At 69.4% G+C, this 57,036-nt stretch carries 51 protein-coding genes and 1 riboswitch (2 of these 52 running past the window's edge); of the genes, 14 read left to right on the top strand and 37 right to left on the bottom strand.

Annotation, left to right across the window (positions count from 1 at the left end):
- Window positions 1-401: the end of an FAD-linked oxidase C-terminal domain-containing protein gene (locus V1318_RS07050; RefSeq protein ID WP_332938903.1), read on the top strand. The gene continues 982 nt to the left of window position 1, outside the view; only the last 401 of its 1,383 coding nucleotides appear in the window; its start codon lies off the left edge, out of view; the stop codon is at window positions 399-401.
- A 203-nt stretch (window positions 402-604) separates the two neighbouring features.
- Here the strand turns inward: V1318_RS07050 and thiL are convergent, their stop codons facing one another.
- The 13 genes from thiL to glyA form a co-directional block, all read right to left on the bottom strand.
- The gene (gene thiL, locus V1318_RS07045) at window positions 605-1,552 is read right to left on the bottom strand and encodes a thiamine-phosphate kinase (RefSeq protein WP_332938901.1); all 948 of its coding nucleotides are present in this window, start codon (window positions 1,550-1,552) and stop codon (window positions 605-607) included.
- A 25-nt stretch (window positions 1,553-1,577) separates the two neighbouring features.
- On the bottom strand, window positions 1,578-2,039 hold the full coding sequence (nusB, locus tag V1318_RS07040) for a transcription antitermination factor NusB (RefSeq protein ID WP_091632582.1): 462 nt from the start codon (window positions 2,037-2,039) through the stop codon (window positions 1,578-1,580).
- Window positions 2,036-2,533, bottom strand: a complete 498-nt coding sequence (gene ribH, locus V1318_RS07035) for a 6,7-dimethyl-8-ribityllumazine synthase (protein ID WP_332938898.1) — start codon at window positions 2,531-2,533, stop codon at window positions 2,036-2,038. Before ribH ends, nusB begins: the two co-directional genes overlap by 4 nt.
- 129 nt (window positions 2,534-2,662) lie before the next feature.
- A complete protein-coding gene (gene ribB / locus V1318_RS07030) occupies window positions 2,663-3,793 on the bottom strand; it encodes a 3,4-dihydroxy-2-butanone-4-phosphate synthase (RefSeq protein ID WP_332938897.1) in 1,131 nt (376 codons plus the stop codon).
- Window positions 3,790-4,398: a riboflavin synthase gene (locus V1318_RS07025; protein ID WP_332938896.1), complete on the bottom strand. Its 609-nt coding sequence runs from the start codon at window positions 4,396-4,398 to the stop codon at window positions 3,790-3,792. The genes ribB and V1318_RS07025 overlap by 4 nt, the downstream gene beginning before the upstream one ends.
- Window positions 4,399-4,529: 131 nt before the next feature.
- Window positions 4,530-4,687, bottom strand: a riboswitch (FMN riboswitch).
- 239 nt (window positions 4,688-4,926) lie between these two features.
- A complete protein-coding gene (locus V1318_RS07020; protein WP_332938895.1) occupies window positions 4,927-5,688 on the bottom strand; it encodes a class I SAM-dependent methyltransferase in 762 nt (253 codons plus the stop codon).
- 10 nt (window positions 5,689-5,698) lie between these two features.
- Window positions 5,699-6,799, bottom strand: a complete 1,101-nt coding sequence (ribD, locus tag V1318_RS07015; RefSeq protein WP_332938893.1) for a bifunctional diaminohydroxyphosphoribosylaminopyrimidine deaminase/5-amino-6-(5-phosphoribosylamino)uracil reductase RibD — start codon at window positions 6,797-6,799, stop codon at window positions 5,699-5,701.
- A complete protein-coding gene (locus V1318_RS07010) occupies window positions 6,796-7,545 on the bottom strand; it encodes a hypothetical protein (RefSeq protein WP_332938892.1) in 750 nt (249 codons plus the stop codon). The genes ribD and V1318_RS07010 overlap by 4 nt, the downstream gene beginning before the upstream one ends.
- A gap of 136 nt (window positions 7,546-7,681) precedes the next feature.
- Window positions 7,682-8,881, bottom strand: coding sequence for a hypothetical protein (locus tag V1318_RS07005; RefSeq protein WP_332938891.1), 1,200 nt, complete (start codon window positions 8,879-8,881; stop codon window positions 7,682-7,684).
- A 44-nt stretch (window positions 8,882-8,925) separates the two neighbouring features.
- Window positions 8,926-9,444, bottom strand: a complete 519-nt coding sequence (nrdR, locus tag V1318_RS07000) for a transcriptional regulator NrdR (protein WP_332938889.1) — start codon at window positions 9,442-9,444, stop codon at window positions 8,926-8,928.
- A 56-nt stretch (window positions 9,445-9,500) separates the two neighbouring features.
- On the bottom strand, window positions 9,501-10,121 hold the full coding sequence (locus V1318_RS06995) for a TonB family protein (protein ID WP_332938888.1): 621 nt from the start codon (window positions 10,119-10,121) through the stop codon (window positions 9,501-9,503).
- The gene (locus tag V1318_RS06990; RefSeq protein ID WP_332938887.1) at window positions 10,118-10,777 is read right to left on the bottom strand and encodes an energy transducer TonB; all 660 of its coding nucleotides are present in this window, start codon (window positions 10,775-10,777) and stop codon (window positions 10,118-10,120) included. Before V1318_RS06990 ends, V1318_RS06995 begins: the two co-directional genes overlap by 4 nt.
- Window positions 10,770-12,023, bottom strand: a complete 1,254-nt coding sequence (gene glyA, locus V1318_RS06985) for a serine hydroxymethyltransferase (protein WP_332938885.1) — start codon at window positions 12,021-12,023, stop codon at window positions 10,770-10,772. The genes V1318_RS06990 and glyA overlap by 8 nt, the downstream gene beginning before the upstream one ends.
- A gap of 209 nt (window positions 12,024-12,232) precedes the next feature.
- On the opposite strand from glyA, the gene lpxO reads away from it, so the two are divergent.
- The 5 genes from lpxO to V1318_RS06960 all read left to right on the top strand — a co-directional run bounded on the left by lpxO (window position 12,233) and on the right by V1318_RS06960 (window position 17,941).
- Window positions 12,233-13,135, top strand: coding sequence for a lipid A hydroxylase LpxO (gene lpxO / locus V1318_RS06980; protein ID WP_332938884.1), 903 nt, complete (start codon window positions 12,233-12,235; stop codon window positions 13,133-13,135).
- Window positions 13,136-13,467: 332 nt separating this feature from the next.
- A complete protein-coding gene (ettA, locus tag V1318_RS06975; RefSeq protein ID WP_332938882.1) occupies window positions 13,468-15,129 on the top strand; it encodes an energy-dependent translational throttle protein EttA in 1,662 nt (553 codons plus the stop codon).
- Window positions 15,130-15,211: 82 nt separating this feature from the next.
- A complete protein-coding gene (map, locus tag V1318_RS06970) occupies window positions 15,212-15,949 on the top strand; it encodes a type I methionyl aminopeptidase (protein ID WP_332938881.1) in 738 nt (245 codons plus the stop codon).
- Window positions 15,950-16,033: 84 nt separating this feature from the next.
- Window positions 16,034-16,846: an orotidine-5'-phosphate decarboxylase gene (pyrF, locus tag V1318_RS06965; protein ID WP_332938879.1), complete on the top strand. Its 813-nt coding sequence runs from the start codon at window positions 16,034-16,036 to the stop codon at window positions 16,844-16,846.
- A gap of 138 nt (window positions 16,847-16,984) precedes the next feature.
- Window positions 16,985-17,941, top strand: a complete 957-nt coding sequence (locus tag V1318_RS06960) for an MBL fold metallo-hydrolase (protein ID WP_332938877.1) — start codon at window positions 16,985-16,987, stop codon at window positions 17,939-17,941.
- A 382-nt stretch (window positions 17,942-18,323) separates the two neighbouring features.
- Here V1318_RS06960 and V1318_RS06955 read toward each other — a convergent pair whose 3' ends face one another.
- From V1318_RS06955 to xerD, 19 genes are all read right to left on the bottom strand, one after another.
- Entirely contained in the window at window positions 18,324-19,217 is an 894-nt protein-coding gene (locus V1318_RS06955) for a glycosyltransferase family 2 protein (protein ID WP_332938876.1), read from the bottom strand.
- Window positions 19,201-20,034, bottom strand: a complete 834-nt coding sequence (locus V1318_RS06950) for a glycosyltransferase family 2 protein (protein WP_332938875.1) — start codon at window positions 20,032-20,034, stop codon at window positions 19,201-19,203. The genes V1318_RS06955 and V1318_RS06950 overlap by 17 nt, the downstream gene beginning before the upstream one ends.
- 50 nt (window positions 20,035-20,084) lie before the next feature.
- Window positions 20,085-22,295, bottom strand: coding sequence for a type II secretion system secretin GspD (gene gspD / locus V1318_RS06945; protein WP_332938874.1), 2,211 nt, complete (start codon window positions 22,293-22,295; stop codon window positions 20,085-20,087).
- Window positions 22,296-22,305: 10 nt separating this feature from the next.
- Window positions 22,306-23,127 carry a hypothetical protein gene (locus tag V1318_RS06940; RefSeq protein WP_332938873.1) on the bottom strand — a complete coding sequence of 274 codons (822 nt, stop codon included), beginning with the start codon at window positions 23,125-23,127 and terminating at the stop codon, window positions 22,306-22,308.
- The gene (gspM, locus tag V1318_RS06935) at window positions 23,117-23,788 is read right to left on the bottom strand and encodes a type II secretion system protein GspM (RefSeq protein WP_332938872.1); all 672 of its coding nucleotides are present in this window, start codon (window positions 23,786-23,788) and stop codon (window positions 23,117-23,119) included. Before gspM ends, V1318_RS06940 begins: the two co-directional genes overlap by 11 nt.
- Window positions 23,778-24,914: a PilN domain-containing protein gene (locus V1318_RS06930; RefSeq protein ID WP_332939012.1), complete on the bottom strand. Its 1,137-nt coding sequence runs from the start codon at window positions 24,912-24,914 to the stop codon at window positions 23,778-23,780. Before V1318_RS06930 ends, gspM begins: the two co-directional genes overlap by 11 nt.
- A gap of 71 nt (window positions 24,915-24,985) precedes the next feature.
- Entirely contained in the window at window positions 24,986-25,900 is a 915-nt protein-coding gene (locus tag V1318_RS06925; RefSeq protein ID WP_332938870.1) for a type II secretion system minor pseudopilin GspK, read from the bottom strand.
- Window positions 25,897-26,556 (bottom strand): prepilin-type N-terminal cleavage/methylation domain-containing protein, encoded by a 660-nt coding sequence (locus tag V1318_RS06920; RefSeq protein ID WP_332938869.1) that lies wholly within the window; start codon window positions 26,554-26,556, stop codon window positions 25,897-25,899. The genes V1318_RS06925 and V1318_RS06920 overlap by 4 nt, the downstream gene beginning before the upstream one ends.
- Window positions 26,553-27,014, bottom strand: coding sequence for a prepilin-type N-terminal cleavage/methylation domain-containing protein (locus V1318_RS06915; protein WP_332938868.1), 462 nt, complete (start codon window positions 27,012-27,014; stop codon window positions 26,553-26,555). Before V1318_RS06915 ends, V1318_RS06920 begins: the two co-directional genes overlap by 4 nt.
- On the bottom strand, window positions 27,011-27,511 hold the full coding sequence (locus V1318_RS06910) for a GspH/FimT family pseudopilin (RefSeq protein WP_332938867.1): 501 nt from the start codon (window positions 27,509-27,511) through the stop codon (window positions 27,011-27,013). The genes V1318_RS06915 and V1318_RS06910 overlap by 4 nt, the downstream gene beginning before the upstream one ends.
- Window positions 27,512-27,551: 40 nt before the next feature.
- Window positions 27,552-27,983, bottom strand: coding sequence for a type II secretion system major pseudopilin GspG (gene gspG, locus V1318_RS06905; RefSeq protein WP_332938866.1), 432 nt, complete (start codon window positions 27,981-27,983; stop codon window positions 27,552-27,554).
- 252 nt (window positions 27,984-28,235) lie between these two features.
- Window positions 28,236-29,453, bottom strand: coding sequence for a type II secretion system F family protein (locus V1318_RS06900; protein WP_332938865.1), 1,218 nt, complete (start codon window positions 29,451-29,453; stop codon window positions 28,236-28,238).
- 13 nt (window positions 29,454-29,466) lie between these two features.
- A complete protein-coding gene (locus V1318_RS06895) occupies window positions 29,467-29,931 on the bottom strand; it encodes a hypothetical protein (protein ID WP_332938863.1) in 465 nt (154 codons plus the stop codon).
- Window positions 29,932-29,971: 40 nt separating this feature from the next.
- Window positions 29,972-31,723 carry a type II secretion system ATPase GspE gene (gspE, locus tag V1318_RS06890; protein ID WP_332939011.1) on the bottom strand — a complete coding sequence of 584 codons (1,752 nt, stop codon included), beginning with the start codon at window positions 31,721-31,723 and terminating at the stop codon, window positions 29,972-29,974.
- Window positions 31,724-31,867: 144 nt separating this feature from the next.
- Complete coding sequence (locus V1318_RS06885) at window positions 31,868-35,269, bottom strand: Ig-like domain-containing protein (RefSeq protein ID WP_332938861.1); 3,402 nt, start codon at window positions 35,267-35,269, stop codon at window positions 31,868-31,870.
- 86 nt (window positions 35,270-35,355) lie between these two features.
- Window positions 35,356-38,142: a hypothetical protein gene (locus V1318_RS06880; protein ID WP_332938859.1), complete on the bottom strand. Its 2,787-nt coding sequence runs from the start codon at window positions 38,140-38,142 to the stop codon at window positions 35,356-35,358.
- Between the two features lie 417 nt (window positions 38,143-38,559).
- Entirely contained in the window at window positions 38,560-42,534 is a 3,975-nt protein-coding gene (purL, locus tag V1318_RS06875) for a phosphoribosylformylglycinamidine synthase (RefSeq protein WP_332938858.1), read from the bottom strand.
- Between the two features lie 181 nt (window positions 42,535-42,715).
- Complete coding sequence (locus tag V1318_RS06870; protein WP_332938856.1) at window positions 42,716-43,591, bottom strand: DsbC family protein; 876 nt, start codon at window positions 43,589-43,591, stop codon at window positions 42,716-42,718.
- A 457-nt stretch (window positions 43,592-44,048) separates the two neighbouring features.
- Entirely contained in the window at window positions 44,049-45,023 is a 975-nt protein-coding gene (gene xerD, locus V1318_RS06865) for a site-specific tyrosine recombinase XerD (protein WP_332938855.1), read from the bottom strand.
- A gap of 115 nt (window positions 45,024-45,138) precedes the next feature.
- Here xerD and V1318_RS06860 point away from each other — a divergent pair, with 115 nt between their 5' ends.
- The gene (locus tag V1318_RS06860) at window positions 45,139-45,612 is read left to right on the top strand and encodes an RDD family protein (protein ID WP_332938853.1); all 474 of its coding nucleotides are present in this window, start codon (window positions 45,139-45,141) and stop codon (window positions 45,610-45,612) included.
- A 102-nt stretch (window positions 45,613-45,714) separates the two neighbouring features.
- Window positions 45,715-45,840: a hypothetical protein gene (locus tag V1318_RS06855; RefSeq protein WP_332938852.1), complete on the top strand. Its 126-nt coding sequence runs from the start codon at window positions 45,715-45,717 to the stop codon at window positions 45,838-45,840.
- 664 nt (window positions 45,841-46,504) lie between these two features.
- Here the strand turns inward: V1318_RS06855 and lptG are convergent.
- Window positions 46,505-47,608 carry an LPS export ABC transporter permease LptG gene (gene lptG, locus V1318_RS06850; protein WP_332938851.1) on the bottom strand — a complete coding sequence of 368 codons (1,104 nt, stop codon included), beginning with the start codon at window positions 47,606-47,608 and terminating at the stop codon, window positions 46,505-46,507.
- Window positions 47,605-48,690, bottom strand: coding sequence for an LPS export ABC transporter permease LptF (gene lptF / locus V1318_RS06845; RefSeq protein ID WP_332938849.1), 1,086 nt, complete (start codon window positions 48,688-48,690; stop codon window positions 47,605-47,607). Before lptF ends, lptG begins: the two co-directional genes overlap by 4 nt.
- A gap of 163 nt (window positions 48,691-48,853) precedes the next feature.
- Here lptF and V1318_RS06840 point away from each other — a divergent pair, with 163 nt between their 5' ends.
- The 4 genes from V1318_RS06840 to V1318_RS06825 all read left to right on the top strand — a co-directional run bounded on the left by V1318_RS06840 (window position 48,854) and on the right by V1318_RS06825 (window position 54,564).
- Window positions 48,854-50,341 carry a leucyl aminopeptidase gene (locus tag V1318_RS06840; RefSeq protein ID WP_332938847.1) on the top strand — a complete coding sequence of 496 codons (1,488 nt, stop codon included), beginning with the start codon at window positions 48,854-48,856 and terminating at the stop codon, window positions 50,339-50,341.
- Window positions 50,342-50,453: 112 nt separating this feature from the next.
- Window positions 50,454-50,879, top strand: coding sequence for a DNA polymerase III subunit chi (locus tag V1318_RS06835; RefSeq protein WP_332938845.1), 426 nt, complete (start codon window positions 50,454-50,456; stop codon window positions 50,877-50,879).
- A gap of 105 nt (window positions 50,880-50,984) precedes the next feature.
- Window positions 50,985-54,035 (top strand): valine--tRNA ligase, encoded by a 3,051-nt coding sequence (locus V1318_RS06830; RefSeq protein WP_332938843.1) that lies wholly within the window; start codon window positions 50,985-50,987, stop codon window positions 54,033-54,035.
- A gap of 7 nt (window positions 54,036-54,042) precedes the next feature.
- Entirely contained in the window at window positions 54,043-54,564 is a 522-nt protein-coding gene (locus V1318_RS06825) for a hypothetical protein (RefSeq protein WP_332938841.1), read from the top strand.
- Between the two features lie 202 nt (window positions 54,565-54,766).
- Here the strand turns inward: V1318_RS06825 and rimI are convergent, their stop codons facing one another.
- From rimI to pssA, 3 genes are read right to left on the bottom strand one after another with little or no spacing between them, the layout of a single operon-like run.
- Window positions 54,767-55,255, bottom strand: a complete 489-nt coding sequence (gene rimI / locus V1318_RS06820; RefSeq protein WP_332938839.1) for a ribosomal protein S18-alanine N-acetyltransferase — start codon at window positions 55,253-55,255, stop codon at window positions 54,767-54,769.
- Window positions 55,252-55,656 (bottom strand): alanine acetyltransferase, encoded by a 405-nt coding sequence (locus tag V1318_RS06815; RefSeq protein ID WP_332938837.1) that lies wholly within the window; start codon window positions 55,654-55,656, stop codon window positions 55,252-55,254. The genes rimI and V1318_RS06815 overlap by 4 nt, the downstream gene beginning before the upstream one ends.
- Window positions 55,653-56,432 (bottom strand): CDP-diacylglycerol--serine O-phosphatidyltransferase, encoded by a 780-nt coding sequence (gene pssA, locus V1318_RS06810; protein ID WP_332938836.1) that lies wholly within the window; start codon window positions 56,430-56,432, stop codon window positions 55,653-55,655. Before pssA ends, V1318_RS06815 begins: the two co-directional genes overlap by 4 nt.
- A 108-nt stretch (window positions 56,433-56,540) precedes the next feature.
- On the opposite strand from pssA, the gene V1318_RS06805 reads away from it, so the two are divergent.
- A complete protein-coding gene (locus V1318_RS06805; RefSeq protein WP_332938834.1) occupies window positions 56,541-56,972 on the top strand; it encodes a DUF4124 domain-containing protein in 432 nt (143 codons plus the stop codon).
- Window positions 56,973-56,978: 6 nt separating this feature from the next.
- Window positions 56,979-57,036, top strand: the beginning of a protein-coding gene (locus V1318_RS06800; RefSeq protein WP_332938832.1) for a DUF4124 domain-containing protein. It continues 206 nt past the right edge of the window; only the first 58 of its 264 coding nucleotides appear in the window; its start codon is at window positions 56,979-56,981; its stop codon lies off the right edge, out of view.

Genomic DNA, 57,036 nt, shown 5'->3' with positions numbered 1-57,036 from the left:
CGGCGCTGCGCACGCTGGCGCCGGGCAAGATCAACGAAGACGTGGTGGTGCCGGTGTCGCGCATACCGGAACTGGTCGACGGCGTGCAGGCGCTGGCGCGCGAGTTCGCCCTGCCCATCGTTTGTTTCGGCCATGCCGGCAACGGCAATCTGCACGTCAATCTGCTCTACGACCCGGCCGACGCCTCGCAAAGCGAACGCGCGAACGCGGCGATGGCGCGGGTGTTCGGACTGGCCCTGGCCCTGGGCGGCACGCTCTCGGGCGAGCACGGCATCGGCCTGGCCAAGCGCGAGTTCATGCCGCAGGCGATCGATGCGCCGACATTGGCGTTGATGCGGCAGCTGAAGACGGTGTTCGATCCGGACGGGATCCTCAACCCGGGCAAATTGCTACCGGATTGAAGGTGCGCGCGGTGCGGTCGCTGCGCTCACCACACCCCAGCTTGCACTCGACGGCATACCGCATCATCGCTACCGCAGGCAGCGGCGCGAATCGTCGCCTTCTATGGAAACACCGCGTTCGTAGGATGTGGTGAGCGTAGCGAACCGCATCATCGCGGCCGCATGGAGCGACGCGCGGTGCGGTTCGCTGCGCTCACCGCACCCTACGTGCGGAAGTGGTCGTAGCCGTCGCGCGTGGACTGCCATGGCGAACCGTCGGCCCGACCAGCGCGTACGCCCTCGCCTTCGACCACGCGTCCGATCGCGGTCACGGCCACGCCGGCATCGGCCGCTTCACGCAGGATCGCTTCGCGCGCGGCATCGGGCGCGGTGAAGCACAGCTCGTAATCGTCGCCGCCGGCCGCCTGCAATCGGCGCCGGGTTTCGGCGTCGAAGTTCGCGCGCAAGGCATCGGAGGCCGGCAGCGCATCGACCTCGACCAGCGCGCCAGCGCCGCTGGCCGCGCAGACGTGGCCCAGATCGGCCAGCAAGCCGTCCGACACATCGATGCCCGCATGCGCAAGACGCAAGGCCGGCAGCAAAGCCAGACGCGGCGTCGGCCGATTCAAACGCTCGCGCAGGAACCCGTCCATCGCCGCCCCCTCGCGCCACTGCGCCAAGGCACCGGCGGCATCGCCCAGCGTCCCGCTGACCCAGACCGTATCGCCGACCTGCGCGCCGTCGCGGCGCAGCGCGCGGCCCGGCTCGACCAGCCCGTGCACGGTCACGCACACCGACAACGGGCCGCGGGTGGTATCGCCGCCGACCAGGGCGACGCCGTGCAAGGCGGCCAGACCGAGAAAACCGTCCAGGAACGCGTCCAGCCAAGCCTGGTCCGCCTGCGGCAATGACAAGGACAAGGTGCACCAGGCCGGCTCGGCGGCCATCGCGGCCAGGTCGGACAGATTCACTGCCAGCGCCTTCCAGCCGATATCGGCCGGCGCGGTTTCGGCGGGGAAATGCACGCCCGCGTTGAGCGTGTCCATCGCCACCACCAGCTCGCGGCCGGCCGGCGCGCGCAGCACGGCGGCATCGTCGCCGATGCCGAGCACGACGTCGTCGCGCGTGGCGACGCGTTGGCGGATGCGCGCGATCAGGTCGAATTCGGCCATCGCGGCGGCTCGCGGCGGGCGCGCCTTACTTGGCGCGCGGCGCCTGCGTTTCCACCGGGCGCCAGTCCGCGGCGGCGTGGTCGAGCACGCCGTTGACGTAGGTGTGCCCGTGCTCGGCGCCGAAACGCTTCACCGTTTCGATGGCCTCGTTGAGGACCACGCGATACGGCACGTCCGGGCGGCGGCGCAGTTCGTAGGCGGCGATGCGCAGCACCGCGCGCTCGATCGGATCGACCTGCTCGATGTCGCGGTCCAGGAAAGGCGCCAGGGCGACGTCCAGCTCTTCCTGATACTTGTCGACGCCGCGCACCAGGTCTTCGAAGTACATCAGGTCGGCGACCTCGTGGGCCTGCTCGTGGGCGAACTGCGCGATCACGTCCTCGACGCGCGCGCCGGACAGCTGCCAGGCGTAGACGGCCTGCAGCGCGCGGCGGCGGGCGCGCGAACGGGCGACCGGGTCGATGCCATCGTGGCGGCGGCGGTTCATCGCGTCTGCTCCTGTGATGCTTGCTTGAACGGCGCCTGCACCAGCAGGTGCGCCATCTCCAATGCGGCCAATGCGCATTCCTCGCCCTTGTTGCCGTGGCTGCCGCCGGCGCGGGCCTCGGCATCCTCATGACGTTCCACCGCCAGCACGCCGTTGGCGATCGGCAGGCCGTAATCCAGCGAAACCCGCATCAGGCCCTCGGAACAACCGTCGGCGACCTGCTCGTAGTGGCGGGTGTCGCCGCGCACCACGCAGCCCAGCGCGACCACCGCGGCATGCGCGCCGGCGCGGGCCAGGCGTGCGGCGACCACCGGCAGTTCCCAGGCGCCGGGCACGCGGATCACGTCGATCGCGTCCTCGGCGACGCCGTGTTCGGCGAAGGTGCGGCGCGCGCCGGCGACCAGCGTATCGGTGATGCGCGGGTTCCAGCGGCTGGCGATGACGGCATAGCGCGCGCCTTCGGGGCTGCGCAGATCGCCTTCGTAATGGGACATGGGGGGGACCGTCTGGACGAAAGGGGTAGTTTAGCGGCTGGGGCGGCCAGTGCCGACGAATCGGCCTGGCCATGGCGGCCGCAGCGCGCGCATGCGACCGCGAACGGCGCATGCGCGGGCCTTCGAGGCTCAGCCCAGCGTGGCCGGATCGACGTATTCGACGACTTCCAGGCCGAAACCGGCCAGGCCGACCTGGCGCCGCGGCGTGCCGAGCACGCGCAGGCGGGACAGGCCGAGATCGGCCAGGATCTGGCCGCCGGCGCCGTTGCGGCGCCATTCGGCCAGCGTATGGCCCTGGCTGGTCGCCGCGACCGGCTCGGCCTCGTGCGCCGCCGGCTGCTCGCGCACCCGCGCCAGCAGGGCGTCGGCGCCGGAAGCGTCGCCCAGCAGCACCAGCGCGCCGCGCTCCTCGCGCGCGATCGCGGCCAGCACGTCGCCGACCGCCGGGCCGAAGTCCGCGCGCCGCCAATGCAGCGCGTCGGCGAGCGGGTTCTGCACGTGCACGCGCACCAGGGTCGGCCGCTTCGGATCGGGCTGGCCGCGCAGCATCGCGAAATGCAGCGCATGGCTGAGGCGGTCGCGGTAGCTGATCAGGCGGAACGGGCCGTATTCGGTCTCGATCTCGCGCTCGTCGACGCGTTCCACCGTGTGTTCGGTGGCCAAGCGATAACGGATCAGCTCCTCGATCGAACCGATCTTGAGCCCGTGCTCGGCCGCGAACGCCTCCAGCTGCGGGCGCCGCGCCATGCTGCCGTCGGGGTTGAGGATCTCGACCAGCACGCCGGCCGGCTCCAGGCCGGCCAGCATGGCCAGATCGCTGGCCGCCTCGGTGTGGCCGGCGCGGTTGAGCACGCCGCCGGGCTGCGACATCAGCGGGAAGATGTGGCCGGGCTGGGCCAGGTCGGCCGGCTTGGCGTCCGGACGCACCGCGGTGCGCACGGTGTGGGCGCGGTCGTAGGCCGAAATGCCGGTGGTGACGCCTTCGGCGGCCTCGATGCTGACGGTGAAGTTGGTGTGGTGCGAAGAAGTGTTGTCGCGCACCATCGGCCCCAGCCCCAATTGCAGGCAGCGCTCGCGCATCAGCGACAGGCAGACCAGGCCGCGCGCGTGGGTGACCATGAAGTTGATGTCCGAAGGCCGCACCAGTTCGGCGGCCATGATCAGATCGCCTTCGTTCTCGCGGTCCTCGTCGTCGACGATCACCACCATGCGGCCGTTGCGGATCTCTTCCAACAGTTCGGGAATGCTGGCGAAGCTCATGCGCCGGTCTCCTGTGCCTGGCCCAGCAGGCGCTCGACGTAACGGGCGACCAGGTCGATTTCCAGATTCACCGCATCGCCGACCGCGGTCTGGGCGAAGGCGGTGTGGGCGACGGTGTGCGGGATCAGCGCGACTTCGAAGCCCTGCGCGTCGGTTTCGTTGACGGTGAGGCTGACGCCGTCGACGCAGATCGAGCCCTTCTTGGCGATGTAGCGGGTGAGCGCGGCCGGCGCGGCGAAGCGCCAGCGCTGCGCGCGCGCGTCCTCGCGCACCTCCAGCACGCGGCCGACGCCGTCGACATGGCCGCTGACCAGATGCCCGCCGAGACGATCGCTGGGGCGCATGGCGCGCTCCAGGTTGAGCATGGCGCGGTCGCGCAGGCCGCCCAGGGTGGTCAGGGCCAGGGTTTCGGTGGAGGCGTCGGCTTCGAACCAGTCGGCGCCGAACGCGATCGCGGTCAGGCACACGCCGTTGACCGCGATGCTCTCGCCCAGCTTGGGTTCGGCGAAGTCGAGGCTGCCGGTGGCGACGCGCAGGCGCACGTCGCCGCCCAGGTTCTGGCGGCCGGCGAGCGTGCCGACGCCTTCGATGATGCCGGTGAACATCAGCGCGTCTCCCGGAGGGCGAGCGCGCGGTGGCGAGGGTGGAACTTGGACATGAAACGTTTCCCGCATGATGGTGAGCGAAAAACGCCTCAAGGCACGAGGCAAGCGCACGGCGACGCGCGCCATGCGAAAGCCGTCTTCTTTCATCCGGACTGTGACCGTCGGCTCCGGCATCCGACCGGATCTGCTGACCCTCCGGCGTGGCCGGAGGCGCTCGCGGGCTCGCGCGGGGCTGTTCGACCCTGCGCCTACCGCCGGTGGGGAATCTCACCCCGCCCTGAAGACGTTACGTTGTGGTGCCGGAAACCGGCCCGCGCATTCTAGCACCGGGGGTGGAGACGGCCGGTCGGACGGAGTGTTCCGGGTTTGGCGGGGCTTGAAAGCAAATCCCCCCTGCCCCCTTTTCCAAAGGGGCGAACAGCAAGAACGGTTTTTCGGGGCTGGTCTTCCCCCTTCGAAAAAGGGGGTTGAGGCGGATTGGCTTCGAGAACAGCAAGGCAGCCCCTAAAGAAAGCCTCCGAACCCGCGTCAGGGCTTCCGCCGCAAATGCAAAAACAGCGGCCACTGCACCAGGCGCAGGTCCTCCGACTCGCCCCAGGCCGCGGCCAGGGCCGGCGCGTGGCGCGCGACCGGGTCCTCGCCGGTGGCGGCGCGGCAGCGCGCGGTCGCCGACATGCTGCCCAGATAGCCCAGGAAACGCGGCAGCGACCACTCGGCCTCCAGCCACAGCGCCGGCGCCGGCAGGGCCGGAAACGGCCAGGCGTAGCCGGCGTAGGCGGCGTCGACCTGGGCCCGCTCCGGCGGCCAGTGGTCCTCGATCTGGGCGCGGAACGCGGCCACCGGCTCCAGCATGCCTTCCGGTGCCAGGAAATCGCCGTAGCCCCAGGCCGCGAGCACGCCGCCCGGCGCGAGCGCGCGCGCGCATTCGCGGAAGAAGACCTCGCGGTCGAACCAATGCAGGGCCTGGGCGACCGCGACCAACTGCACGCTGGCGTCGGCCAGCGCAGTGCGCTCGCCGGGCTCGACCGCCAGTTCGACACGCCCGGCGCCGGCCTGGGCCCAATGCTGGGCGATCTGCTGCGCGCTGGGGTCGCTGGCATGCACAAAGGCGAAGCGCGCGGCCAGGCCGCGGGTGGCCTGGCCGCTGCCGCAACCCGGTTCCCATACCCGCGCGGTGGCCGGCACCACCGCGCGCAGCGCCTCGAACAAAGCGTCCGGATATTCGGGTCGCGCCGCCGCGTAGGCGCCGGCGACGGCGGAGAAATGGTCCTTGAAGCCGGTATCGCTCATGCGCGGGGCCTCAGCGGATGGCGTCCGGACGCAGCAGCAGGCGCTCGTCGTCGCCGATGCGGCGCGACTCGACGATGGTCAAACGCAGCTTCTCGGTCATCGCCTCGATCGCCAGGCCGTCGAACAAGGGCCGCGCGTTCTGTCCCAGCAGCACCGGCGCCATGTACAACAGCACTTCGTCGACCAGGCCGGCGGCCAGGAAGGCGCCGGCCAGGGTGGCGCCGGCTTCGAGCTGGACCTCGTTGACGCCGCGCTCGGCGAGCAGGCGCAGCACCGCGTCCAGATCGAAACGGCCCTCGCGCACGGCCACCGCGGCGTGCTGAGCGCTGAGCTCGCGTGGCGGCTTGGCGTCGGGCGCGTGCAGGTACAGGGTCGGCGCGTCGCCCTCGCGCACGCGGCCGCGCGCGACCGTGGCCAGGCCCGGATCCAGCACTACCCGCAGCGGCGCCACGAAGGCGGTGTCGTCGCCCAGGCGCACGGTCAGCGAGGGATCGTCGGCCAGCACGGTGCCGGCGCCGGTGACGATCGCGCCCGCGCGCGCGCGCCAGCGCTGCACGTCCAGGCGCGAGGCCTCGCCGCTGATCCATTTGGATTCGCCGCTGGCCAGCGCGCTGCGGCCGTCGATGCTGGTCGCCAGCTTGACCCGCAACCACGGCCGGCCGCGTTCGATCCGCGACAAATAGCCGCGATTGAGCGCGCGCGCCTGCGCTTCCATCAGACCGCTGGCGACCTCGATGCCGGCCGCCTGCAGCTTGGCGAAACCGGCGCCGTCGACCTGCGGGAAGGGATCGCGCATCGCCGCGACCACCCGCGCGACGCCGGCCGCGATCAGCGCTTCGCTGCACGGACCGGTACGGCCGGTGTGGGCGCAAGGTTCGAGGGTGACGTAAGCGGTGGCGCCGCGCGCGCGCGCGCCGGCCGCGTGCAGCGCATGCACTTCGGCATGCGGCTCGCCCGCGCGCTGGTGCCAGCCCTCGCCCACCGCCTCGTCGCCGTGCGCGATCACGCAGCCGACCATGGGATTGGGCTTGGTGGTGTAGGCGCCCTTCTCGGCCAGACGCAGCGCGCGGGCCATGTGGACGTGATCGGTGGCGGTGAAAGTAGCGGTCATGGTTCGCGTTTGAAATGGATGCGGTCGGGCGTGTCCGAACGCAGGCTGCCGTCGGCTTGCACGATGAGGGTCAAGGGGCCGCCCGGCAACACGCCCACGGCCAGCGCGTCGACATCGATCAGGTACAGCAGCTTGGTCGGATCGGTCGTCGTCAGCCAGCGCATGCGCTCGGGTTCGCGCGGAAAACGCAGACCGATGGCGGTCACGGCGGCGCCGGCGGGCAAGGACGCGGCTTCGAATTCGCCGTCGCCCGAGCCGGGACTCGCCTCGATCTGCTGGCCGCCGGCCAGCCGCAGCACCAGCTTGACCTCGCCCACCGCGAGGCCGAGCTTGGACTCGAACACCTTCACCCGCACCGGCTCGCCGGCCTGGCGCGCCTGATGCGCCCACGCACGCGCGGCCGGCAGCAAGCCCGCGTCCACCGCCTGCGCGAGCGTCTCGATGCCGTCGCCGCGCACCGCCGCCAGATCGGCCTGGGTCAGGGGCTCGGGCATCACGCGCTCGATGCCCTCTCCGTCCTGGTCCGCGCCCGGCGCGAACACCACACGGTCGCCCTCGCGCCGCCAGCAGCCCGTCACCTCCGGCGCCGGCGCCGACGCCGGCAGGTCGTACACGCGGAAGCGGCCGTCCTGGCTCAGGCTCAGACTCACCGGCGCGTCCGCCACCGAGGCGTAGCGCGCCGCCAGGCTGGCGTCGGCGGGCAGGCAGGCCGCGACGACGGAAGTCGCCGGCAACGTTGCGTACACGATCAGGGCGAGCGCGCGCGCATGAAACCCGATTCGCGCGGGACCTGGTCCGGTCGCCGCGTCGACAGGCGTCCTCGTTTCCGTTGGCGGGCACCGCCCGGGGAGTTCATCGTGCATTGCGTGCTCCTGCAAACCGTCAATGCCGCACATAGCGGCCGGGGACCCGTGGCGCGATCAGATCGCCGTCTACCTGGCTCAGGATGATCTGGTCGAACGGCACCGGCATCGCCGCCGCGCTGTCCAGTCGGATCGCGAAAATGCGGCCCCGGCTTTCGTCCAGCGCCAGGGTCTCGGCCTCGACATCGGGAGCCTGCAGGATCACCTGCCGCAGGCGCGCTCCTGGGCGTTGCACCGCCAGCGCCCAACCGCTGGGGCCGGTCTCGGTGCGCTCCGTGCGCCCATCGGAATACACGAAGCCCACGCCGATTCCCTGCGCGCGTTGGCCGCGCTGCGGGTCGCCGACGATGATCGCGTAACCGCCGCCTGGCTCGTCCGCCTCGGACGGCGGCAGGCAACGCCCCGAGTCGAACACCGCGGGACGCAGCTCGGGCGCGCGGCGGCCGGCCATCGCATGCAGGCGCCAGACCGCTTGCAGCCGCTGCAGGTAGGCCTGCGTCGCCCGCTCCGCCGCTTCCATCTCGGCGACGGGCACGGCATCGGCTTGCGCTTGCCCTTGCAGGGCGGATTCATTCGCGGCCGCGTCCGCGGCGGCGGCGGCGGCCTCGGACGCCGACATGACCGGCGGCGGCCGGCGCTCGGGCTGTCTGGCCTGCGCCTCGATCGCCGCGCCCCCCGCCGTTTCCAACGCCAGCCGCGCCTGTTCGAGCGCCGCCAGCGCCGGTGCCAGGGCGGCCTCGGCCTCGCCGCGCCCCGCGGGATCGCCCGCAGCGCTTACGTCCGCGATGGCGGCCAGTTCGCCCAGCCCGAGCCCGAGCCGATAGGTCTTCACGAAACCGCAGGCCTGCTCGATCAGCGCCTCGCGCCGTTCCTCCGCGAATTCGTCGAGTCGCTTCTGCGCGTCCGCACGCCACGGCAGGGACTGGTCGAGCGAGAACGCGGGCTTGTCGCGCACCGGCGCCTGCGCGGTCAGCACGATGCGGTCCGCACCCACGTTCCATTGGCCGCTGGCGGATTCGACCATCAAGCCGTAGCTGAGGCTCCATTCGAAACGTCCGTCGGGCTTGAGCAGCAGCTCCGAGGCCGCGTCGGGCGCGTCTTCCAGAACGTAGCGGCCGGCCAGGGCCGCACGCTGCCGATCCTCGATCGGATCGGCGGCCTGGGCCCCGCCGGCGAGCAGGCTCAGGGCGAGCAGCGAGAATCTCAATGCATTCAACATGCGCGAATTCCTTTCGGCGCGTAACGGGGGGCTCGCGCTCGGGCTCAACGCTTCTTCTTGTCCGGACGCGGCTCGTCCTCGCCCAGCAAAGGCAACTGCGCGTCGCCCGGGATGTCGCGTTCCAGGCGGTCGAGCTCCTCGCGGAAATCGGCCACGTCCTCGAAGGAGCGGTAGACCGAGGCGAAGCGCACGTAGCCGACGTGGTCGAGCTTGCGCAGCTCGGCCATCACGAACTCGCCGACCCGGCGCGAAGGCAGTTCGCGTTCGGCGGTCATGCGCAACTGGTGCACCACCGCGCGCACCGCCGCTTCGATCTGCTCCTCCGACACCGGCCGCTTCTGCAGGGCGCGGTCGAAACCCACGCGCAGCTTGCGCGCGTCGAAGGCTTCGCGGCGGCCGTCGCCCTTGATGATCATCGGCAATTTCAGCTCGATCGTCTCGAGCGTGCTGAAGCGCTCTCCGCAGGCCTCGCAGACGCGGCGGCGGCGGATGGTGGCGCCGTCGTCGGACACGCGCGAATCGATCACGCGGGTGTCCTGATGCTGGCAGAAGGGGCAATGCAAAGGATTAGCCTTGGCTGGACAGCAGCGGGAGGTCGGCCTTCGCGGTGTTCATGCGCTCAGAACCGCGGGTACCAGTATTCGACCGACTCCACGCTGGCGACGGGGACGCCGCGGGAGCTGGCGGGAACGAACGTCGCCGATCTTACTGCGGCCAGGGCCGCATCGTTGAAGTAGACGTCGCTGCTGCAGGCGACCAGGGCGTCGCGGACTTTGCCGTCCGGCGCCACCGCGACGCGCAGCATCACGTAACCGGGCCGCAGATGCGCGGGCGGCAGCTCCGGCTGCGGGATGTCCGACTCGCGCGCTGGGGAATAGCCCTCGCGCTCGTCGACGCTCCGCGGGCGGTGCTCGGCCTCGAAGGCCAGGTACTCGGATGCGTAATGGACCGCGCTGCCGTATCCGCACAGGTAGAAATCGCCGTCGTCGCTGAAGGCGATGGCGTATTTGGGGACCGACGATCCGGGCGGCGCGGGCGGCACCGGCGTCGGCAGTCGGTCCGGCGGCACGGGCTCGAGCACCTGGCGCACGATGGGCGGACGCGTCGGCGCCGCATCCTGGCCAGCCTGGGCGCCGGCCGCAGCCAGCAGCAAGCCCAGACCGAGCGCAGCCCGCGTGCGGCGATTCCGGCTCAACCGCCCGACGGTCGCCTGAGCTTCGAAGGCATCGGAGTCGATCATTTGTGCCGCCGAAACCCGTACTGCGGCCCGTCCGGGTAAAAACGCATGCTCACGTTGCCGTAGTCCGCGACCGGGCGGCCATCGAGCAGCGCCGGCGCGTAGGTCACCTTCCTGGCGAACGCCAGCGCGGGCGCATGGAACAGCGGGTCGTTGCTGCAGATCACCATGGCGTCGCGGGTGCGGCCCTTGGCATCGATGATGACCTTGACCACCACCTCGCCGACCTTGTCGCCGGCGGCGGCTGGGTAGACCACCTCGGGGTGGTTGTTGGGTTCCGGCGCGCGGCTGCCGTCCTGCGTGTAGGCGGCCTGCGCCTTGCCGCGATCCGCCTCCGACCGCCACGGCACGCGGTTGCGCGCGTGGAAGTCCGAGATCTCGCGCCAGTTCGTCCGATACGGCCCGGCCCCCGCGGGCGTCTCGCACATCGGGATGTAGTAGGTCTCGGTCATGCCGATGTTTTCGCGGAAGACCGGCGGCGGCGGCGGCGCGGGCGCGTTCATCTCGACGATCGTCGCCTGGGCGGCTTCGGCCGGCGTCAGCGTCCTGTACTCGATCGCCGGCGGCTGCTCTTTCCCGGCCGGCGGCGCCTCGGCCGCTTGCACGCTCAGGCATGCAAGCCAGCCGACCAGCGCCAGCCGGAGACCGGCCTTAGCCATACACCGGGAACTGGGCGCACTGCTTGGTCACGTTCTCGCGCACGCCGGCGATGACCTTTTCGTCGGCGGGGTGGTCGAGCACGTCGCAGATCCACTCGGCCAGGGCCACGCAGTCGGCTTCCTTGTAGCCGCGGGTGGTGACGGCCGGGGTGCCGATGCGCAGGCCCGAGGTCACGAACGGCTTTTGCGGATCGTTCGGCACCGCGTTCTTGTTGACCGTGATGTGGGCCTTGCCCAGCGCTTCCTCGGCGGCCTTGCCGGTGATGCCCTTGCCGATCATGTCGACCAGCATCAGGTGGTTCTGGGTGCCGCCGGAGACGATCTTGTAGCCGCGCGCGATGATGGTCTTGGCCATCGCCTGGGCGTTCTTCACGACCTGCGCCTGGTAGTCCTTGAACTCCGGCTCCAGCGCTTCCTTGAACGCGACGGCCTTGGCCGCGATCACGTGCATCAGCGGACCGCCCTGGATGCCCGGGAAGACGATGCTCTGCAGCTTCTTGACCAGGTCCTCGGAGGCGTCCTTGGCGACGATGATGCCGCCGCGCGGGCCGCGCAGGGTCTTGTGGGTGGTGGAGGTGACCACGTGCGCGTGCGGCACCGGGCTGGGGTAGACGCCGGCGGCGATCAGGCCGGCGACGTGGGCCATGTCCACGAACAGGTAGGCGCCGATCTTGTCGGCGATGGCGCGGAAGCGCGCCCAGTCGACCACCTGCGAATAAGCCGAGAAGCCGGCCACGACCATCTTGGGCTTGTGCTCCAGGGCCAGGCGCTCGACTTCGTCGTAATCGATCAGGCCCTGATCGTCGACGCCGTACTGGACGGCGTTGAACAGCTTGCCGCTGGCGTTGACCTTGGCGCCGTGGGTGAGGTGGCCGCCATGGGCCAGGCTCATGCCCAGGATGGTGTCGCCGGGGTTGAGCAGGGCGAAGTACACCGCCTGGTTGGCCTGCGAGCCCGAATGCGGCTGGACGTTGGCGTAGTCGGCGCCGAACAGCTGCTTGACCCGGTCGATCGCCAGCTGCTCGGCGACGTCGACGTATTCGCAGCCGCCGTAATAACGCTTGCCCGGGTAACCCTCGGCGTACTTGTTGGTCAGCACGCTGCCCTGGGCCTCCAGGACGCGCGGGCTGGCGTAGTTCTCCGAAGCGATCAGTTCGACGTGGTCTTCCTGGCGGCGCGCTTCGGCGGCGATGGCCTGGGCAAGCTCGTCGTCGAATCCGGCAATACGGGTCTGGCTGGGGAACATTCGCGGCCTCGGAGGGGGAGAAACGGACGGGGAGAGGGGCGTCGGGGCGGGCCTGAGCCGGCGTTAACCTTCGGGCAGGCTTGACGCAAGAGCCGAAATGTTAGCCTAGGGGCGTATGGCGGCCAACCGCCATGATGGGCCCGCAGGCCCCGGAGCGCCCGAAAACCGCTCCCCCACCCCACCCCACCGCTTTGCTGGATGTCCCGACCGTGAAATGGGTCTTCGTCTTCCTGTTCCTGGCCAGCGCCGTGTACGTGCACCTGCGCGGCAAGGTACGCCACCGTCTGGGACGGCAGTTGCTGGACCATTCCACCTTCATGGCCCCGATCAACGTGCTGATGTACGCCTGTTCGCGGGTGCCGACCAAGCCCTTCATCGAGCCCGACCGGCACTTCCCCGAGCTTGAGCCCCTGCGCGCGCGCTGGCGCGAGATCCGCGAGGAAGCGCTGCACCTGCGCGAGCTGCAGCACATCAAGGCCGCCGACGGCTACAACGACGTCGGCTTCAACTCCTTCTTCCGGCGCGGCTGGAAGCGCTTCTACCTGAAGTGGTACGACGAGGCCCATCCCTCGGCCGCCGAGCTGTGCCCGCGCACCACCGAGCTGCTGCGCCAGATCCCGGCCGTCAAGGCCGCGATGTTCGCCGAGCTGCCCCCGGGCGGCGAGCTGCGCCCGCACCGCGACCCGTTCGCCGGCTCGCTGCGCCTGCACCTGGGCCTGGACACCCCCAACGACGATGCCTGCTTCATCGACGTCGACGGCCAGCGCTACAGCTGGCGCGACGGCGAATGGACCATGTTCGACGAGACCTACATCCACTGGGCCCAGAACGGCTCGCAGGCCAACCGCATCATCCTGTTCTGCGACATCGAGCGGCCGATGCGCTTCGCCTGGGCGCGCGGCCTCAACCGCTTCGTGGCCAAGAACTTCATCGCCGCGGGCGCCTCGCCGAACATGGAAGGCGACAAGACCGGCGGCATCAACCGGCTGTTCAAGTACTTCTACGCCCTGCGCCTGAAGGCCAAGGGCCTGCGCGAGCGCAACAAGACCCTGTACTACGCCCTCAAGTACGCCCTGGTGCTGGCCGCGATCGGCTTCGTGATCTGGCTGTAAGCCGGGCAATCCCGCAGGCTCCCCTCGTGGGAGCGGCGTGAGCCGCGATCGGCGCCCGGGCAGGCCCGGCAACCCGGGCCTGCCGAGTTCGCCGCTTTCCCACGACACTCGCCGCCTCAGGAGGCGGTCCTCGCCGACGCTCGAAGGGGCGAATCCGCGGCTCGCGCCGCTCCGGCAGCAGGCGGTTCGCGCCCGCCCCTGGCCAAACCGGATGAACGTCGCCCCGCCCCGCGCTGGAACCCCGCCCGCGCCTGCGGGATAATTACCGCTTCCCGCCTCGCCCCTCCGGCCATCCCCGGCCCGGCTCGGCGCGCCCATGCTTCGGAGTCCGCATGCAATACATCTACACCATGAACGGCGTCAGCAAGACCGTGCCGCCGAAGCGCCAGATCATCAAGGACATCTCGCTGTCGTTCTTCCCGGGCGCCAAGATCGGCCTGCTCGGCCTGAACGGCGCCGGCAAGTCGACGGTGCTGAAGATCATGGCCGGCGTCGACCAGGACTTCACCGGCGAAGCGCGCCCGGCCAACGGCATCAAGGTCGGCTACCTGGCCCAGGAGCCGCAGCTGGATCCGGCCCATACCGTGCGTCAGGCGGTGGAAGTCGGCCTGGGCGAGATCATCAACGCCCAGGCCGCGCTGGACGCGGTCTACGCCGCCTACGCCGAGGAAGGCGCGGACTTCGACAAGCTCGCCGCCGAACAGCAGCGCCTGGAGTCGATCCTGGCCGCCGGCGACGCGCACACCCTGGAGAACCAGCTCGAAGTCGCCGCCGACGCGCTGCGCCTGCCGCCGTGGGACGCCGTGGTCGGCAACCTGTCCGGCGGCGAGAAGCGCCGCGTCGCGCTGTGCCAGCTGCTGCTGCAGAAGCCCGACATGCTGCTGCTCGACGAACCCACCAACCACCTCGACGCCGAATCGGTCGAATGGCTGGAGCAGTTCCTCGCCCGCTACACCGGCACCGTGGTGGCCGTCACCCACGATCGCTACTTCCTCGACAACGCCGCCGAGTGGATCCTCGAACTCGACCGCGGCCGCGGCATCCCGTGGAAGGGCAACTACACCGACTGGCTGGTGCAGAAGGACGAGCGCCTGAAGCAGGAAGAGAACCAGGAAAAGTCGCGCCAGAAGGCGATCCAGAAGGAACTCGAGTGGGCCCGTAGCAACGCCAAGGGCGGCCGCAGCAAGGGCAAGGCGCGCCTGGCGCGCATCGAGGAACTGCAGTCGGTCGATTACCAGAAGCGCCAGGAAACCAACGAAATCTTCATTCCTCCGGGCGAGCGCCTGGGCAACAAGGTCATCGAGTTCAAGAACGTCAACAAGAAGTTCGGCGACCGCCTGCTGATCGAGGACCTGAGCTTCAGCGTGCCGCCGGGCGCGATCGTCGGCATCATCGGCCCCAACGGCGCCGGCAAGTCGACCCTGTTCAAGATGATCATCGGCAAGGAGCTGCCGGACTCGGGCACCATCGAGACCGGCCCGACCGTCAAGCTGGCCTACGTCGACCAGAGCCGCGAAGCGCTGACCGGCAACCACAACGTGTTCCAGGAAGTCTCCGGCGGCCTCGACATCCTCAACATCAACGGCATCGAGATCCAGTCGCGCGCCTACATCGGCCGCTTCAACTTCAAGGGCCAGGACCAGCAGAAGATGGTCGGCTCGCTGTCGGGCGGCGAACGCGGCCGCCTGCACATGGCCAAGACCCTGCTGCAGGGCGGCAACGTGCTGCTGCTCGACGAACCGTCCAACGACCTGGACATCGAAACCCTGCGCGCGCTCGAAGACGCCCTGCTCGAATTCCCGGGCAACACCTTCGTGATCTCGCACGACCGCTGGTTCCTGGACCGCATCGCCACGCACATCCTGGCCTTCGAAGGCGACTCGCACGTCGAGTTCTTCCAGGGCAACTACCGCGAGTACGAGGAAGACAAGAAGCGCCGCATGGGCGAGGAAGGCGCCAAGCCGCACCGCCTGCGCTTCAAGGCGCTTAAGTGAAGCCCGCGACGGGACCGGTAACGGTCCCGTCGCTTTATCGGCCCGCACTACCCTGGCCAGGCCACGTCCTAGGAAACCGCGCATGACCATCAGACACGCCTACGAACTGGAAGGACTGCGCCGCGCCGGCGCACTGGTGTCTTCGATCCTGGCGACGATGCGTGAAGCGGCGGTCGCCGGTGTCGTCGCGCGCGACCTGGATGCGATCGGCGCGCGCATGCTGCGCGAAGCCGGGGCGCGTTCCGCGCCTGCGCTGACCTACGACTTCCCCGCCGCTACCTGCATCAGCATCAACGCCGTAGCCGCGCACGGCATCCCCGACGACAGCGTGCTGAGCGATGGCGATCTGGTGAACATCGACGTCTCGGCCGAGCTCGATGGCTACTTCGCCGATACCGGCGGCAGCTTCGTGGTTGGCACGGCGAGTGCGGCGCAACGCAAACTGCTCGACGCCACACTGGAAGCCCGCGACACCGCCATCGCACAGCTGCGCGCCGGCCGGCCGCTCAATAGCATAGGCCGCACCATCGAGGTGGTGGCCGCCAAGCGCGGCTTCCGGGTGATCCGCAATCTCGCCAGCCATGGCGTCGGCCGGGCCCTGCACGAAGACCCGGGCACGATCCCGGGTTATTACGACCCAAGCGACACGCGCCGCCTGCACGATGGCATGGTGATTACGGTCGAGCCGTTCCTGGCCACCCACTGCACCCAGACCGACGAAAGCGACGACGGCTGGGCGATGCGCTGCCGGCGCGGTTACGCAGCCCAGTTCGAACATACCGTGGTGGTGACGTCGGGCGAGCCGATCATCGTTACCTGAAAGCAGGGATTCTGGCTACTGGACTTCCTCTAGCCCGCCGATCATCGCTGCCGGTCCTCCGCCAACATCACAAGGAACCGCGTCATGAGTTTCATGCAGGCACTGCGTCTACGCTGGCAACAGGCCGACTCGCTGGTCTGCGTCGGCCTCGATCCGGAGCCGGCCAAGTTTCCGGCGCGCTTCGCCGCCGATCCCGACGCGGTGTTCGGGTTCTGCCGCGACATCGCCGACGCCACCGCGCAGTACGCCTGCGCGTTCAAGCCGCAGATCGCGCACTTCGCCGCGCTCGGCGCCGAGGACGCGCTGGCGCGCCTGATCGCCCACCTCCACGCCGCCCACCCGGGCGTGCCGGTGATCCTGGACAGCAAGCGCGGCGACATCGGCAGCACCGCCCAGCACTACGCCAGCGAAGCCTTCGACCGTTACCACGCCGACGCGGTCACCGCCAATCCCTACCTCGGCCGGGATTCGGTGCAGCCCTTCCTCGACCGCGCCGATCGCGGCGTGGTCGTGCTGTGCCGCACCTCCAATCCGGGCGCCGGCGATCTGCAGGACCTCGTGGTCGACGGCCGCCCGCTGTACCAGCACGTCGCCCACAAGGTCGCGCACGAGTGGAACGCGCACGGCAACTGCGCGCTGGTGGTCGGCGCGACCTGGCCGGAACAGCTGCGCGAAGTGCGCGCGATCGTCGGCGAGGTGCCCTTCCTGGTGCCCGGCGTCGGCGCCCAGGGCGGCGACGTCGAGGCGGTGGTCAAGAACGCCAAGACCGCCGACGGCACCGGCCTGATGGTCAGCTCCTCGCGCGCGATCCTGTACGCCTCCGGCGGCGCCGACTACGCACAGGCCGCGGCGCAGGCGGCGAAGTCGCTGCGCGACGAGATCAATGCTTACCGGTGAAGCGGTAACGAGCGATCAGGAACGAGCAACGAGTCGCGGGCGACCGTCACCGCCTACTGGTTCCTAATTACTAGTTCCTAGCTACTCGTTACTCGCTCCCCACAAACGACCCGTCGCGTTCGCGCTAGGCTTGCCTCCATGGACCGCCCCGCCAACGCCACCCGTCGTCGCCTGCTCGCCGCCGCTCCGTTCGCGCTGGCCGCGGGCGCCTGGCCCGCCGCTCCCGCGCTGACCGCGTCCGTCGCCCGCAAACGCACGCGCCTGATCCTGCTCGGCAGCGCCGGCGGACCTACGCCGAAAGCCTTGCGCGCCGCGCCCGCCAGCGCGGTGGTGATCGACGATGCGGTCTACGTGGTCGACTGCGGCAACGGCGTCGCGCGGCAGATGGCGTTGGCCGGGCTGTCGCTGGGCGCGATCCGCGACGTCTTCATCACCCATCACCATTCCGATCACAACGCCGACTACGGCAACCTGCTGTGGCTGGCCTGGGCCGCGGATCTGCGCCATCCGGTCGACACCTGGGGCCCTCCGCCGCTCAAGCGCATGACCCGGCAGTTCCTCCAGCTCAACGACAGCGACATCCGCACCCGCATCGCGGACGAGGGCCGGCCGCCGTTGGCGCCGATGATCCGCGCGCACGAGCTGCGCCGCGGCGGCGTGGTGATGCGCGACGAACGGGTCAAGGTCACCGCGGCGCTGGTCGAGCATCCCCCGGTCGCGCCTGCGTTCGCCTACCGTTTCGACGGCCCGGACCGTTCCATCGTGTTCTCCGGCGATACCCGTCCCAGCGCGGCCCTGGTCGAACTGGCGCGCGGCGCCGACGTGCTGGTGCACGAGGTCATGTACCTGCCGGCGCTGGAGCGCCTGATCGCCAGCGAAGCGCAGGCGGCGCGGCTGCGTCAGCACCTGCTCGACAGCCATACCACCACCGAGCAGGTCGGGCGCCTGGCCAGCGAGGCCGGGGTGAAGACCCTGGTGTTGAACCACTTCGTGCCGGGCGGCGATCCGTCGCTGACCGACGCGGTGTGGCGCGAGGCGGTGGCGCCGCATTTCGGCGGCGAGCTGATCGTGGGGCGCGATCTGCTGGAGATCTAGCGCAAATCCTCCCCGACCCGCCCGGCCAGCAGGCATAGCCTGCTGGCGTTCAGCCGCGCACGAACCTGCGGCTCGTAAACGCACGGCTTCACCCTTTTTCAAAGGAGGGAGCAAGGCCCGAGGCGAGCCGCTTCGCTTCCCCCTTTGGAAAAGGGGGATTGAGGGGGATTTGCTCTTCGCTTCCGGGACTGGCGTCAAAAGCAAATCCTCCCCAACCCGCCCGGCCAGCAGGCATAGCCTGCTGGCGTTCAGCCGCGCACGAACCTGCGGTCCGTAAACGCACGGCTTCACCCTTTTTCAAAGGAGGGAGCAAGTTCAAAAGCGAGCCGCTTCGCTTCCCCTTTGAAAAAGGGGGACTGAGGGGGATTTGCTTCACCGCTACTCAGCGCAACCATGCGCGCAGCGCCGCGATCGGGAACCGCAGCCAGATCGCCGCGAACACTCCCGCGCGCGTCCACGCGCCGCGGCGCGCGTACTCGAACTTGCGGAAGTAGCGCCACAGCCCGCGGTGCTTGTGCCACTCCACGAACAGCGGCCGCGAGCGGCTGGATACGCCGCGCACGTGCAGCACGCGCACGCCGTTGGCGACCGCGACCGTGGCGCCGGCTTCGCGCGCGCGCCGGCACAGGTCGAGGTCCTCGGCATGCAGGCGGTAGCCAGGATCGAAGCCGCCGATGCGCGCGAACAAGGCGCGCGGCATCAGCATCAGCGCGCCGGACACCGCCTGCACGCGCTGCAAGGCCTGGCTGTCGTCGGGCGCAAGATTGAGCGCTGCGGCGGGCGCGCGCCGCAGCGCGCCGGCCAACATGCCGGCGAAGTCGGGGTCGTTGCGGCGCGCGGCGCCGTCGCGCACGCCCTCGTCGTCGACCAGATCCGCGCCCAGCAAGGCATCGCCCAGCGGCGTGGCCAGGGCGCGCAAGCGCGCCAGCGCATCGGCTTCGAGCAGGCAGTCGGGATTGACGAACGCCAGCCAGCCCGCCGGCGCGTCGCCGAGATCGTCCACGCCCTGATTGCAGCCGACCCCGAAACCGGGGTTGTCGGGGTTGTCGATGAAGCGCACGCGCGCGTCTCCGGCGGCGTGGCGCTGGACGATGTCGAGGGTGCCGTCGCTGGAATGGTTGTCGACCACGCGGATCGCGCTCACGCCCTGCGCGGCGCGCAGTCGCGTCAGGCAGTCGTCGATGGTGGCCGCGCTCTGGTAGCTGACCACGATCGCGGCGATGCCGTCGTCGGTCGCGGCGCCGGCGCGCGGGATGGAATCAGGTGAAGAGGTCACGTTGCGGATCCGGTGGGCCGACGCCGTCGAGCAGCGCCGCCAGTCGTTCGCGCGAACCGCGTAGCGGATCGCTCATCAAAAAACCCGCCAGGCGCGCATGCCAGTCCGGCCAGCGCACCGCGAGATGGTCCATGTCGCCGTCGCAGGGGCCGCCCTCGCCGCGGCGGGCGACGAAGGCGGTGTCGCACAGCGCATTGCGCCAGCCCAGGCCGGACAGGCGCAGCGACAGATCGGTCAGGGCCGCGTACCAGGAGCCGTAGCTGGCGCCGTCGAGGCCGCCCGCGCGCTTGCGCGCGCTGCCGCGCAGCAACACCGCGTGACCGACCGCGGCCGGCAGCTCGGGGTACAGGGCCGGCATGCCGGCGGCCGCGCGCGACAGCCGTTCCAGGTCGGCGGGCACCGCCTCGATCTCGCCGATGCGCGGCCAGGACGCGGCCTCGCCGGCGTTGCTCCAGGGGGTGGCGGTGGCGATCGCGCCGTCGGTGCTCAGGCAGGCCGCGAGCCGGCTGAGCCAGCCCGGCGCGGGGATCGAATCCGGCGCCAGCACCGCCACGTCGGCGTCGCCGCAGACCGCGAGTGCCTCGCCCAGGTGCGCGGCCTCGCCGATCGGGCGCTGGCGGCGGGTGTAATCGGCCTTGAGCGGGGTGCGCGCCATCCAGCGCTCGACGATGGCATAGCCGCGCGGGCCGGCCTGGGCGTCGTCGGCCAGCCAGACCCGGGTGCCCGGCGGCGTGCACGCGTCCAGCGCGGCCAGGCAGGCGTCCAGCGCGTCGTCGTCGACGCCGACCGGGACCACGACGATGGGCAGCTCGAGCATGCGCAGACGATCCGCGATCGCGCGCGGATCCGTCAAGGCGGGCGCCGGGCTCAGGGCTTGCGGCGCTTGGGCTGCAGCGGCTCCATGGCCCGGAAGCGACGGCCGTACTCGTCGGTGAGGTTGCGCACTTCCTGCGGGTTACGGACGATGGTCGGGGTCAGCAGGATGATGGTTTCCAGGCGCTCGTTGACCGAGGACTGGCGCCCGAACAGGCCGCCGATCACCGGAATCCGGCTCAGCCCCGGAAAGCCCGAGGAGCCGCGACCGAGCTGATCGCTGATCAGGCCGGCCATCAGCACCGTGTCGCCGCTCTGGATCGCGGCTTCGGTCTTGAGCTTGCGGGTGTCGATGCGGACGTTGCCGTTGCGGTCGGGGTTGCCGGTCGGGCTGCTGACCTCCTGGACGATGTCCAGGAACACCATGCCGTCCTTGCTCACGCGCGGACGCACCTTGAGAATGATGCCGGTGTCCAGGTACTGGACCTGGCTGTAGGTGTTGTCGTTGCTGGAACCGGGATTGACCGTGACCGAGGAGATCGGGATGCGGCTGCCGACGTTGAGCGTGGCTTCGGCGTTGTTGCGCACCAGCACCGAAGGCGACTGCAGCAACTGCACGTCGGTGACGGCGTCGAGCGCGCTGATCACGGCCGCGGCATTGCGGCCGAGGAAGGTCCAGCCCAGCCCGCCGGTACCGTCGGTCACCGGCTTGATGCTGCCGGCCAGAGTGCTCCAGGTGGTGCGGCCGACCGCGTCGGGCAGGCCGTTGTCGGTGACCGCTTTTTCGAAGAACCAGTTCACGCCATAGGACAGGTCGCCCTTGAGCTGCACGGTCGCGACCTGGGCCTCGATGTGCACCTGCATCGGCATCACGTCGAGCTTGTCGATCACATCTCGTATCGAACGCCAGGCGCCCGGGCTGCTGCGCACCAGCAAGGAGTTGGTCTCCTCTACGGCAGCCACGCCCACGCGCGCGCCGTCGATTTCCAGGGTGACGCTGCCGTTGCCGCTTTGGCGCGAGCCCAGCGACATCTCGCCGCCGCCACCGGTGCCGGTGCCGCCGGTGCCGCTGTCCTTGCCGCCGATGTTGGCGGTGGAACCGTTGGCGCCGTCCTGCAGCTCGACCGGATCCAGGCCCGGCATCAGCGAGGGCGAACCGCCGCCGGAATCGCCGCCGCCGCTGCGGCCGCCGCCGAACACTTCAGACAGGCGCTGGGCGAGCTCCTTGGCCTTGATGTACTTGAGCTCGTAGGTGAACAGCTGCATCTCGCCGCCGGCGCCGTCGATGCGCTCCAGCCACTGCTGGATGTCGTCGAGGTAATCGGCCTGAGTGCTGATCACCAGCACGGCGTTGGCGCCTTCCAGCGGCATGAAGCGGAACATGCCCGCGACCGGCGACTTGCTCTGCTCGCCGAACACCTTCTCCAGGTCGGCCACGACCTTGGTCGCCTTGCCCGACTGCAGCGGGAACACGCCCACCGACATGCCCGACAGCCAATCCACGTCGAAGATTTCGATGGTGTGCAGGTAGTTCTCGAGCTCGGCGCGGCTGCCGCCGACGCTGATCACGTTGCGCGCGCCGTCGACGTTGATGATCGCGTTGGGGCGCGCATAGGGCTTGAGGATCTTCTCCATCTCGGTGGCCGAGATGTAGCGCAGCGGCACGGTGCGCACTTCGAAGCCGCGCGCGGTCGAGGCCGGATTGGTGCTGGGCGCGACGTTGCCGGCCAGGGCCTGGTCGGCGGGCACGACGTTGTAGCGGCCGCCGCTGTAGACCAGGCGCGCGTTGTTCCAGCCCAGCACCATTTCCAGCAGGTTCATCGCCGCGGCCGGGCTGACCGGCTTGGGCGTGGATAGGGTCACGGTGCCCTGCACGCCGGGCGCGATCACATAGTTCTGGCCCAGCATGTCGCCGAGGATGGCCTTGACCACCGCATGCAGCGACTCGCCTTCGAAATTGAAGGTGGCCGAACCGCTGGTGGCGCCGATGCCGGGAGGCGCCTCCGCCGCCGCGCTGCGGTTGATGACCTGGCCGCTGCCGCGCCGGATCTGCGGGCGCGGGCCGCGATTGTCATCTTGCAGCGGTTGCGACGAGACGCCATCGCCGGATGAGGTGCCGGCGGTACCGGCCTTGCCGGACAGGGCCGCAGGATCGGCATCGCGCCTGACACTCGGGACCGGCCCGCTGGCGCAGCCGGCCAACAAACTGGCGATGGCGAGACCGACGATGGCGCGGGACGCGGTTGGGTTGTGACGTAGCTTCATGCGTTCACTCTCACGGCGTCTTGGCCGGGGGTTGCTGGGCTTGCTGTTGCCGCAATTGGGCGCGACGCGCCTCGATCCTTTTGCGGATGGCTTCCATCTGCGCCTGCTCGGTCATCGGTTCGCTGCCGGCAGGGCTTATGACGGTATTGCTGTTGGTAACGGGTGCGATCTGTCCGGGCGGATTGGTCGACTGCGGTGTCGGCACGGCGGTGGCGCTGCGCGCGACCGGCTGCGGTTGCGGCGGCGGAGGCGGTGCGCGCGTACCGGGCGCGTTCGGATTCGGCGGCTGCGGCGGCGGCACGGCGACCGCGGTCGGCGGCTGCCCGCCCTGGCCGTCGTACACGCGCAAGTCCATCTCGCGCCGGCCCTCGGGGCCCTCGAATACCGCCTTGCGCGGATCCAGCGCGCTCAGGCGCCAGGCCGGATGCGATTCGGGCACTTCGCCCAGCTTGACCCGCACCGACTCGCTGCCGTCGGCCGGCTGCAGGATCGCCATCTTCAGGTCCGGCGTGATCAGCACGCTGGTCAGCACGTAGTCGAAGGTGTTGGCCTGCGCGGTCTCGTCGCCCTTGCCCTGGACGAAGAACGCGCGCGGGCGGCGATCGTCCATCAGCAGGGGACGCGCCGCGATCTCGTTGTATTGGCTCAGCGGACCGATGCGCGGCTTGGCCGGCGCGCGCGACTGCGGCAAGGCCTGGACCAGGCTGCCGTCGTCGTCCAGCAACCGGGTCTGACGCCCCATGCCGGCCAGGGCCAGCAGCCAGGCCAGCACGGCCCAGCCGGCCACCGTGGCGAGCAACCAGGTACGGGGACTGGCGGCGTCAAGGCGCATCGGCGGCCCCCGGCATGGTGGCGGTCTTGGGCGCAGGCGTCGCGGCGGCGGGGCCCGGGCGCAGATAGCCGTAGAGATCGAAGCTCACGTCGACGCCGCCGTCGGACGAAGGCCGGCCGGTGCCGGGCACGAAATAGCCGCGCGCCGAAAGCAGGTTGAGGTTGCCCACGAACAGGCGCGGCGAACCGGTCTCCAGCGAATGCAGCACGGCCGCGGTCTCGCCGGTGCCGCAACGCAGGCGCACCTGCACGACCACGCGCGCGTAGCGGTCGCGGCGGCTGTTGTCGGCCAGCGGCGAGCGGTTGTCGATGCGGCAGCTGCGGTTGCCCGGGCTGGCCTGGGCGACCACGTTCTCCAGGCGCTGCACCAGCGCCGCGCTGGCCAGTTCGGCCGACGCCTCGGGCAGGAAGCCCGGCAGCCCGGCCTGTTGCTGGCGCACCTGCTGCAGGCGCTGCTGCACCTGCGGCGCCTGCTGCAACTGCATGCGTTGGCGCAGCTCGCGCTCCTTCAGGCCGTCGAGGCGTTCGTTGGCTTCCAGCATCGGCACCGTCCACCACGGGTGCACCAGCACCGCATAGGCCAAGGCGAGCGCGGCCAGCAGCAGGCCCAGCGCCACCCAACGGTCGCGTTCGATGCCCCAGACCTTGAGTTCATTGGCCACGGGCGGCCTCCGCTCGCGGCGGACCGATCTCGGCGGTCAGGGTGAAGCGGTCGCGGCCGCTGGTCGGATCCGGCTGGACCGCGCCGGTCAGCGCCGGCGAGCGCCACAGCTGCGTGCCCTGCAGGCGCGCGATCAGCGACGAGGCTTCGCGGCTGAGGCCGATCAGCAACAGGCTGTTGTCTTCGATCGCGAGTTTTTCCAGGTAGGTGCTGTCGGGCAGGCGCTTGCTGAGTTCGTCGATCAGTTCGATCGTGCTCGGGCGCTCGGCGCGGGTGCGGTCGAGGAAGGCCTGGCCTTCGATCAGCGCGATCAGCTCCTGGCGCTGCGCCGCGGCATTGCGCGCGGCGACGGCGTGGCTGGCGATGGTCCGCTCCAGCTCGTCGCCGGCGCTGCGGCGGTTGGCCAGCAGCTGCCACATGGTGGCGGCGATGGCGACCAGCGCGACCGCGGCCAGGGCCAGGTTCCAGAATCGGAACGGATCGCTGTGCCTGCGGCGCTGCGCGGGCGGCAGCAGGTTGACGGCCAGCGGCACGCCGTCGGCGCCGGCGACGTCGACGCCGGCCAGGCTGTCGGCGAGCGGACCGATCGCGGCCAGTTGCGGGTTGAGGGCCTGGCGCGGCACCGCGACCAGTTCGGCATCGAGCTGGCCGTCGGCGTCGCGGCGCGCGAGCACGCGCGCGTCGAACGCGACCGCGTCGGCGGTGAACGGAGTTTGCCGGTCGATCTCGAAACCGACCACGTCGCGCAGGCGTTCGGCCGCGGCGGCGGGCAAGGCGAGACGGCGGCGCAGGCTGCTCGCGGCCGGCAGCAGCAGCCAGCGCGGCAGATCGGCCAGGCCGGACGGCAGCAGCGGCGCCAGCGGGTCGCCGATATGGGCGACCACCGCGTTCGGCCCGGCCAGCGCGGCCAGCTCGGCGGCGGCGGGATCGGCATAGGCCGCAAGGCCGGGCAGCACGCCCAGTTCGCGCAGTTCGGCGCCGCGCTGCAAACGCAGCGACAAGGCATCGCCCTGCACTTGCAGCAGCAGACGGCCGCGGTCCATGCCCAGGGCCTGGCGCGCGCGCAGCGGCAGCCAGGCGGCGAGGTTGCGTCCCCACCACGACAGGAAACCGCCCGCGCCGGGCATCAAACGGCTGCCCAGGCGTCGCAACGGATTGTCCGTCTGCCAGCTTCCCGGCCGGCTTTCGACTTGCGAGTTCATCGTGGCGAAGCTCCCTCCTCCCAGCGCAACGGTGTATAGGCCATGCCAGGCACGGCACCGCCTCCGGCGCGCACGACTACCCGCAACACCGACTCGCGGCCATCGGAGAGCCGCGCGCGGCTGTCGATACTATAGGTGCCACTGCCTTCGCCGACGAGACCGGGCAACTGCCCGGGAACGCCGCCGCCCGGCATCGCTGTGCCATCCGGGTTGCGGCGGCCACGCTGGGCGACCACATCGGCACCGTTCAGGCCCATCGCATCCAGCACCGGTGCCGCAGCAAACGCGGGATCCGGCTGGGCGCGGCCGCTGTAGACGGTCAGGTAGGGCTCGAGCTTGGCATACAGCGCGGGCGTGAAGCCCAGGATCTGCTCGACTTCGGCCACACTTTCGAACTCCGCGTCCTTGGCGCCATAGGGCAGCCCCGCGGAGGCGTAGTCCGGGTCCTCGGCGCCGCCGGCGATCTGGGTCAGCGGGTCGGGGTCGCGCCAATCGGCGATCGCCGAGGCCAGCCGCGCCGCGTCGGCCTGCTGCTCGACGCCGCCGGCGCCCTGGATCAGCGCGGTCAGCAGCGCCGGATCGGCCTGATTGAGGTCGACCTTGCCGTTCTCGTCGATCAATTTCACTTCGACCTCGGCGCCGGCATAGGACCAGCGATACGCCGTGCCGTCCGGCCGCCACTGCAGGCGCGGATCGGTCTGGCCGACCCGGGTCAGCGCAAATTCCATGCCGGCACGCGCCGCGTTTTGCGCAACCAGGCCACGCATCAGCACGCGGCCCTGCAGGTTCTCGACCCGTGCCGACAGCGCGAACGCGCCGACCAGCGCGGTCAGCATGGCGATCAGCCACAGCACCAGCAGCAGCGCGGCGCCGCGGTCCTTGCGCTGCGCGATCGGGCCGCACGCGCTCATATCGTCCCCGGCACTACGCCGCGCGCCATGCTGGCGGCGAGCGGCAGCGACACCACCAGGGGCGGCCAGTCGCGGCCGTCGAGGTCGGTCAGGGTGACTTCGACCATCAGCGGCAGTTGCTCCACCGCCTGCCAGCGTTCCTGCCAGTCGCCGAGCTTGCCGGTCTCGTCCAGCGCGCGATAGCGGAAGCGCGCCGACTTCAGGCCCTCGACCAGCAGCTCGGGCGGACGCTGCTGTTCTTCCTCGATGGTCTGGCCGGCCAGCACCATCGACAGCGACAGCACGATGCGCGCCTGGTCGCCGTCGGATTCGATCGCGAAATCGTGCAGATAAGGACCGCCGCGACCGAGGTAGTCGGGCAGATCGGCGACGAAACGCAGACGGTCGGGTTCGCCGATGAAGCGCTGCGGCAAGGCGCTGGATTGATCGAAACCGAACGCGACCGGGCGGGTCGCGATCAGGCGCTTGCGCAGGAAACCTTCGACCGCGCGCTGACGCTCGCTGCGCTGGGCGATGGCTTCGCCGCGCGTCGCGGTCTGGGTGGCCGCCGACAGGGTCGCGAAGGCCAGCGCCACGCCCGCGGCCAACAGCACGGTCGCCAGCAGGATCTCGATCAGGGTGAAACCGGCGGCGGACCGGCGCGGCGCGCGCGTCATGGCAGCACCGCCTCGGTGCCCGGCAGCGCGCTGCGCAGGCTGCGCAACTGGAAGCGCTGCGCCGGACCGCCGTCGCCCCACTCCACCGCCAGGGTGATTTCGAACAACTGCGGGCCGTTCACGTCGACCGGCTGCTGGGTCGCGGCCACGGCGCGATCGCGCCACTGCGCTACGCCCAGGGTCCAACGGTAGCGGCCTTCCTCGAAATCGCCGCTCTGCTGGCCCGGCGTCAGCGGCTCGGCCACGCCGATCTGGTCCAGCAGCGACTGCGCGTGCAGGGCCGCGCGCCCGGCGTCGCCGGACCAGCGCACCTGCCGCGCCGCGCCCGACAGCGTGCCCAGCAACAGCGTCATCGCCAGCGCCAGCAGCGCGAAGGCGATGATGACTTCGATCAGGGTGTAGCCGCGCGCCGCGCGCCGCGCGCGCCAGCCGCCACGGCGCGGCATCGCCGCGCTCATCGCCGCGCCTCGACGCGCTTGAGCTTCACTTCGCCGGTCAACCAGGCCACGTCGATGTTCCAGCCCGCGCGCTTGGCGCTGAGCTGGATGCGGCCGCCGGTGGAGGCGCCGTCGTTGAAGAACACGATCGCGCCCTCGCCTTCGCTGGGCTGCACCTGGCGCGCGCCGATGAAGGACAGTTTCAGCGACTTCGGAATCTCGCCCGCGCGGCCGTTCGCGCCGCTCCAGGTGTGCGCGGTGGGGTCGACGGTGAAGGTCTGCTTCTGGCCGGTGGCGATCGCCTGGGTGCGGGTGTAGCGCAACTGGGCGGCCAGCTCCTTGGCGTTGCTGCGCAGTTGCATGCCGGCGATGCCGCCGGTGAACGCGAACGCGGCCAGCAAGCCGATCGCGGCGATCAGCGCGATCACCAGCAGCATTTCCAGCAGGGTGAAACCGCGCGCGGCGCGGCGCGGCGCCACGACCGCCCGCGCCGCGGCATAGCCCCGGTGGCCCCTCACGGGTGCGCAAGGGCGATGCCGCGACAGCCTCATGCGCGGCTTACTCGTACTTGACGTCGCCGTCGACGCTGGTGCCGCCGGGCTTGCCGTCCTTGCCCAGAATCACCACGTCGAAGTCGCGGCCTTCGCCGGGCGAACGGTATTCGACCGGATGGCCCCAGGGGTCCTTGAGGTCGACGTCCTTCACATAGGGGCCGAGCCAGCCGCTGGCGTCGGACGGCGCCTTGACCAGTTCGTCCAGCGAGGACGGCAGGCGGCCGGTGTCCATCTGGAAGGACTCGACCTTGCCGGCCAGGGTCTGGACCTGGGTCTTGGCGAGCTTGAACTTGGCGTTGTCGTTGGCGCCGAACACCTTGGCTCCGACCACCGTCATCACCGCGCCGATCAGCACGATCACGATGATGATTTCGATCAGGCTCATGCCGCGCTGCAGGGCGGCGGACGGGCGACGCAGGGAACGGGGATTTCGCATTTCGTTCATCCGTAGGTGGTTGGGTACACAGAAGAGGCGGTCCCGCTGCCCCCGGGCTCCGATTCGACCGCCGCACGCCGGAACGGTTCCGGGGCGGCGCGGTCCAGCTCGATTCTGTGCCGCGATCCCGACGCCGGAACAGCCGCGCGGGAAGCGGTACAGCTTGCGTTCAAAACGGCGGAATCGCGCCGATCCGGACCGCCAGGCGCGAGCCTGAACGGGGAACTCCGTCGCAATTCCGCCGCCCCGCGTTCAGCCGATCGCATTGGTCAGATCGTACAGCGGGGTCAGCACGGCCAGCACCACGGTGCCGACCACGCCGGCCAGGACCACGGTGATCACCGGCACCATCGCCGCCAGCATGCGGTCCAGGGCCAGGCTGGTTTCGTGCTCGAAGGTCTCGGCGGTCTTGACCAGCATGGTGTCCAGCGCGCCCGACTCCTCGCCGACCTGGATCATCTGCAGGGCCAGGCGCGGGAAGCGCTTGCCCTTGCCCAGGGCGGTCGACAGGGCGACGCCGTTCTTGACCTCTTCGGCCGCGGCTTCGACGTCGGCGGCGAGCACCCGGTTGTCCATCACGTTGCGGCCGATGCCCAGCGCCGTCATCAGCGGCACGCCGTTGCGCACCAGGGTGCCCAGGGTGCGCGCCAGGCGCGCGGTCTCGATCTTGGCGACCAGGGCGCCGGCGAATTTGCGCTTGAGCAGCCAGCCGTCCAGCGCCTCGCGGAACACCGGATCGCGGCGCTTGCGGTCGAACCACCACACCGCCACCGCCGGCGCGGCCACCAGCAGGAACCACCAATCGCGCACGAACAGACCGACGCTGAGCACGATCTTGGTGAAGAACGGCAGCGGCGCGTCCAGGCTTTCGTACATCACCGCGAACTGCGGCACCACATAGCCGAGCAGGAACAACAGGCTGGCGCCGACCATCACCACCAGGATCGCCGGATAGATCAGGGCATTGATCACCCGCCCCTGCAGGGCGCGGCTGCGCTCCAGGTAGTCGGCCAGGCGCGCCAGGGTCTCGTGCATGCTGCCGCCGGCCTCGCCCGCGCGCACCATGTTGATGTACAGGCGCGAGAAGGTGCCGTGCTGGCGCTCCAGCGCCGTCGACAGCGAGGCGCCGCCGCGCACCGCATCGCGCACGTCGGTGACGGTGCGCTTGGCCGCTTCGTCCTCGGGCAATTCCAGCAGGATGGTCAGCGCGCGATCCAGCGGCTGGCCGGCGCCCAGCAGGGTCGCCAGTTGCTGGGTGAACTGGACCAGGCGCGCGCCCGCGAACGGCTTGGGCTTGAACAGCCCCTTCCACACCGATGCGCCGCTGGACTCGCTGGCGAGCTTGGCCTCGACCGGCAGATGGCCCTGCTCCTGCAGGCGCTGCACGACCTCGGCATTGGTCGCCGCCTCCATCTGGCCGTCGAGCATTTCGCCGCGGGCGTTGAGCGCTTTGTAGTGGTACAGGGGCATCGGCGGCGGCGGCTCAGTCGCAGGCCATGCGGCCGGCCGGCACCACGCGCGGGTTGCCCAGCGCGAAGGCGCGGATCGGCCGCGACCACATCTCGAAACTGGAAATGCCCGGCGTCACCGCGCATGAACTGGTGTATTCGAAACGCTCGCCGTCGGAGGAGATGTAGAGGTCGAACTTGAGCGCGACCGCCAGGTCGTGACGGATGGTCAGCATGGTCTCGCCGCCGTCGGCGCTGCCGCTGGCGGTGACGTTGGCCTGGGCGGCGTCGCTCACCGCCGTGCCGCTGGCCTTGCCGTCGGCGACCTCGACTTTCAGGGTCAGCGGCGGCTGGCCCTTGCCGACCGCGAAGCCGGCCGGCAGCGCGTCCTTGCCCAGCGATTTGGCCGCCGGCTTGCCCGCCGCCTGCGCGGCGCCGCCCAGCGTCAGCGCGGCCGCCAGCAGGCACAGGCCCGATATCCTTACCGTTGCGTTGTTCATGCGCCTTCCCCTGTGGTGGTGGCGCGCGGCCCCGACGCGGTCACGCGTCCTCGGTCACGCGCAGTACTTCTTCGATCGTGGTCTGTCCGGCCAGGGCCTTCTCGATGCCGTCCTCGTACATGGTGCGCATGCCGGCCTCGCGCGCGATCTGCTCGATCTCGCCCATGCCGGCGTGGCGCATCACCGCGCGCCGCAGTTCGTCGTTCATGACCAGGAACTCCATGATCGTGGTGCGGCCGTGGTAACCGGTCGGCGCCAGCGCGGAGCCGCGCGGCCGGTACAGGTAGACCTCGCCGTGCGGCTGGTAGCGGCGCAGGTTGAACTTCTCGATCTCCTCCGGCGAGGCCGGGTATTTCTCGGCGTGGGTCGGCTCCAGGCGGCGCACCAGGCGCTGGGCCAGGATGCCGTTGATGGTCGAGGTCAGCAGATAGTCCTCGACGCCCATGTCGAGCAGGCGGGTGATGCCGCCGGCGGCGTTGTTGGTGTGCAGCGTGCTCAAGACCAAGTGGCCGGTGAGCGCGGACTGGATCGCGATGCGCGCGGTCTCCAGGTCGCGCATTTCGCCGATCATGATGATGTCCGGGTCCTGGCGCACGATCGAACGCAGCGCATGGGCGAAATCCAGGCCGATCTGCGGCTTGGCCTGGATCTGGTTGATGCCCTCGATCTGGTATTCGACCGGGTCTTCGACCGTGATGATCTTGACGTCGCTGGTGTTGAGCTTGCTCAGCGCCGTGTACAGCGTGGTGGTCTTGCCCGAACCGGTCGGGCCGGTCACCAGCAGGATCCCGTGCGGCTGGTCCAGCACCTTCTGGAATTGCGGCAGGAAGTTGTCGGTGAAGCCCAGCTTGTGGAAGTCGAACACCACGGTTTCGCGGTCCAGCAGTCGCATCACCACCGACTCGCCGTGCGCGGTCGGCACCGTGCTCACGCGCAGGTCGAGCTCCTTGCCCTGCACGCGCAGCATGATGCGGCCGTCCTGCGGCAGGCGGCGCTCGGCGATGTTGAGCTTGGCCATGATCTTGATGCGGCTGATCACCGCCGCGGTCAGGTTGGCCGGCGGGCTCTCGCCCTCGGCCAGCACGCCGTCGACGCGGTAACGCACCTTCAGGCGGTTCTCGAAGGGCTCGATGTGGATGTCGGATGCGCGCAGTTCGACCGCGCGCTGGATCACCAGGTTCACCAGCCGGATCACCGGCGCCTCGGAGGCGAGGTCGCGCAGGTGCTCGACGTCGTCCAGGTCGCCGCTGCCCTCGCCCTCGGCGGTCTCGACGATCGCGCCCATCGCGCTGCGGCCCTGGCCGTGCCAGCGCTCGATCAGGTCGCCGATCTCCGAGCGCAGCGCCACGTAGGGGCGGATGTCGCGCTGGGTGGCCAGGCGCAGCGCGTCCAGGGTGTAGACGTCCTGCGGGTCGGCCATCAGCACCTCGACCGCCTGCTCGGTCTCGCGGACCGGGCAAACCGCGAACTGCTTCATGAATTTGGGCGTCAGGGCGACACCTTCCGGAGGTAATTCCGGTGCGTCCTTGACGCTGACCAGGGGCAGCCCCAGCACCGCGGCCACGGTTTCGGCGTGGTCGCGCTCGGAGACCAGACCCAGCCGGGCCAGCAGCGCCAACAGGCTGCCGCCGGTTTCCTCCTGCAAACGGCGCGCCCGCGCCAGGTCCGGCTCCTTGAGCCGGCCCTTGGCCAGCAGGGCCTCGACGATGGCCGCGTCGACCGCGGCCTGCGGGCCTCCGGCCCCGGCCTCGGCGGCGGACGGCCCGGGTTCCGGAGCCCCGGGCGACCCCATATTGGTGGCTACTGCGTTCACGTCACCCTCCTGCGCGTGAACCCGGACTTTAGCAGTTTCGGTTGGCATTCCAACGCAGTAGCAAAGCGGGGTCGCGTGCCGATGCCGGACCCCGCTCGGCATATCCAGCGAAAACGTTGCGCACTACGGGACGTCGACTTTTGAACGCGCGGAATAGTAGTCGTAGCCGAACTCGGCCCACCGGATGGCGTGGGGGATCTGCCGGAAATTACGGGAACCGTCTCCGAACACGCCCTGGCCCGTGTTCCACGTTCTTATCGCCGCATTCATTTGAGCTTTCGAGTAGCCGCCAGCGTTCCAAGCCATGCCTTGCATCATGTAATTGATACTGGCGCCCAAATGACGGCCTCCATACCCCCCAGGCATCCCGGAAACACTGAACATGTGCGGCGCCCATACATTGTTCATGAATATGCTGTCGCCCACTGGACCACTGATCAAATGCATGAACCTCGGCGTCGACATCTCGCCATACGAACCGTATTTCTCCTGAAACTTCGCCACTTCGATCATGGTCCAGCTGGCAAGCACGCCTAGCTGGCCGGCATCCAGCGGTGCATCCTGATTGGGATTTTTCGTTATGGCTTCCGTGATCTGCTTGGCGACCGACTCCGCCGCCGCCTTCCTATTCTCACTACTAATGACCGCCTCTGCCCCCGAGTTAAGCGCCGAGACCAGCGTGGGATGCGCGCTCATGGATGTCCAGTCGGTGCGCTCCTCCGCGTCACGGCCATCCGGATCAAAGAACGAATACGGATTGTTATGCACATAAGCGTAACGGTTGAATTGCTCGGGGCCGTTCTCATATGCCGTTACCGGATCGACGCTTAGGAACCGCCCCACGTTCTGATCGTAGTAGCGCTGCTGCATGTAAGTCAGCCCGGTCGCGCCGTCCATCACATGACCCGTATAGCCCACGCCGTTGTAGTTCGGCTTGTTGATCGCGCCGCCATACGGCTCCCATTGGGTGCGATCGACCACAGTACCGGCTGGGTCGGTCACCGCGATCGGGCTGCCCAGCGCGTCGGTGTGCTGGTACTTCAGCTGGCCGACGCCCGTCGCGCGGCTCCATTCCACCGTCGCCAGCAAGCTGCCAGCCAGATAGATATGCGGCACGTTGAGTTCGGGATGGCTATCGTTCTGAGCTTCGCCGTCATGGTGCTCCTCGCGGTACAACACCTGTCCGTCGAGGCCGTAGAACGACAGGGTGGAAGTAGTGTCCGGGCGGCCGGTGACCGAGACGCGGCGTCCATGGGCGTCGTAGCGGTAGGTCTCCTTGCCGACGACCTTGCGTAGGCGATTGCCGAAGTCGAAGTCGTACTCCTGCCCGTTCTTGTTCTTCAAATTGCCTTGATCGTCGTAGCCCAGACCCAGTGTGGTGGCGCCCGCATCATTGCGGAAGTTGGTCACGCGGTTCTTGTCGTCGTACCAGTAGTAGTCCGTGGCCGTGGTCGCACCGTTGAAGTTGCTCTTGTACCGGATGTTGTCCAGGGCGTCGTAGCCAAAGCCGCGAACCGTCAACCAATGCAGATGGGCCTGCACCAGGCGATCGCGGTTGTCATAGAGCATGTCGCGATTGCCGCTGTACACCCCATTCACCGCATTGACGTCGCGAATCGCCGTGGTGTTGCCGTTGCCGTCGTAGGCGTAGCTCTGATCGAACACGCCGGTATCGGTCACGCGCGCAGGCAACAGCCGCTCGTTCTGGGCCATCGAGTGGACGACGCCGTTGCCGTAGACGAAGCGTTTGATCGCGCCATTAGGGTAGTAGCTGATGCTGCCGGCCAGCGTGCCCCAGTTGGACCCCACCGACGTGGCCTGACCCAGCGCGTTGTTGACGTAGGTGATCGGCTGACCGTCCGGAATGACCACGCGATTGCGGTTGCCGTAGCTGTCGTAGCCATAGCTGGCTGACCAGCTGTACCAGCCCGGCTGCGTCATCGTTTCGGACGTGGGCAAACGGCGCTTATTGTAGGCATAGCTGTTAACCACCGCGCCCTGGCCGGCGCCGTCGTTCCGGGTGGTCACCTCGCGCGCCAGACCGTCCGGCGTATAGGCCAAGACCTGGTCGCCGCGACCATCGGGGAAGGCCAGCGTGGCAAGGCGGTTACGGCTATCGTAGCTTCGCGCCACCTTGCGGCCGGACTGTTCGGCCTCGGCCAGATTGCAGTTGTTCGGGTCCGGCAGATTCAAGCCGGCCGCCGACCAGGCCAGATTACCGGCCTCGTCGTAGGTCATGACCGTGGCACCGGTCTCCGGCTCGATAATCTTGCACAGCTGCTGGTACTGGTCGTAGACGTATTGGCGCGTCAATCCAGTGGGGCCAGAGGCCGGCGGCGAAACGGTCACGTTGGCGGCGACCGAACGCGCAGACAAGCCACGATTGTCGTAGGCGATCGCGTGCACTGTGTGCGGACCGACGCTCGCGCCCGACCACGTATATTCGTAGGGCGCAGCGTTGTCGGTATTGACCAGCTGGTTGTCGGCGTAGAACTCCACCCGGTTGACTCCGTCCACGTCGGACGCGGTCGCTCGCAGCAGGAAGCTGGCTGGAATACCCGCCTGGGTACCGCTGGCAGGGCTGGTCAGGGCGATGCTGGGCGGGCCGTTTCCGATGATCCACATGGCCGCCGAGTCGGTGTGGTAGCCACGGGTGTCGAACGCGCGCGCGACTAAGCTGTGACCGCCCTCGATGCCGGTCCAATGCAGCTCATAAGGCGCGCTGATGTCTTCGCCCATCTTGACGCCGTCGATCAAGAACTCGACGCGCTGCACGCCATCGTCCGGATCAGAAGCATAGGCCGTGAACGCGATCGGAGTGCCGGTCTGGTAGACGTAGTTGTTGCCCGGACCGGTCAGATTGACCGCGGGGGAGCTGTTGTTGGTCGGTACCGCAGCTACGTCCACGGTAGCCAAGGTCAGATCGCCGCTCTTCAGGTGGAAGCGCAGCCCCCGGCTGTCTATGCCCCCGTTAGCCGAGCCATTCTGCCCGCTGGCCCAACGGGTCATGATGCTGCCGTCCGGCAGCGAGTACCAGACCTCGGCATTAGCCGCGTTCGAGCTCCAGTTGATCGTGGTGTAGCAGGCGTTGCCGCCCCAGGGAATGGTGCAGGTCTGCGGCGACGCCGTGATCGACCCGCCGAGCACGTTGAAGGCGCGCCCGGCGTTGACCGGGTCGATCCAGCGGCGGTCGCACATCTCGAACGAAGCGTCGATGAAATACCGTCCCGGCGGCAAGTTATTGAGCACCTGACCGTTGGTGACGGAGGTATCCAATCCCGGGCCCGTGACGAAGATGTTGATCGGGCCGCAGCCCGACGTCGCGTTCAACAGCACCTTGACGTTGGCCGGCGCGGCGAAGTTCATCTCCGGCGCGGCCGGGTAGCTGAAGCTCAGCGTGGGCCCAGCGCCGGCGGCAGCCAGGCCTGGTATCAGGGCCACCAGCAGGCACAGCAGCAGTTCCATCGGACTACGGGCGGGCGTCTTCGCCAGCGCCTGCTCCGTCACATCGCGAATCTTATCCATAACCGACCTGTAGGCCGTCCGGCCCTTTGTCCTATGCGTCCACGACGCGCCATCGCGTATCGCGGTCCCCTGATCGAAACGCCGGATCAACTGCCCGGGCCGCGCACGATCTGCTTGGTGTTGCCCAGCACGTCGCGAACGATGGTGGTGCGGGCTTTGTCAGCCGTATCCACCGCGGCGTCGATCACCGCCGGCTGCTCGTAGCTGGGTTGCCCATAGACCTGGAAGCTTTCGATGGCCTTGATACCGCGCGCGTCGGTCGTCATGCGCCGAAAGCCGGTCAGATAGTCGACGCGGCTGGTCAGCGGTCCCTGCTCCGAGTCCTGCACGGTGCTGGTCGGCCGGCCCAACGCATCGAAACTGCTGCGCGTGCCCTTCAACGACGCGTCATCGAAGTTGATCCATCCGTCGACGTGAGGATTGCGCGGATATGATGCGAAAACGGCACGCCCCTCCTCGTCGTAACGCTTGGCGTTCCAACGCGCCGTACCCGCCACATCGGCCGCATCGTGTTCGCTCTCGGCCACCGGACGCCACAAGGCATCGAAGTAGCTGGCCTTGACGTGATTGCCGGTGGTCACGGTTTGGCGCCAGTGCCCCGCGCCCAGGCCGTATTCGGCGTTACCGACCTGCTCGAACATCACGGTCGTCGCGTTCCATGCCACCTCGTCTCCGGCGGGCGGCGTGATACGGGTGATTCGACCCATCGCGTCGTAACCGTAGCCGGTGGCGTAACCATTCTCATCGGCCAACGAAGTCAACCAGCCGTTGCCGTCCACGGAGGCGAGCTTGCGGGTACCGTCCTGGAAGCTCACCGTTTGCGGCGAACCCCGCTTCCAGTCCGCCACCGAGGTGGTCAGGTTGCGGCCATCGGTCACGCTGGCCAGGGTACCGTCGGGGTGATAGCCCAGGGCCTGTTGCAACTTTTCGTAGGCGTAGTGGCGCAGCGGTAGCGCGCTGGCCGCGTGGTAGTCGGTGCGAGAGACTATGGCGCCGGTATTGGCGTTGGTCTGCTTGGCGACCTGGCCGATCACCCACAGCGTCTTGTCGTTGTAGTAGTCGGTCAGATCCGTACGGGTATAGCCCAAGGTATTCGACTGGCCGACGCGGGTAGCCTGCGCAAACTCGTCGAATGTTTCATTCGCCGTGTCGAAACGCACCCCGTCCTGCTGAATGGAACCGGCGATCTGCGGCCGCTGGCGCTCGGACGAGAACGAGTCCAGGCGAATCTGCGGACTCTGGCCCATACGATCGGCAAAGGCCTGTTGCGGCGCGGCGGCGTTGCTCAAATAGGTGGTGGTGGCGCTGCGCAGTAACGTGCTGCCCGAATAGGTCTCCACCTGCAGCAACTGGCCCTCGTTCTCGTTGAACACCACGCCGTAGGTGTTGACCGTGCGCTGGCCGCCTGGGCTGGTAACGGTGGTGGTCTTGGTAGCGGCGCAGTTCGCGCAGGTACCCTCCCAGCTGCCGATGGGCGTGGTGTAGTCGTAGATCCAGGTGTATCCCGGCAGGCCCGGTCCTGTCACGGTCTTGCTGCGCACGGCCAGCACGTCGAATCGCGCGGGCACCATCGCGGTGTAGGCGTCCTCGGTCGGCTGGTAGTCCGGCTCCGGTCGCGCGCTCATGTCCGGAGGCGCCATGCAATCCAATGGCACGTGCTGACGACCGTGGCGGATAGTCTGGAAGACGAACTCGCCGCGCGCGCCCGAGGGGTGAACGATGGACGCGCTGCGGGTCAGCGGCACCAACGCGCGCATCCAACTGCAGTTCAAGGCCTTGTCCTGTAGGCGGGTCTGGCCGCCGGGAATCTGCGGCTCGGGCTCGTTGCTGTAATAGGGGTTGCCCCACAGCGCGTGGAAATCGATGCTCCAGCTGCTGTTGTCCGGCAGCGTCACCGACGTCAGCTGCGAATAGGCCGAGTACCCGTAGCGCCATTCGCGACCGGTGTTGGTGGCCACTTTGGCCACGCGGTCGTAGCCGTTGAGATTTTCCCAGGTAAACGACAATTGGCGGCCGTCGCTGGAAGTGATGGACTGCAGCTGCGCTCCGCTCCACTGATAGGCGACCCAGTTTCCGAAGCGGTCTTCGATGCGGGTCGGATACAAGCGAATCTCGTCGCGCGGGACCGGGCGCTGCAGCACCGTGCCGTCAGCGGTGACCGGCTTGAGCAGGTCGTCGGACGCACGCGCGACCATCCAGTCGAAGCGGTAGCGGGTGCCGTCGGGCGAACGCGCCAGGAAGCCTTCGCCGGCCTGGCCGCTCTGCAGGCTGGACAGACAGGACAGGTGCCAGTGCTTGTTGGTCACCCAGGGATAACTGCCGCCGTCGGTGGGGCGCGGCCGGGTTTCGGCGGTGGCCAGCAGCAGTTCCTGGTCGCCGCCGGGCACCACCATGCGGTAGCCGCTCCAGTACTCCCAGGGCTGCACCGCTGGCGCGCGGATCGGCGTGTCGCTTTGGATCTTCACCGTCGGCGGGCGTGCCGTCTCCAGGCTGGTCGGCGAGGAGCAACGATTGGCAGTCGCGGTGGTCGCTGCCGCGCCCAATACCCAGCCTTCCGCGCGGCTGAATGTGCCGCTGATGTAGGGCACGTCCCAATCCCAATCGCCGAACGGGCGATTGCGCGCGTCGGTCGCGTGGGCGAAGCGCCGGCCCAGCGCGACCGGAATCGGGAAGTTGCCGGGGATCGACACATCCGTGGTCGCGAAGCTCGTCGCGCCGGTGTAGAGATTCACCGAATCGCCGAACAAGGTCGGCCCTTCGGATTTGATGGTCTGCGCCGACTTGATGAGCTTGTCGTATTCCTCCCACGGCGCCCTCTGCGCGTAAACCGCGCACGACGTAAGCGTGAGCAATGCACCGATCAGATATCGCACGGTCTTCCCCTCGACCCGGGGCCGATGGCCCGCTGTGAGACCGGTCGTGATCGCCCGGTCGTAGTGGATGCATTGTCGGCCCGAAGAATGCGCGGATGCGTTCGCTTCGGCGCAGTGCGCGCACGCTTGATCGCACGAGCGATTCCTCGAGAAATCGAGACCTCGCGATCGGTTCGCGGCGAAAGTGTGAGCGGCTATGCATGCCAAGCACGGCTCGGCGCAGCGCGGGCACGGCTTGGCGCAGGCCACGCCGCGGCATCGTCTGATCGGAAGCAATCGTTGCCGCTACTCGCAACGTGCGCAGTCGAATGCCCGCATGAGAAGGGCATCTAGCAGGAGAACCCGCCCGAGCGACGGTCAAAAAAAAGGGCGCCCTTTCGGACGCCCTTCTCATGCATCGCAGCTTACCGCCAGCGCTTACCCCACCCACACCCGCGCATTGCGGAACATGCGCAGCCACGGCGAGTCGCCGGTCCAGTCGCGCGGCGCCCAGCTCAGATTGGCGCTGCGCAGGGTGCGCTCGGGGTGCGGCATCAGGATGGTGGCGCGGCCGTCGCGCGAGGTCAGGCCGGCGATGCCGTCGGGCGAGCCGTTGGGGTTGAGCGGATAACGCTCGGCGACACGGCCTTCGCCGTCGATATAGCGCAGCGAAATGTCGGCGGCGCTCTGATCGAGATTGCTGTCGAAACTCGCGCGGCCTTCGCCGTGCGCCACCGACACCGGGATGCGCGAGCCGGCCATGCCGCGGAAGAACAGCGACGGCGACTCGGCGACTTCGAGCAGGCCCAGGCGCGCTTCGAACTGTTCGCTGCGGTTACGCAGGAAACGCGGCCAATGCTCGGCGCCGGGGATGATGGGCTTGAGCTGGGCCAGCATCTGGCAGCCGTTGCACACGCCCAGCGAGAAGCTGTCCTCGCGCGCGAAGAAGGCGGCGAAGGCGTCGCGCAGGGCGCTGCGTTCGAGCACGCTAGTGGCCCAGCCGCGGCCGGCGCCGAGCACGTCGCCGTAGCTGAAACCGCCGCAGGCGGCGAAGCCCTTGTAGTCCTGCAGCGAGACGCCGCCGGCGATCAGGTCGCTCATGTGCACGTCGAAGGCTTCGAAGCCGGCGCGGTCGAACGCCGCGGCCATCTCGATCTGGCCGTTGACGCCCTGCTCGCGCAGGATCGCGACCTTGGGACGCGCGCCGAGGTTCACGAACGGCGCGGCGACGTCGTCCGCCGGATCGAACGTTAGCTTGGGCTTCAGGCCCGGAGCGGCGAAGTCGCGCGCGATCGCACGCTCCTCGTCGGCGCAATCGGGGTTGTCGCGCAGCTTCTGCATGGCGTGGCTGACCGACCACCAGGCATCGAACAGTTCGTCCCAACGCCATTCGGCCAGGGTCGCGCCGTCCTCGCGCACGCGGATCGCGGGCGCGGCGGCCGCACCTTCGACCCGGCTCAGCACCGGCTTGGCGATGCGTTGCGCGCAGTCGATCAGGCCGTGGCGCGCGACCAGGTCGGCGAACTCGGCGCGGTCCTCGTCGGCGATCTGCACGATCGCGCCGAGTTCTTCGTTGAACAGGGTGCGGAAGGGGTCCTCGCCCCAGCCGTCCAGGCTGATGTCCAGGCCCAGGCGCGAGCAGAACGCCATCTCGCACAGCGTGGCGAAGGCGCCGCCGTCGCTGCGGTCGTGGTAGGCCAGCAGCAGGCCGGCTTCGCGCGCGTCGCGGATCAGTTCGAAGAAATCGCGCAGGCGCTGCGGGTGATCCAGATCGGGCACGCCCAGGTCGTCGCGGTCGCCGTCGGCCGACTGTGCGGAGAATGCCGGCAGACCGCCTGCGTCGGCCGCGCCGGTCGCCTGCGGATGGCACTGCGCCAGCACCGAGCCGCCCAGACGCTGCTTGCCGGCGCCCAGGCCGATCAGCCACAGCTCGCTGTCGGGCTCGCGGGCGAGCAAGGGAGTGAGCTGCCGGCGCACGTCGACCACCGGCGCGAACGCGCTGACGATCAGCGACACCGGCGACACCGACTTGTGGGCGACGCCGTCGGCCTGCCACTGCGCCTGCATCGACAGCGAGTCCTTGCCGACCGGGATGCTCAGTTCGAGTTCCGGACACAGCTCCAGGCCCACCGCCTTGACCGCGTCGAACAGCAGCGCGTCTTCGCCCGGATGCCCGGCCGCGGCCATCCAGTTCGCCGACAGCTTGATCCGGTTCAGGGATTCCACCGGCGCGGCGCACAGATTGGTGATGGCCTCGCCCACGGCCATGCGCGCGGCGGCGCCGGCATCGAGCAGCGCCAGCGGCGTGCGCTCGCCGATCGCCATCGCTTCGCCGACGTAGCCTTCGAAGCCCGACAGGGTGATCGCGCAATCGGCCAGCGGCAGCTGCCAAGGGCCGATCATCTGATCGCGCGCGGTCAGGCCGCCGACGCTGCGATCGCCGATGGTGACCAGGAATTGCTTGGAGGCGACGGTCGGATGCGCGAGCACGCGCAGCGCCGCCTGATGCAGGTCCAGGCCGCTCCAGTTCAGCGCCGGCCACGGCGCGGCCGGCGGCCGGCGGGTGTCGCGGTGCATCTTCGGCGGCTTGCCGAACAGCAGGTCCATCGGCAGATCGATGGGCCACTGCGCCTCGGTTTCGGCGTTGGCGCCGTAGACCGTCTCGACCGTCGCGCCGTAACCCACCACCAGGCGCTCTTCCGCGGTCGCGTAACCGACCACCGCGAACGGGCAGCGTTCGCGTTCGCAGATCGCGGCGAAATCTTCGACGCGGTCGGCCGGCAGGCCGAGCACGTAGCGTTCCTGCGATTCGTTGCACCACAGCTGCATCGGCGACAGCGAGGGGTCGTCGCTGGGCACGCGCGCCAGATCGATCACGCCGCCCAGGCCGGAGTCGTGCAGCAGTTCCGGGATCGCGTTGGACAGGCCGCCGGCGCCGACGTCGTGGGCGCTGTCGATCGGATTGTCCGCGCCCAGCGCGACGCAGCGGTCGATCACTTCCTGGCAGCGACGCTCCATTTCCGGGTTGTCGCGCTGGACGCTGGCGAAATCCAGGTCCTCGGCGCTGTCGCCGGAGGCGACCGAACTGGCGGCGCCGCCGCCCAGGCCGATCAGCATCGCCGGGCCGCCGAGCACGATCACGGCGTGGCCGGGCTTGAGGCCGAGCTTGGCGACCTGGACGCGGTCGATCGCGCCGAGACCGCCGGCGAGCATGATCGGCTTGTCGTAGGCGCGCGCATGCGCGCCCTCGGCAAGCTCGAAGCTGCGGAAGTAGCCGACCAGGTTGGGGCGGCCGAACTCGTTGTTGAACGCGGCCGCGCCGATCGGGCCGTCGAGCATGATCTCCAGCGCCGGCGCCATGCGCGGATTCAGCGCGCGCTCGCCCTCCCAGGGCTGCGGCAGGGTCGGAATGCGCAGGTGCGAGACGCTGAAACCGCACAGACCGGCCTTGGGACGGCCGCCGCGGCCGGTCGCGCCTTCGTCGCGGATCTCGCCGCCGTTGCCGGTGCTGGCGCCCGGGAACGGCGCGATCGCGGTCGGGTGGTTATGCGTTTCGACCTTGATGCAGAACGCCGACGGCGTTTCCGCCTCGGCCGCATAGGCCTGGCTGCCCGGCTGCGGGCGGAAGCGCCGGCTCGGATAGCCCTCGACCACGGCCGCGTTGTCGCTGTACGCCGACAGGGTGTTTTCCGGCGTCTGCGCGTGGGTGTGCTTGATCATCTTGAACAGCGAGCTGGTCTGCTCGCGGCCGTCGATGGTCCAGGAGGCGTTGAAGATCTTGTGCCGGCAGTGCTCGGAGTTGGCCTGCGCGAACATCATCAGCTCGACGTCGGACGGCGTGCGGCCGAGCGCGGCGTAGCGCTCGCGCAGGTAGGCGATCTCGTCCTCCGCCAGGGCCAGGCCGAGACGCAGGTTGGCGTTCTCCAGCCCGTCCAGGCCGATGCGCTCCAGCTCGCCGCGCTCCGGCACCGCGAACAGCGCCGCCGCGTCGTCGCGCGCTTCCAGCAGCGACTGCGTCATCGGATCGTGCAGGGCCTTGGCCAACGCGCCCTGGGTGGGGGCATCGGCCGGCCAGCCGGCGAGGTCGTAGCGGGTACCGCGCTCCACGCGCGCGACCGGCTGCCCGGCGCCACGCAGCAGCTCGGTGGCCTTACTGGCCCAGGGCGACAGGGTGCCCAGGCGCGGGGTGACATAGCGCGAGACCGCGCCTTCCGCGCGCGCGGCGGCGTCCGGTTCGGCCTGCAGGATGCGGCGCAGGGTTTCGCCATCCGGCTGCGCGCCAGCGTCGGGCCGGACCCAATACACGGGCCAGGCGTCGATCAGGCGGACTTCGGGGTGGATGGCTTGCAGGCGGGCTTGGAGCCGTTCGCGGCGGAACGGAGACAGGGCCGAAAGGCCCTCGAGGACGATCATGTCCGGGGAACCGTGCAACGTCGGGCCCGGTATTGTATCCAAGCGCCCGCACCCGCGCCGTTTTCCTTGCCGCGAATGCGATCCGGCCGGCCCGGCGGCCCCGCCGGGACCCAGAAACGACGATGCCGCCTCGCGGCGGCATCGTTTTGCGGCGCCCGGCCGCTGGGCCGGGGCGGCGGGCTCAGGCCCCGCCGGCCGTGGTCGCAGCCGGCACGGCGTCCACCGGGCCGTTCGCGGCCGGCTTGACGCTGCCGTCGGCGGCCAGCTTGTCCAGGGTTTCGCGCAGCGCCGCCGGCGGCACGTAGCCGCCCAGCTGGGTGCCGTCGGCCGCCAGGATCATCGGGGTGCCGGTCAGGCCCACGCGCTGGCCCACGTCGTACTGCTGGTTGATGCTGTTCCTGCAGTTCTTGTTCGGCACCGAATGATCGCTCTTGGCGTCGGTCAGGGCCTTGCGGCGATCCGGCGCGCACCACACCGACACCATTTTGTTGTAGTCCTGGCTGCCGATGCCGGCGCGCGGGAAGGCCAGGTACTCGATCGCGATGCCTTGGCGGTTGTACTCGGCGATCTCGCTGTGCAGCTTGCGGCAGTAGCCGCACTCGACGTCGGTGAACACCGACACCGTGTACTTCGGATTGGCCGGCGCGAACACGATGCGCTCGCTGGCCGGGATCGCCTTCAAAGCCTCTTTGCGCATGCCGGCCAAGGCCACTTCGCTGAGGTTCTTCTTGGCGGTGGTGTCGAACAGCGCGCCGCCGGAGCCCGGCAGGAACAGGTAGCGGCCGTCGTCGCTGACGTAGACCACCTGGCCGGCGACGATCGCCTCGCGGAAGCCCGGGATCGGCGCGGCGCCGACGCGCTCGACGGTGACGCGCGAATTGAGCACGCGGATCGCCTCGATCGCGCGCGCGTCCGGCGTGCCGGCGGCGGCCTTGGCCGCGGCGGGCTTGGCGCTGGCGGCGGCCGCGGCCGGAGCGGTATCGGCGGCGGGCTTGGGAGCCTCGGCGCAGGCCGACAGGCTGAGCGCTCCGAGCACGGCGAATAGGGCGTACTTCATCGATCGGGTCCTTGGCTGGTTCACCGGGCGTTGGACCGCGCGGAGAAGGTGTGGTTCAACGATTGTCGCACGGGGCGCGCGCCGGGGTCGGTGGCCGGCCCCGGCCCCGGCGGCGCTAGCGCGACGGGGTTGGCGTTTTGGGGAACTTGGGAAGACGGGGAATTGGGGGGAAAGCGGCCTTTGGCCGGGGAATGCCGGCGGGCTGTATGGCGAGCCGGCCCGACGCAGCGAGCCGGGCCTTCGCCAAAGGCGCGAGCCAGTGGAGCGCTTGGGAGGCGATGCTGGGGCTCGGAGTGGCCCCCGGCCTGGCGCAGCGCGCCAGGCGTTCGGCCAAGGCGCGCGGCAGTGGTGCGCTTGGGTGTGGCGATGCTGGGGCTCGGAGTGGCTCCCCCGGCCTGGCGCAGCGCGCCAGGCGTTCGGCCAAGGCGCGCGGCAGTGCCGCGCAAGCGCCTTGGCCTCACCCCCTAGGATGATGCTTGGCGTGGAGTTGCTTGAGCTGCTCGCGCGCCACCAGGGTGTAGATCTGCGTGGTCGACAGCGAGCTGTGGCCCAGCAGCATTTGCAGGGCGCGCAGGTCGGCGCCGTGGTTGAGCAGGTGGGTGGCGAAGCTGTGGCGCAGGCCATGCGGGCTGATCCTGGCCGGATCGATGCCTGCGACCGCGGCGTAGCGTTTCACCAGCAGCCAGAACTGCTGCCGGGTCGGCGCGCCCTCCTCGCCCGCGCCGCCCACGAACAGAGCCTTCAAGGCCTGCTTGCCGGCCAGCACCGGGCGCGCCTGGGCGAGATAGCGCTCCAGCCAGTGCTGGGCCTCCTCGCCCAACGGCACCAAGCGCTCTTTGCCGCCCTTGCCGGTCACGCGCAGCACGCCCTGGCGCAGGTTGACCGCGGTCGCGACCAGGTTAACCAGCTCGCTCACGCGCAGGCCGGCGGCGTACATCAGCTCCAGCATGGCGCGATCGCGCAGGCCCAGCGGCGTGTCGGTCTCGGGCGCGGCCAGCAACGCCTCGATCTGGCTTTCCGCCAGCGCCTTGGGCAGCGAACGCGGCAGCCGCGGCGGCTCCAGCAAGGCGGTGGGATCGTCGGCGCGCTCGCCTCGGCGCAGGCGCAGGGCGTAGAAGGCGCGCAGCGCCGACAGCAGGCGCGCATTGCTGCGCGGCGAATAGCCCTCCTGGGTGCGCCAGGCCAGGTAGTCGAACAAAGCCGCGCGATCGGCGCCGGCCAGGCCGCCGCCGCGGCCGCCGCGCCAGCGCGCCAGGCCCGCGAGGTCGCGCCGATAGCTGTCCAGGGTCTGCTGGGCCAGGCCGCTTTCGGCCCAGATCGCATCCAGGAATGCCTGGATCGCAGCCTCGTCGGCGTCGGGCAGCGGCGGCAACGACATCGCCAGGCTGCGGCGTTCGGCGGGCGTGGTCTTGCGGGTTTTCGGCGACGTCATCGCCGCAGCGTCCCTCAGCCGGGCGCGCCGACGCAAGCCCGATCCGCGCCATTGGGATCGCGGGCGGCCGCAGGCGTCGCGCTACGACCGCGCGCGCGGCGGCTATCCTGTTGCGATGACCGAACGCACCACCCCCGCCATGCCCGCCCGCCCCGACGCCCTCGTGCTCTGGCGCCTGTTGGCGCTGTTCTACGATTTCTGGCCGGTGCTGGCGCTGTGGATGCTGGCTTCGGTGCTGTTCTCGGTCGGCTACACCCTGTCCGGGCACGACGTGCACGAGAACATCGCGCCGTTCAGCGCCCTGCAGTGGCTGCTGTGGCTGGTGTGCTGGCTGCTCACCGGCGCCTACACCACGATCAGCTGGCGCCGCGGCGGCCAGACGCTGGGCATGCGCCCTTGGCGCCTGTGCCTGATCGGCGCCGACGGAGGCACGCCGACCTGGACGGCCTTGTTGATCCGCTACGGCGTCGGCAGCGTGTCGCTGCTGGCCGCTGGCGCGGGCTTCTGGTGGGCCTGGCTGGACCGCGACCGCCTCACCTGGCACGACCGCGCCAGTGGGACACGCTTGATCCGGCTGCCGAAGAAATGATCGGGCGACGCTTGTCGCCGTAACCGCGCGACGATGCGGTTCGCCTGCGGCTCACCACATCCTACGGCCGGCGTCGTTCGCGGCAGCGCACCAGCAGCCGCGTTGCTGTTGCTGTTGCCGTTGCTGTTGCTGTTGCCGTTGCTGTTGCTGTTGCCGTTGCTGTTGCTGTTGCCGTTGCTGTTGCCGTTGCCGTTGCCGTTGCCGTTGCCCCGGCATTGGAATCCATAGCCCCGCACCCACGCGAACAACCGTAGACCCGAAGGGCGGCGCGCAGGACGCGCGCCGTTTTTCGAATGGACAAGGATGTCCATTCGAAAAATCCCGGCGCCAGCACTGAACCCGCAGGGGAGGTTTGGTCCCGCTAGCCCTTCTCTTTGGTTACTTTCTCTTGGGCTAGCAAGAGAAAGTGACCCGCACGCGCAGCGGGCGGAAGCCGTTGAACTTCGTGGCAAACATGCAGAGCGAGAGCAACGGCACATCTCCCAGCGCGCCAGACCACCGCCGTAGCCGGAGTTCGCGATCGCGGCTCACGCCGCTCCCACAGAAAGCTCGCCTAAGCCGAAGCCAACGACGCAGCCGCGATTCGCGGTCGCGGCTTGCGCCGCCCCTACAAGGAGCTTGGGCGGGAGAATAGTGACTCGTGGCGCAGTGGGCGCAAGCCGTTGACCTTCCGGCCAAGCACGCAAAGCGAGGGCAGCAGCAGATCCACCCCAACGCCTAGCTGGCGCCGTAGCCGGAGTTCGCGATCGCGGCTCACGCCGCTCCCACAGAAAGCTCGCGCAAGACGAAGCCAACGACGCAGCCGCGATTCGCGGTCGCGGCTTGCGCCGCTCCTGCAGGGAGCCTGGGGGAGAGAAAGCGATTCGTGGGGCCAGCGGGCGACGCCGGCGCGTCAACCCGAGCGTTTCTTGAACAGGAAGGCGGACACGCCGACCATGATCACCGTCGGCATCAGATAGGCCAGGCGGAAGTCGAACTTGTACACGCTGGCCAGCTTCACGAACTGCGTCTGCAGCAGCCAGAAGCCGAGCGCGAACACGATGCCGATGAACAAGCGCTTGCCCATGCCGCCGCTGCGCAGCGCGCCGAAGGCGAACGGAATCGCGGCCAGGCACAGGGCCAGCACGTTGATCGGGTAGAACCAGCGGCCCCAGTAGTGCTCCTCGAACTCGCCCGCCTCCAGGCCGTTGCGTTCGCGGTAGTCGATCGCCGCGGCCAGGGCCGCAGAACTCAGGTAACGCGGGCGATCGGAACCGGCCATCAGCGCCGCGCCGTCCAGCTTGGACTCCCAGCGCTCCTGCGCCACATGGGTCTGGGTCACCGATTTGGCGCCGAAAGTGGTGCGGGTGACGTCGCGCAGCACCCAGCCGCCCGGGCGGTGTTCGGCGATGTGCGCGATCGCGGCCGATTTCAGGCGGCCGTCCTCGGCGAACTCGTAGAAGAACACGTCGCGCAGTTCCAGCCAGGTGTCCTTGCCGTTGCTGCGGTCCTGACCGCCGCCGGCGTTGAGGATGAAATCGCCTTCGCGCGCCCACAGGCCCGAGTACTGGGCCACGATCATGTTCTTGGACTTGGCCGAGGCCTTGAGCGCCTCGGCGCTGCGCTGCGCCCACGGCGACAGGGTTTCGCCGTTGACCACCATCAGCAGGGTCAGGGTCGCCAGCGCGCCGGCCACGGCCAGGCTCAGGCGCCGGCGCGACAGGCCGACCGCGCGCAGGGCGGTGAGCTCGGAGGTCGCCGCCAGCTGGCCCAGCGCCATCAGCGCGCCGATCACCGCCGAGGTCGGGAACAGGGTGTAGGCGCGGCGCGGGATGGTGTAGACCATGTAGGTCAGGGCCTGGGTCAGGCCGTAGTTGCCCTTGCCGACGTCGCTGAGCTCGCTGCTGACGAAGCCCAGCATCACGTCCAGGCCGATCATCACCGTCCAGGTCAGCAGCACCGTGCCCAGCACGACGCGGCCGACGTAGAGGTCGTGGATCTTGGGGAAGGGCTTCATGCCAGCGCCCTCGCGCGGCCCAGGCGGCCGTCGCCGAAGTACAGCCACAAGGCCAGGCCCAGCATGGGCAGCACCAGCCACCACAGCCCCAGGAGCAGCGAGATCTTGCCGCTCTCCAGCCAACCGGTGCCTGCGATCATCAGATTGATGCCGATCAGATAGGCCAGGAAGCCCATCAGGATGCGCCCGTAGCGTGCCTGGCGCGGCATGCTGCGCGCCAGCGGGACCGCCATCAGGGCGAAGGCCAGGGTCAGCAGCATCGGCGCCAGGCGATAGTGCAGCTGCGCGCCGGCCTCGCGGCGCGGATCGCCCAGCAGCGCCGGGGTCGACATCAGCTCGGGGTTCTTGGGGTCGAACTTGGTCTCGCCCGCCGGCAGCAGCAGCTCGTTGCTGGCGTAATGCATCATGCGGAAATCCAGCTCGTTGTTGCGCGGCCCCTCGACCTGGAAGCCCTTGTTGAGGGTCAGGTAGCGATTGCCCTGCTCGTCGACGTTGAGCACGCCGTCGTTGGAGGTGGTGATCTCGCGGCGGTCCTCGCTCTGGCGATAGACGAACACGCGCTGGAAGCGGCTGCCGTCGTTGGACATGGCGCCGACGTAGATCACCCCGCCCTTGCCGCCCGGCAGTTCGGTGAAGCTGCCCGGCTCCAGGCCGGCCACGATCAGGTTGCGGTTGGCTTCGCTGATCATCTGCTTGGACACGCGCTCGGCCCAGGGCCCCAGCCACAGCGAGCAGGCGCCCACCACCAGCATGATCGGCAGCACCAGCATCAGCAGCGGCTTGAGCAGGCGGCGCGGGCCGACGCCGATCGAGGCGATCACCGGCATTTCCGAATCGCGGTAGAGCCGGCCGGCGCCCAGCATCAGGCCCAGCATCAGCGCCAGCGGCAGGATCAGCGGCAACCACTTCAGCAGCACCAGCCCCAGCTGGGCCAGCATCATCCCGGCCGGGACCCGGCCGCGAGCGATGTCCTGCAGCACGTCCGTGAAGGCCCCGCCCACCGCGACGATCAGCAGCACCACCAGGGTGGCGAAGGTGGCCTGGGCGAATTCGCTCAGCAAATAGCGGTCAAGCTTGGGCATCTGGCTTCGGCATAGGGGCGGGCTTGCGTTAAACTCGGGGGTTCGTTCGACGGCATGGGACGGCTGCAGCCGGCGCGATGCGCGCAAGTCCAGCCCACCGGAAGCCGCCCGATTGTACGGAACTCACTTCCTTTAGCTGCACTTCTACCTGGGAATCTGTTGGATGACCCTCGAATTCGACCTGAACCGCGATGCGCCCGCCGCCGTCAAGACCGATTGCATCGTGGTCGGCGCCTATGCCGACAAGACCCTGACCGCCGCCGGACAGGCCCTGGACGCTGCCAGCGGCGGCCGCCTGAGCGCCCTGCTGGAGCGCGGCGACGTCAGCGGCAAGACCGGCAAGACCACCCTGCTGCACGACCTGGCCGGCGTGGTGGCGCCGCGCGTGCTGGTGATCGGGCTGGGCGAAGCCGGCAAGTTCGGCGTGCCGCAGTACCTCAAGGCCGCCGCCGACGCGGCGCGCGCGCTCAAGGCCGGTCCGGTCGAACACGCGGTCTTCACCCTGTCCGAGGCCCCGGTCGCCGGCCGCGACAGCGCCTGGGCGATCCGCCAGGCCGCGATCGCCGCCGATCACGCCTGCTACCGCTACACCGCCACCCTGGGCAAGGCCGCGCTCAACAAGAGCCGGGACGAGCCCGGCCTGCGCAAGCTGGCGATCAGCGGCGACGATGCCGCCGCCCTGGCCCAGGGCCAGGCGATCGCCGCCGGCGTCGCGTTCGCGCGCGAGCTGGGCAACCTGCCGCCGAACGTGTGCAACCCGGCCTACCTGGCCGAGCAGGCCCAGACTTTCGCCGCCCGCTTCCCGACCACCAGCTGCGAAGTGCTGGACCGCGAGCAGATGCAGGCGCTGGGCATGGGCTCGCTGCTGGCGGTCGCGCGCGGCTCGGCCAATCCGCCCAAGCTGATCGTGCTCAAGTACAACAACGGCGGCGACGCCAAGCCCTATGTGCTGGTCGGCAAGGGCATCACCTTCGATACCGGCGGCATCAACCTGAAGGTCCAGGGCGGCATCGAGGAAATGAAGTTCGACATGTGCGGCGCGGCCACCGTGATGGGCAGCTTCGTGTCCGCGGTCGGCATGCAGCTGCCGATCAACCTGGTGGTGGTGGTGCCGGCGGTGGAGAACATGCCCGACGCCGACGCCTACCGCCCCTCCGACGTGCTCACCAGCATGTCCGGCAAGACCATCGAGGTCGGCAACACCGACGCCGAGGGCCGCCTGATCCTGTGCGACGCGCTGACCTACGCGCAGCGTTTCGAACCGCAGGCCCTGCTCGACGTGGCCACCCTCACCGGCGCCTGCGTGGTCGCGCTGGGCAAGTACGCCAGCGGCCTGATGAGCAAGGACGACGACCTCGCCGCCGAGCTGCTCGGCGCCGGCGAGCAAGTGTTCGACCGCGCCTGGCGCCTGCCGCTGTGGGACGAATACCAGACCCAGCTCGAATCGACCTTCGCCGACGTCTACAACATCGGCGGCCGCTGGGCCGGCGCGATCACCGCCGGCTGCTTCCTGGCCCGCTTCACCGAAGGCCAGCGCTGGGCCCACCTGGACATCGCCGGCGTGGCCAACGACGAGGGCAAGCGCGGCCTGGCCACCGGCCGTCCGGTCGGTTTGCTGAGCCAGTGGCTGCTCGAGCGAGGCGGGCATTGAGAATCGGGAATAGGGAATCGGCAGAAGCAAAGCTCGCTCCTGCCGATCACCACCGAGCCATCGCCTCCTGCCTCTACGATTCCCGACTCCCCATTCCCGATTCCCGGCTCCTATGCCCCGCGCCGACTTCTATCTGATCACCACCGCGCGTTTCCGCGAGGAACCGCTGCGGCTGGTGAGCGAGCTGGCGCGCAAGGCGTTCGACGCCGGCCTGCCGACCCTGATCCTGGCCCGCGACGCGGCCCAGGCCGAGGCTTTGGACGATCTGCTGTGGGATATGGGCGACGACGTCTTCATCCCGCACCAGATCGCCGGCGCCGACGTCGACGAGGAGGAAGCCGACGTGCTGATCAGCGCGCCGGACGCCGACGCGGCGATGCGCCCGCTGGTCATCAACCTGCGCGACGACGCGGTCCCGGACGGCTTCGACCGGGTGCTGGAAGTGGTGCCCGCCGACGCCGAGGCGCGCGGCCCGCTGCGCGAGCGCTGGAAGCAATACCAGTCGCGCGGCCTCGAACTCAAGAAACACGATATGTGACGAAGGCCGGGATTCGGGATTGGGGATTCGAGATTCGAAAAACCCCACCGCGTCCGGCCTTCGCTCTTCCTAATCCCCAATCCCCAATCCCGAATCCCGGCTCTTATGTCCCTCGCCCCCAGCTACGACCCCAAGCAGTTCGAAGCCCGTCTGTACGAGCAGTGGGAGAGCAGCGGCGTATTCCGGCCGTGCGGCGAGGGCCCCGCGTATACGATCCTGCTGCCGCCGCCCAACGTGACCGGCACCCTGCACATGGGCCACGCCTTCCAGCACACCCTGCAGGACGCGCTGATCCGCTATCACCGCATGCGCGGCTATCGCACCCTGTGGCAGATGGGCACCGACCATGCCGGCATCGCCACGGAAATGGTGGTCGGCCGCAACCTAGCCATCGAAGGCAAGGGCGAGACCCGCGATTCGCTGGGCCGCGACAAGTTCATCGAAAAGGTCTGGGACTGGAAGCAGCACTCCGGCGGCACCATCGAGCGCCAGATGCGCCGCCTCGGCGCCAGCGGCGACTGGTCGCGCAGCGTGTTCACCATGGACCCGATGGCCTCGGACGCGGTCACCGAAGCCTTCGTGCGCCTGCATGAGAAGGGGCTGATCTACCGCGGCCAGCGCCTGGTCAACTGGGACCCGGTGCTGAAGACCGCGATCTCCGACCTGGAAGTGGCCAACGAGGAAGAGAACGGCCACATGTGGTCGATTCGCTATCCACTGGCCGATGGCGCGACTTACGAGTACGTCGAGCGCGACGCCGACGGCAACGAAACCCTGCGCGAAGTCCGCGACTACGTGGTGGTGGCCACCACCCGCCCGGAGACGATGCTGGGCGATACCGCGGTGATGGTGCACCCCGAGGACGAACGCTACACGGCCATCCACGGCAAGTTCGTCGATCTGCCGCTGACCGGCCGCCGCATCCCCGTGATCACCGACGCCTACGTCGACCGCGCGTTCGGCACCGGCGTGGTCAAGGTCACGCCCGCCCACGACTTCAACGACTACGCGGTGGGCCAGCGCCATTCGCTGCTGTCGATCAATATCTTCGCGCCCGATGCGTCGGTCTGGACGACTTCGGGCCCGACCGCGCTCAAGCACGTGCTGTCGTCCGCCGATCAGAATTTCACCAGGATCGACCTGGATAACTGCACGCCGCAGCAGGCTCAATACACCGGCGATTTTTCCTTGTTCACCGAACAAGGCATGACGGCGATCGTCGAGAAGTACATCCCGGCAGCGTATCGGGGCCTGGACCGCTTTGAAGCGCGCAAGATGATCGTCGCGGACCTGGATGTCGCCGAACTGCTGATCGAGATCAAGCCCCATCGCCTGCAGGTGCCGCGCGGCGACCGCAGCGGTCAGGTGATCGAGCCGTATCTGACCGACCAGTGGTTCGTGAAGATGGATACCTTGGCCCAGCGCGGCCTCGAACTCGTCGAGTCGGGCGAGGTGAAGTTCGTACCGGCGAACTGGATCAATACCTACCGCCATTGGCTGGAGAACATCCAGGACTGGACGATTTCGCGCCAGCTCTGGTGGGGCCATCGCATCCCCGCCTGGGCCGTCCGCTCGGGCGAATCGGATTTCACGCCGCTGGTCGGGGAGATCGTCGCCCGCACGCAGGCCGAAGCCGAAGCGGCCGCCCACGCCAAGCTGCTCGACGCGCTGGGCCGCGACAACTACGAGAAGGCCAAGGACCGGATCGAGCTGATTCAAGACCCGGACGTGCTGGAAACCTGGTTCTCCTCGGCCATGTTCCCGTTCAGCACGCAAGGCTGGCCGAACGAAGACAAGATGGGCGAACTCGGCTTCGACATCGCGCTGCCGACCAGCGTGCTGGTGACCGGCTTCGACATCATCTTCTTCTGGGTCGCGCGCATGATCATGATGACCGACGAGCTGGTCGGCCGCGTGCCGTTCCGCGACGTCTACATCACCGGCCTGGTCCGCGACAAGGACGGCCAGAAGATGTCGAAGTCGAAGGGCAACATCCTCGATCCGCTGGACATCATCGACGGCATCACCGCCGAGGCCCTGGTCGCCAAGCGCACCACCGGCCTGATGAAGCCGCAGGACGCGCCGAAGATCGAAAAAGCCACGCGCAAGGAATTCCCCGACGGCATCCCGGCCTTCGGCGCCGACGCGCTGCGCTTCACCATGACCGCGCTGGCCGGCCCCGGCCGCGACATCAAGTTCGACCTGGGCCGCGCCGAGGGCTACAAGAACTTCTGCAACAAGCTGTGGAACGCGACCCGCTTCGTGCTGATGAACACCGAGGACGCCAGTTTCAGCGGCGCCCCGGATCCGCAGACCGACGCCGAGCGCTGGATCCTGTCGCGCCTGGCGCGGGTCTCGGCCGAGGCCGAAACCCAGTTCGCCGCCTACCGCTTCGACTTGCTCGCGCAGGCGCTGTACGAGTTCGCCTGGAACGAGTTCTGCGACTGGTTCGTGGAGCTGGCCAAGCCGGCGTTGCTGGGCGAGGACCAGGCCGCCGCGCAGAGCACCCGCCACACCCTGCTGTACGTGCTCGAACGCCTGCTGTCGCTGCTGCACCCGCTGATCCCGTTCGTGACCGAGGAGCTGTGGCAGCAGGTCGCGCCCAAGCTGGGCATCGCCGACGCCACGATCATGCTGCGGCCGTATCCGCGGGCCACGGATTTCGGCGCCGACCACGCCGGCGCCGAGGCCGACGTCGAATGGCTGAAGGCGATGGTCAGCGCGCTGCGCAAGATCCGCAGCGAGCTCAACGTGGCCCCGTCCAAGACCGTCGCGCTGCTGCTGTCGGGCGGCAACGACGCCGATCGTACGCGCGCCGCACGCTTCGACTCGCAGCTGCGCTTCCTCAACCGCCTGGAACGCGTCGAATTCCTCGCCGCCGGCGCCGCATCGCCGGCCGCCGCGACCGGCGTGGTCGGCGACCTGACCCTGCTGGTGCCGCTGGAAGGCCTGGTCGACCTGGGCGCCGAACGCGTGCGCCTGGACAAGGAGATCAAGCGCGTGGAAGGCGAGATCGGCAAGTGCGAGAACAAGCTCGCCAGCGAGACCTTCGTCCAGAACGCGCCGCCCGCCGTGGTCGAGCAGGAGCGCAAGCGCCTGGGCGACTGGCGCGCGCAGCTCGAAGCGCTGCAGGCGCAGCGCGCGAAGCTGGGCTGAGGCCGGCATGCTGCGGCGCCTGCTCGGCTGGCTGGGCGCGCGCCGCGGCCACGCCGTATTGCCCTTGCAGACGCTGTCGCCCGATTTGGTCGAGCGGGCGATCGCGGTATTCGGCGAGGGCGAGCGTTCCGACGACCAGATCGAAGCGCAGATGCTGGTCCTGGCCGGCGACCCGACGACCGCGCGCAGGCTGGTCGACGTGGTACCGGAAGCGTTCGGCCTGCTCCTGATCGCGCATATCCCGGCCTGCGCCGAAGTGGCGATGCCCGACGGTTTCCAGGCCCAGGCCGCGGACGGGCGCTGGCACGTCTTCCCATGGGAGCGCGAGCCGCTGTTCGCCTTGGCCGCGCAAGCCGCGGCACGCATGTTTCACGAAGGGCCGCGCGCACGCTTCCAGGCCATCGCCACACGCGGCTCGATGATCGCCGCGGTCGACAATGCGCTCAACCAGGAGACCGACCTCGCCGGCTCGACGCTGGGCGCACCGGCCTTCATCGGGCTTCCGGCCGAGCTCTATCTCGATCCGTAGGGCGCGGCAAGGCGTACCGCACCGGCGATGCGCGCGATCGCGGCTTACGCCGCTCCCACAGGAAGCGCGCGGCTGCGTCGCGAGGGCTCGCTGTGCTTTGGGGTAGGAGCGGCGTAAGCCGCGACCTCGTCCTGGCCGTGGGTTCGTGGTCGCGGCTTACGCCGCTCCTACCCCCGAGGCCACGGTGTGTCGGCAGCCGGTATCAGCCCTCGTCCGCGAACAGCTCCATCGCCATCACCAGCGCATCCTCGCGGCCGTCGCGGGCCGGGTAGTAGCGCGGGCGGCGGCCGATCTCGTTGAAGCCTTCGGCATGGTAGAGCGCGATCGCGCCCGGGTTGGACGGGCGCACTTCCAGGAACACCCGCTCGGCGCCGCGGCCGCGCGCGATCTGCAGCAGCGCGTGCAGCAGGCGGCGGCCGTAGCCGTGGCCCTGCTGCTCGGGCGCGACGCAGACGTTGAGCACGTGCGCCTCGCCCGCGGCCAGGCTCATCAGGAAATAGCCCAGGATGCGCTCGTTGCGGTACAGCACCCAGGACGGGTAATCCGCGCGCAGGCAGTCGCGGAAGATGCCCAGGGTCCAGGGGAATTCGTAGGCGCGGATCTCGATGGCATGGACCGCGTCGAGGTCGTCCTCGCGCATCGGCCGCAGGGCCGCGGCCGGCGATTCGCGTTCGACGGCCTGCGCGCTCATCGACGCGAGCCTCGCCGCAGGCTGCGCAACAGCGGCCACAGCGCGCGCTTGGCGGCCGGGTAGCCGCGCAGGGTCGCGGCGTCGTACAGGTTCAGCACGGCTTCGTCGGGCGGCGCATCGGGGCGGCGGCCGGCCGCGCGCAGCACCGCGCGCAGCAGGGCGTCGTCGCCGCTACGCGCGGGCGTGGCGGGCGTGGCGGTCGTGGCGGTCGTGGCGCGTTCCGCAGGCCGTTCGGGCCTGCGCTCGGACGCGGACGCGCGCGGCTCTACGTCGGTGCGCGCGGACACCGCCCGCGGATCCTGGCGCGCGGGCGGCGCGGCTTCCGGCGCGCCCGCCAGCGCCAGCGCCGGATGGCCCAGCGCCTGCAGCCATTCGCGTTGCTGCGCGCTCCACAGGCTCACGTGCCGGTCCCCGTTTCGGCCGGCGGCAGCCGGCGCGCGCGCCGGTACAGCGCATAGACCGGTCCGGACAAGGCATAGGGCGCGAAGATCAGCAGCAGCACGCTGGGCGGATCGATCGCGATGGCGATCACCACCACCACCACCACCAGGATCGCCAGGAACGGCACCCGGTCGTGCTTGGGGCCGCCGCCCTTGAAGCTGAAATAGCGCAGCCGGCTGACCATCAGCAGGCCGGCGATCACGGTCACCGTCAGCGCGACGTAGCGCAGTTCCTCGCCGGTCCAGCCCAGCTCGTCGCAGGTCCATACGAAACTGGCGACCAGGCCGGCCGCGGCCGGGCTGGCCAGGCCGATGAACCAGCGCTTGTCGACCTGGCCGACCTGGGAGTTGAAGCGCGCCAGCCGCAATGCGGCGCAGGCGGCGTACAGGAAGGCGGCGATCCAGCCGATCTTGCCCGGCATGGGACCGTCGTGCTTCATCGCCTCCAGCGCCCAGTGGTACATCACCAGGGAGGGCGCCAGGCCGAAGCTGATCAGGTCGGCCAGGGAGTCGTACTGGACCCCGAACTCGCTCTGGGTATTGGTCAGGCGCGCGACCCGGCCGTCCACCCCGTCCAGGATCGCGGCGATGAAGATCGCGATGCAGGCGTCCCCGTAGCGGCCCTGGGTGGCGGAAATGATGGCGTAGAAGCCGGCGAACAGGCCGCCGGTGGTGAACAGATTCGGCAGCAAATAGATGCCGCGTCCGCGCGGTCGTGGCGTAGGCGTAGGTTCCATAACGGAAGTGTAGCGCTTGCCTGTGCGCCGTCGCGGTGCTGCAATCGGCGTTCCCCCCGTTGTACCCATTCCCGCCACCGTCCAGCACCGACCTGCCCGGAGCCGACCATGCCCTGCCCGACCCGCATTCCCACCCCCTCCCCGTCGCGCCATGCGTGGCTGGCCGCCGCCCTGCTGGCGCTGGCCCTGCCGGCCGCCGCGGGCGAGGTCTACCAGTGGAAGGACGCCAACGGCGTCACCCACTATTCCGACTCGCCGCCGCCCAACCAGGGCAACGTCAAGGGCCGCCAGATCCAGCACAAGACCGGCGCGCCCTCGCTGGCCCAGACCAAGCCCAGCGAAAGCGCCGAGTGCACCACCGCGCGCAACAACCTCAAGCAGCTCCAGAGCAACGCCCCGATCGGCCTGGACACCGACAAGGACGGCAAGGCCGACGCCGCCTTCACCCCGGAACAGCGCGCCGCCCAGGTCAAGCTGGCCGAGGCCTCGATCGCCGCCTATTGCAAGCCGGCCGCCGCGGCCGCCACCCCGCAGGCCTAAGCCGCGGTGAAACTGGGCTGGGCCATCGTCGCGGGCATCGCGCTCGGCGCTGGCCTGGCCTGGT

The organism is Lysobacter sp. CCNWLW3 (assembly GCF_036697405.1).
Taxonomy (GTDB): Bacteria; Pseudomonadota; Gammaproteobacteria; order Xanthomonadales; family Xanthomonadaceae; genus Lysobacter.
Note: the sequence above shows the minus strand (reverse complement) of the source record. Positions and strands in the feature narration are given on the sequence as shown.

Bases quoted from the DNA above. Each gene is read 5' to 3' on its own strand.
- thiL (WP_332938901.1), bottom strand. From the start codon at position 1,552: ATGGCCGAATTCGACCTGATCGCGCGCATCCGCCAACGCGTCGCCACG.
- nusB (WP_091632582.1), bottom strand. From the start codon at position 2,039: ATGAACCGCCGCCGCCACGATGGCATCGACCCGGTCGCCCGTTCGCGC.
- ribH (WP_332938898.1), bottom strand. From the start codon at position 2,533: ATGTCCCATTACGAAGGCGATCTGCGCAGCCCCGAAGGCGCGCGCTAT.
- ribB (WP_332938897.1), bottom strand. From the start codon at position 3,793: ATGAGCTTCGCCAGCATTCCCGAACTGTTGGAAGAGATCCGCAACGGC.
- V1318_RS07025 (WP_332938896.1), bottom strand. From the start codon at position 4,398: ATGTTCACCGGCATCATCGAAGGCGTCGGCACGCTCGCCGGCCGCCAG.
- V1318_RS07020 (WP_332938895.1), bottom strand. From the start codon at position 5,688: ATGAGCGATACCGGCTTCAAGGACCATTTCTCCGCCGTCGCCGGCGCC.
- ribD (WP_332938893.1), bottom strand. From the start codon at position 6,799: ATGACCGCTACTTTCACCGCCACCGATCACGTCCACATGGCCCGCGCG.
- V1318_RS07005 (WP_332938891.1), bottom strand. From the start codon at position 8,881: ATGTTGAATGCATTGAGATTCTCGCTGCTCGCCCTGAGCCTGCTCGCC.
- V1318_RS06995 (WP_332938888.1), bottom strand. From the start codon at position 10,121: ATGATCGACTCCGATGCCTTCGAAGCTCAGGCGACCGTCGGGCGGTTG.
- V1318_RS06990 (WP_332938887.1), bottom strand. From the start codon at position 10,777: ATGGCTAAGGCCGGTCTCCGGCTGGCGCTGGTCGGCTGGCTTGCATGC.
- glyA (WP_332938885.1), bottom strand. From the start codon at position 12,023: ATGTTCCCCAGCCAGACCCGTATTGCCGGATTCGACGACGAGCTTGCC.
- ettA (WP_332938882.1), top strand. From the start codon at position 13,468: ATGCAATACATCTACACCATGAACGGCGTCAGCAAGACCGTGCCGCCG.
- map (WP_332938881.1), top strand. From the start codon at position 15,212: ATGACCATCAGACACGCCTACGAACTGGAAGGACTGCGCCGCGCCGGC.
- pyrF (WP_332938879.1), top strand. From the start codon at position 16,034: ATGAGTTTCATGCAGGCACTGCGTCTACGCTGGCAACAGGCCGACTCG.
- V1318_RS06960 (WP_332938877.1), top strand. From the start codon at position 16,985: ATGGACCGCCCCGCCAACGCCACCCGTCGTCGCCTGCTCGCCGCCGCT.
- V1318_RS06950 (WP_332938875.1), bottom strand. From the start codon at position 20,034: ATGCTCGAGCTGCCCATCGTCGTGGTCCCGGTCGGCGTCGACGACGAC.
- gspD (WP_332938874.1), bottom strand. From the start codon at position 22,295: ATGAAGCTACGTCACAACCCAACCGCGTCCCGCGCCATCGTCGGTCTC.
- V1318_RS06940 (WP_332938873.1), bottom strand. From the start codon at position 23,127: ATGCGCCTTGACGCCGCCAGTCCCCGTACCTGGTTGCTCGCCACGGTG.
- V1318_RS06930 (WP_332939012.1), bottom strand. From the start codon at position 24,914: ATGCCCGGCGCGGGCGGTTTCCTGTCGTGGTGGGGACGCAACCTCGCC.
- V1318_RS06925 (WP_332938870.1), bottom strand. From the start codon at position 25,900: ATGAGCGCGTGCGGCCCGATCGCGCAGCGCAAGGACCGCGGCGCCGCG.
- V1318_RS06920 (WP_332938869.1), bottom strand. From the start codon at position 26,556: ATGACGCGCGCGCCGCGCCGGTCCGCCGCCGGTTTCACCCTGATCGAG.
- V1318_RS06915 (WP_332938868.1), bottom strand. From the start codon at position 27,014: ATGAGCGCGGCGATGCCGCGCCGTGGCGGCTGGCGCGCGCGGCGCGCG.
- gspG (WP_332938866.1), bottom strand. From the start codon at position 27,983: ATGCGAAATCCCCGTTCCCTGCGTCGCCCGTCCGCCGCCCTGCAGCGC.
- V1318_RS06900 (WP_332938865.1), bottom strand. From the start codon at position 29,453: ATGCCCCTGTACCACTACAAAGCGCTCAACGCCCGCGGCGAAATGCTC.
- V1318_RS06895 (WP_332938863.1), bottom strand. From the start codon at position 29,931: ATGAACAACGCAACGGTAAGGATATCGGGCCTGTGCCTGCTGGCGGCC.
- gspE (WP_332939011.1), bottom strand. From the start codon at position 31,723: ATGGGGTCGCCCGGGGCTCCGGAACCCGGGCCGTCCGCCGCCGAGGCC.
- V1318_RS06885 (WP_332938861.1), bottom strand. From the start codon at position 35,269: ATGGATAAGATTCGCGATGTGACGGAGCAGGCGCTGGCGAAGACGCCC.
- purL (WP_332938858.1), bottom strand. From the start codon at position 42,534: ATGATCGTCCTCGAGGGCCTTTCGGCCCTGTCTCCGTTCCGCCGCGAA.
- V1318_RS06870 (WP_332938856.1), bottom strand. From the start codon at position 43,591: ATGAAGTACGCCCTATTCGCCGTGCTCGGAGCGCTCAGCCTGTCGGCC.
- xerD (WP_332938855.1), bottom strand. From the start codon at position 45,023: ATGACGTCGCCGAAAACCCGCAAGACCACGCCCGCCGAACGCCGCAGC.
- V1318_RS06860 (WP_332938853.1), top strand. From the start codon at position 45,139: ATGACCGAACGCACCACCCCCGCCATGCCCGCCCGCCCCGACGCCCTC.
- lptG (WP_332938851.1), bottom strand. From the start codon at position 47,608: ATGAAGCCCTTCCCCAAGATCCACGACCTCTACGTCGGCCGCGTCGTG.
- lptF (WP_332938849.1), bottom strand. From the start codon at position 48,690: ATGCCCAAGCTTGACCGCTATTTGCTGAGCGAATTCGCCCAGGCCACC.
- V1318_RS06840 (WP_332938847.1), top strand. From the start codon at position 48,854: ATGACCCTCGAATTCGACCTGAACCGCGATGCGCCCGCCGCCGTCAAG.
- V1318_RS06835 (WP_332938845.1), top strand. From the start codon at position 50,454: ATGCCCCGCGCCGACTTCTATCTGATCACCACCGCGCGTTTCCGCGAG.
- V1318_RS06830 (WP_332938843.1), top strand. From the start codon at position 50,985: ATGTCCCTCGCCCCCAGCTACGACCCCAAGCAGTTCGAAGCCCGTCTG.
- V1318_RS06825 (WP_332938841.1), top strand. From the start codon at position 54,043: ATGCTGCGGCGCCTGCTCGGCTGGCTGGGCGCGCGCCGCGGCCACGCC.
- rimI (WP_332938839.1), bottom strand. From the start codon at position 55,255: ATGAGCGCGCAGGCCGTCGAACGCGAATCGCCGGCCGCGGCCCTGCGG.
- pssA (WP_332938836.1), bottom strand. From the start codon at position 56,432: ATGGAACCTACGCCTACGCCACGACCGCGCGGACGCGGCATCTATTTG.
- V1318_RS06805 (WP_332938834.1), top strand. From the start codon at position 56,541: ATGCCCTGCCCGACCCGCATTCCCACCCCCTCCCCGTCGCGCCATGCG.